Raw genomic sequence first — 57,671 nt, forward strand, 5'->3', positions numbered from 1 at the left:
TGCACGAGCGGGTGCTCTGATAGGGTCGCAAGTTAACACAGGCGTCCAAATCCGAACCCCGGATCGCTTTGCTTCAGACGATCCCCGGCATTGGATCGATCACAGCGTCGGCCATCGTCGCGACGGTTGGCAGCGCGGCACAGTTCAGGTGCGGCAGGGATTTCTCCGCATGGTTGCGCCTGACGCCGATCAACCGTTCGACCGGAGGCAAAGAGCGGCTGGGCCGCATATCGAAGATGGGCGACCGCTACATTCGCCACCTGATGGTCGTTGGCATGACCTCCCGTATGAAACAGATCAAGAGCGCGCCTGAACGATTTGATCCTTGGTTTACGGAGCTCTTGGAGCGCAAACCCGCCAAGCTTGCGGCAGTGGCCATGGCGAACAAAACAGCGCGGATCATCTGGGCTGTACTCACGCGCAACGAACCCTACAGGATCAGGACAGTCTGACATCGGAAGAAAAAAGAAACAGAGATAGCAAGACCAATGAAGTGATGGCAAATGCGTCAGCCGTAATCCCAAGACACCCCGGGCTTTGTCCAGGACAACTTATGTCCGTTTGCGAGAATGGGGACTTGGGCCGCGGAAACCATCAGGGCCAGCGGTCACATGCACCGCGTCGAAAGGCCGAACACAAGACCGCTTCTGACAAAATGCCAATTACCTCAAAAATGTCTTGCTTTGCAGGAGCCATCCACACAAGACAAAGCGGCATCAATGCCGCCCTTCGGCGTTTCGTCTTGCCAGATCCAGATGCGCACCTTAAGCGCCCGCTGCGGCATCAAACCCTTGCAACACATTCACCGCGTTGACGCCGATTTCGTCCACATCATAACCGCCTTCCATGATGAAATGCGTGGGCAGGTTCGCTGCAGCGATGTCTGCTCCCATCGTCTTGAAATCATCGCTCTTGAGCTTGAAAAAGCTGATTGGGTCGGTTTCAAACGTATCGACACCCAGCGAAATGATCAGCACATCGGGTTTGTAATCGGCAATACGCTCGAGCCCTTTTGCCATCGCGGCGCGCCAGACATCAAAAGGTGTGCCGGGGGGCATGGGGAAATTCAGATTGAACCCGTCACCCTTGCCGGTGCCATTCTCTCTTGCATGGCCAAGGTGGTAGGGGAAGGTCTCGTGCGGGTCTCCGTGCAGCGAGACAAACAGCACATCATCGCGGTCATAGAAGATGTCCTGCGTTCCGTTGCCGTGGTGGAAATCAACGTCGAGAATGGCGATGCGGCCCGCGCCTTTGTCCAGGAAATGCTGCGCGCTGATGGCCGCGTTGTTCAGGAAGCAATAGCCGCCATACATGTCCGCCGTTGCGTGGTGGCCGGGGGGGCGGCAGAGCGAAAAGACGCTGCGTGCGCCGTCTCGGATGCGTTCTGCGCCCGTCAATGCCACCTGAGCGCTGGCATAGGCAGCTTCCCATGTGCCTTCAGTCAGGCTGGTCTCGCCAGCGAGCGCGTAGTAGCCGAGCTGCCCTTCGATGAAGTTCGGGCGGATGTTGGACATGCGCCTCGCGACCCATGTGGTCGGGATCGCCTCGCCCTCGAAGCCTTCGGCCTTCCAGCGGGCGGCGGCAGTCTTGAGGAATTCGGTAAAGTGGTCTTCGTGGATGGCGTGGATCGGGTCCATACCGAAATCATCGGGGTCTGACACGGGGCCAAGCCGGACTTTGCGCACCCGGTCGATCACATATTCGGCGCGGCTCGGGCGTTCATGGGGTTGGACGAGTTTGCCGCCGAAGAGCTCTGTCTTGGCATCACGCAATTTGTGTTTTTCGGTGTAGATCGTTTCCATCGCCATGCTCCCCGCTGAAAAAGAGAAACGGGCCACGCGGTCTGCGCGGCCCGAAACGTCACATGCTTATTTCTTGAGGTTGGTCCAGATGCGGTCGTAGACGGCCTGAACCTCTTCTGAACATGTCTCGACGAAAACGCCTTCGATGCCGGCGGGCGGGTTGCCCTCAGGTTCGTCTGCCAATGTAGGGTCGTGGAACTCCTCCGATCCTTTGACCGCATCGCGGTAGCGCGCGAAGTTGGTCACGGCTGCGATGTTTTCAGGCTCCAGCAGGAAATCCATAAATAGGATCGCGTTTTCGCGGTTCGGGGCGTCTTTGAGCAGCACAACGCTGTCCATCCAGTTGACCCAACCTTGTTTGGGGAAGGCATATTGAAGCGTATCGCGCGATTCAGCTGCCTTGGCTGCGTATCCGTTGAAGATCATACCTGCTGCAACATCACCTGCGGCCAGAACCTCTTTTGCCGTGTCGGAGTTGAACGACGCCCAATGCGGCTTGGCGGCTTGAAGCATCGCGTCCAGCGCCTTGAGCTGCTCGCGATCGGTGGAACACTGCGGGATGCCCATGTGAACCGCCGCCAGAGCCAGCACTTCGCCCTGGCTGTCGATCATGTTGATCTTGCCCTGCAATTCAGCCGGAGGGTTGAAGATGATGTCCGTTGTGTTGATGTCGCCGTCATAGGCTGCGGTATCGACCGAAAAGCTCGTTGTGCCGCCCTGGTAGGGGATCGAGTGTTTGAGGCCCGGGTCATAAGCGGGGTCGGTGAACTCTGCCTTGACGTTGCCAAGGTTCTTGCGCGCGCCTTCGGCGATCTCGTCGGCCATACCTTCCGCGATCAGGATAGAGACCATGTAATCGGTGGGCACAACCACGTCATAAGTGCCCATCGCGCCGGCCTTGAGTGTTGCCAACATGGATTCGTTGGAATCGTAGGTGTCCATGACAACCTCGACATCATGCTCGGCCGCGAACTTGTCGAGAAGCTCCTGCGGAATGTATTCGAACCAGTGATAGATCGACAGCTTGCCTTCGGCATGGGCCGTGCCCGCTGCCAGAACCAGAGCAGCGGCTGCAACGGTTGATGTGCGGAACTTTTTCATGTTGGTCTCCCTGTTTTTCATGACTTGTCTTCGCCTGACTTGCTGACGAAGTAGGAAATCGTGACCATCACGATCGAGAATGCGAGAAGCATGGTCGAGATGGCCATGATGTTGGGCTTGATGCCCTGTTTGACGGCACCAAAGATGGCGGTCGGCAATGTTTCGACGCCTGCACCTTTCACGAAATTTGTGATGATGAAGTCGTCGAGAGAAATGATGAAAGCGAGCAGGAAGCCCGAAATGATGCCGGGCATCATCAAGGGCATCAGGATCTTGGTGAAAGCCTGCCGTTTGGTGGCGTAAAGATCCATCGCCGCCTGCTCGTAGGTGTCTTCGATCCCTTGCATGCGTGCCGAAATCGGCAGGTAGGCGAAAGGAATGCAAAACGCGATGTGCGCCAGCAGGATCGTCATGATTCCGCGTTCGAACCCGATCGAATTGAAGAAGATGAGCGTGGCAACGGCTGTTACGATCTCGGGCACCATCAGCGGTAGGGAAATCAGACCGAAGGACACTGTGCGCAGCTTGAACGGACCACCGCGGATCATGCCCGTGGCGGCGAGTGTCGCGATGGCCGTGGCAACGGTTGCGGCGATGATAGCGATGACAAAGCTGTTGCGCGCCGCTAGCTTGAACTTGGCGCTTTCCGAACCGGTGAAGACATCGGCATACCACTGGAGCGAGAAGCCTTCCCAGACCACTATGGAATCGGAGGCGTTGAAACTATAGACCGCCACCACCACCAGCGGCACATAGAGGATGGTCAGGCAAAGAACGGTAACAGCGAGAAAGCCCGGGTAAGAGCGAACGTCGAATTTGCGCGTGGCCATGGCCTAGCCCTCCCGCTTTTCAGGGCGCGCCTGCTGGCGGGCGTAGAGGATCAGGATGATCAAAACGAGCGTTAGTAGGATCATCGAGGCCGCAGCACCAAAGGGCCAGTTGCCGGCGTTGCCTTTGAACTGTTCTTCGATCAGCGAGCCGATCATGAAATTCTTGGCGCCGCCCAAGAGATCGGGCGCAAGGAAGGCGCCCATGGAAGGCACGAACACCAGAATACAGCCCGCTACCACGCCGGGGCGCACGGCGGGCAGCACGATGCGGCGCAGTGTTGTGTATTTGGAGGCATAAAGATCGGACGCAGCTTCGCTGAGCGAGAAATTGTAGCGCTCGACGGCGGCATATATGGGCAGCACCATAAAGGGCAGGTAGGAGTAGAACAGCCCGACCTGCACGGCGAAGTTGGTGTTGATCATCTGAAGCGGGTTGTCGGTTAAACCTGTCCACATCAGCGCATTGTTGAGCGGCCCTTCTTCGCGCAGCATGAAGCGCATGGAAACGGTGCGGATCAGCAGGTTGACCCAATAGGGGATGGTGATCAGGAAGACCCAAAGCGGGCGGACGTTCTCTGGACGTGTCGCGATGAAATAGGCGGTGGGAAAGCCGATCAGCAAGCTGAGTAAAGTGGCCAGCCCGGCCTGCCAGATCGAGCGCCAGAAGATGGTGATATAGGTCCACTCGATGGTGCAAGGCTCATCGCCGAACAGCCCTCGATCGCAGAAAAACTGCTCGTAGGCGGCAAAGGAAAACTCCCAGATGACGCCGCCGCGGAACTCCTTTGTCAAAAAGGAGTAAACCAGCATGAGGAGGACCGGCACCAGCACCAGAATGATCAGTGTCACCCAAGCAGGCGCCAGAAGCCAGTTGCGGGCTTCTTTGTATGTGTCGCCTTGGCTGCTACCGCCGCTTGCTGCTCCGCCTGCCATCAGTCCACCAGGAGCCGCGCGGCCCCATACTCCATGTTGACAAACACATCGTTGCCAGTTTCAAAAATGCGCCGGTTGCCACGTTCGGAATTGGACGTGCGAATGCTGAACTCCGGCCCGTCCTTGAGGGTGACGATGGTCGTGATGTCGGTTCCGACGAAGACATTTTCCTTGACAGTTGCGGCCAGGCTTTCGTCTTCGACGGCCTTTTCCGACAGGAAGAGCCGTTCGGGCCGCACGGACATGTGCACCTTTGCACCTGGTTTGACTTCATCCACCGCGTCGCAGGTGAGCGCGTGCCCGCCGCCAAGGTGGCACAGGGCGCGGCCCTCGCGCACCTCGTCCATCGTGACTTCCAGAAGGTTCGTCTCGCCAATGAAATCGGCCACAAACATGTTGCGGGGGCGCTCGTAAATGTCGCGCGCTTTGCCGAGCTGCTGCAATTCACCCGCCGACATGACGGCGATGCGGTCGGACATTGTCAGCGCTTCTTCCTGATCGTGGGTGACAAAGATGAAGGTAATGCCGGTTTCGCGTTGCAGATGCTTTAGCTCCAGCTGCATCGCCTTGCGCAGCTTCAGATCAAGTGCCGAGAGCGGCTCGTCGAGCAACAAAACCTTGGGCTGCGGTGCCAGGGCGCGGGCCAGTGCGACACGCTGTTGCTGGCCGCCAGACAGTTGCGATGGCTTGCGGTTTGCAAATTGCGTGAGCTGCACAAGCTCGAGGATCTCGCCTGCGCGCTTGCGTGCCTCGGACTTGGATTTGCCGAGCATTTCGAGGCCAAAGCCCACATTCTCCATCACATTCATATGGGGAAAGAGGGCGTAGTTCTGAAATACCGTGTTCACCGGGCGCTTGTTCGGGGGAAGGTTTTCAATCTCTTCGCCATAAAGGAAAATCTCGCCCTCGGTGACGTCCTCGAACCCCGCGATCATGCGCAGCAACGTTGTCTTGCCGCAGCCCGATGGCCCCAGAAGAGTGAAAAACTCATTGTCATGGATGGAAAGGGAAATCGTTTTGAGCGCAGTGAAATCGCCGTAGCGCTTCACGGCGTTGCGCACATCAATAGCATTCGTTGTCTGCTGCGACACGTCCGGCCCCCCTGCGGTGAGTATCCGGGAACCTTATGTGGCGTTTCGTCGCCCGGTAAGCATCGTCTTCCTCAGCTTCCGTTAGGCAAAACCTAACAAGCGCCCGCAAGGATGGGATTGCTATGAAATCATGGCTTTGCGCGCAGAATTCTCAACACTGCGGTTGCCGCGATAAACAGAAACATGACCTCGATCACGATCGCCCCGAGGTTCGGCCGCGCAACAAGTGAAACCATTACAAGCGATCCGCCGAGAATGTTCCAGAGGTTGAACGCCATTTCATCGGCCTTCAGCTTGCCCCGTGTCGCAAAGTAATAGGCGACAATGATAAAGACCGAACCGAAAAGGCCGACGATGTCGGCCCAGTGCAGATCATCCATCATGCGCTCAGCTCCTTGACCACGCCGTCCAGCATCCGCTCACAGGCCTCCAGTTGGGCAAGCTCGATGAATTCGTCCGCCTTGTGGCCCTGTCCAGCCATCGAGCCGGGGCCGCAGACGATTGTGGGCACGCCGAGCGCGTCAAAAAATCCGGCCTCCGTGCCGAAGGCCACTTTCGTGGTGTCGTTCGTGCCCAGCAGCCGCGCTGCGAGCTGCGATGCCTCAGACGCCGCGGGCGCGTCGAGGCCCGGATAGGCGTTGAGCTGGGTGATCGAGACGTCAGCCCCGTCAAAGCGGTCTCGATAGTGCGCGCCTACGCGGCCCGCCACCTCCGTGATCCGCGCCATGATCATCTCCGGCGCATCACTCGCAAGATGGCGGAATTCAAATGTCAGGCTCGCGCGCTCCGGCACTATGTTCAACGCTGTGCCGCCTTCCATCTTGCCAACGTGGATTGTGCTGAAAGGCACATCATAAGCCTCATCCCGCGCGCCGTTCCGCGCAAACCAGTCCTGCACGTCGCGCAGCCCTGCGATCATGTCGGCGGCCAGATGCAGCGCGTTCACGAACCGGGGCGCAAGCGAGGAATGCCCCGCCTGTCCGGTGCACACAGCTTCCAGTGCGGCCTTGCCCTTGTGCCCAATTGCCACCTGCATCCCTGTCGGCTCGCCGACGAAGCAGGCGCGCGGACTGCCGATCAGATCAGGCACCCTGCCGATCATTTCCTGAATGCCGACGCAGCCGATTTCTTCGTCGTAAGAGAAAATGAGCTTGAGTGGTTCATTAAGGTCAGACTTTGCCGCCTGGTCTGCCGCGTGCAGCATAGAGGCGACATAGCCTTTCATATCTGTTGTGCCGCGCCCAAAGAGGCGCGTCCCCTCGCGGCTCAAGGCAAAGGGCGCGCGCGTCCAGGGCTGCCCTTCGACGGGCACGACATCGGTATGGGCCGACAAAAGCACACCATGTGGCCCCTCAGGCCCGATCTCGGCATAAAGTCCGAGTTTGCCCACCTGAGGCGAAGGCAGCGGCACGCAGCGCGCGCCGCGTGCTAAGAGGAAATCTTCGATGTAAGCGATGATTTCCGCGTTGGGTTTGGCGCTGACTGTCTCAAAACCGACAAGCCGCTCCAGTGTTTCAAGGGTCAGCGACATCGCATCAATCCAAGGCCAGTTCCGTGATTTCGCGGCGGAAGGGCAGTGCGTCACCGATGTCTTCCCCGTCCAGCTCGCGGGCATAGCGGTGGCCTGCATAGGTGGCCCATGCGATCGGGCCGGGTGCGTTGGCGTCGCCGATCAGTTTGACGGACTTGATGCCCGCATCGGCCCACTCCGCCTCGCGTTCTTTCAGCGCGTTGTAAACGCCGTTGATCTCCAGCTTGGAGGCAACGACGACCACAGCGCCGCAATCAAAGTCCTGGGTCATTCCAGTGTAGACACAATCAGATACGACATGGCCTGAGGCGATTTGGGTAACACCACGGTTGAGCACAATGTTCACGCCCATCTTAGCAAGTTTCTTGTGAATGGCATGTTGCTCCAGCGTGTTGACCGTCCAGTCGGAAAGATAAGCGGAGGGCGTGATGATTGTCACGTCACACCCTTCGGAGACCAGCAGCTCGGCCAGCACGCCGCCCATGTAGTAGTGATCGTCGTCATAGATCACCACTTTGCCGCTCGGCTTTTTGCCCGACATGATGTCATCGGGGGTAAAGATCGGCATCGCGTCATCCATCGGCATCGGCACGACATGCTGGCGGCTGACCCCATCCGCTCGCCACTTGGCGCCCGTGGCGAGACAGACATTCTCGAAACCGAACTCGAGGATGCTGTCTGCATCCAGCTCGCTGTCGAAATAGGTTTCGACATTGGGTTTCTGACTGATCTGGTATTCGCGGTAATCGACAACGCGGCCCCAAGCCGAGAGGCCGGGCAAAGCGCGTTCACGCGTCACGCGCCCGCCGATTTCGGTGCCCGCCTCGGCAATGGCCACGTCATAGCCACGTTCGGACAGCGCGCGCGCCGCCTCAAGCCCTGCGGGGCCGGAGCCCACGACAAGCACGTTTTCACTGCCACCCTTGGCATTCATCCTTTCAGGATGCCAGCCCTTGCGCCATTCTTCCATGAAAGTGGGGTTTTGCGTGCAGCGGCTGATCGACATGGTCATGTCGCCGGTGATGCAGATGTTGCAGCCGATACATTCGCGGATGTCTTCGATACGGCCTTCTTCGATCTTCTTGGGCAGGAACGGATCGGCGATCGACGGGCGCGCGCAGCCGATGAAATCCAGCGTACCGGATTTGACCATCTTCGCCATCACATCCGGCGAAGTGAAACGGCCCACGCCCACGATCGGCTTGTCCGTCAGCTCATGAATGCCGCGCACCAGCTGTTCCTGTGCGGCCTCATCCTTGAACCGCGACGGACCAGAGCAATCTTCCCAAGTGCCTTGCGCCAGATCCCAAAGATCGGGCAAATCGCGATTCATCTCGATGAAATCGCGCACTTCGGCGTTGGAAAAGCCAAGATCGCCGATGGTCTCATCGAGCGATACACGCAAGGTAATGCCCAGGGTGTCGCCAACGGCGTCTTTCATATCGGAGATCACCTCGTTCACGAACCGCGCGCGGTTTTCGAGACTTCCGCCGTATTCATCGCTGCGCTGGTTGGTGGCGCGGGAGAGGAAATGCTGGAAGATCCCGAAGCCATGCGCGCCATAAAGGCAGATCAGATCAAAGCCTGCATCCCTGCTTCGCCTGGCTGCATTTACAAACCAGCGGCGCAGGTCGCGGATGTCGGATTTGTCGAGCGCGCGGGCCTGCACGGGATCGTTGGTAAAGGTGCGAATGGGGGCGGCAGAAACGGCCAGCGGGACTTCCTTGGTATAAAGGTTCGGGCCGTTGATTCCCGAGTAGGCTAGTTGAATGCCCGCAAGCGCGCCATGTTCCTTCATCTTCTCCGACATATTGCGCAACATCGGGATGTCCTTGTCTTCCCAAAGGCGCAGCTCGATGAAGGGCGTTATCTCCGAGGTGTGGTGCATCTCGCACTGCTCGGTAAACACAACGCCCCAGCCGCCTTGTGATTTTATCCCGCGCATCTCTGCTGCAGCCGATGGGTCACGATAGCCCCCGCCATTGCAATGCGGCACCTGATAGAACCTGTTCTTCGATGTGACAGGTCCGATATCCATCGGCTCGAACAAGATATCATAGCGGGGATCGCGCATGGGGATGGCTCCTGAAAACTGGCTTTCTGGCAAGCTAGCGCGCAGGACGGGCAGGCGACAGACAGCGATACTAAATCCCTGATTAGGGCAGGACTAACGCGCAAGCTTGGGTCAGTCAGCCCGTGTTGAGACCGACGATACGCCCGCTCTGGTGCTCGGACTTGCAATGCTCGATGAAGGCGCGGATCACGCTGACGCTGTCTGCTTCGCGCGATGACAATAGGCCCATCTGCATCGGACGCACCTCGCCTTCGAGAGGGACGAAATGCAGGGGTTTGCCGTCGGGCGAGAGGTCATTCAAGGGGCGCACATTGGCGATGGAATACCCGAACCCGTTGGCCACAAGGCTGCGCATCACGGCCATATCGCGTGTGCGTTCGGCGATGATTGGCTTGCGCCCGGCTGCGCCGAAGAAAGAGAGGAAGTATTCCGAACTGAAGGGCAGGTCGAGCAACACCATCGGATGGGGCAAAAGGTCTTGCACGGTGACGCTGCTGCGTCCGACAAGCGAATGCCCCGCGCCCAGTATGGCATAGGGCGGCAGCGAGGCGATCGGCTCGAACTTGAGATCGCTCGGCAGTTCTAGATCGTAGGTGATGGCGACATCTATCTCGCTCTGCCGCAGCTTGCTGAAGATCTGCGCCTGATCCAGCTCATGCTGCTTGACGCGCACGGTGGGATAGAGCTTCTCGAAACTGGCCCTGAGGGAGGGCAGGACAACTTGAGAAAAGGTCAACAGCCCACCGATGGAAAGCGGGCCTTGCACATTGCCAGAAATGTCGCCTGCGAGGTCGATCAGTTTTTCGGCGTTCTGCAATACGATCTTGACTTGCTTGAGCATTTCGCGGCCCGCTGTCGTGAGCGATAGTCCTTGCGCGTGCTGGCGCACGAAAAGCGGCAGGCCGAATTCTTGCTCAAGTTGGTTGATCGCCGCCGAGATAGAGGGCGAGGACACATTGACCTTTTCGGCGGCCAGCGCAATGCTGCCCATCTCGCCAACTGCAACGAAATATTCCAATTGGCGCAGGGTGAAGCGCAGCATGAGAGATTATCCTTCGGCGTCAGGCCTTATACTTGATCCAGATTGTTTTGAGCGCTGTGTATTTGTCAAACGAATGCAAGGACAGATCGCGCCCGAAGCCTGATTGCTTCATACCGCCAAAGGGGGTTTGTGCAGAGAGCGCATCGACGGTGTTCACCGAAACTGTTCCCACATGAAGATTGTCCGCTATGCGGCAGGCGCGGCTCAGGTTGTCGGTCCAGACTGAGGCGGCAAGACCATAGATGGACTCGTTGGCCATGCTCACCGCCTCATCTTCGGTATCAAAGGCAATGACAGACAGCACTGGCCCAAAGATTTCATCGCGCGCAAGCGGATTTTCTTGCGTGACCTCGTCGAAAATCGTGGGCTGAACAAAGCATCCTTTGCCATCCACCGTGACACGCGCGCCACCTGTCACGAGGTTTGCCGAAGTTTTGCCCTCTTCGACAAATTGCATGATGCTTGCGGTTTGCTTTTCATCGACAATCGCGCCCATCTTCGAGGCGGGATCAAGCGGATCGCCCGGCTGCATCGCATCGGCGCGCTCTTTGAGCATGGCGACAAAGTCGTCTTTTATGGCGCGCTCCACATAGAGCCGCGAGTTGGCCGAGCAGACCTCGCCCTGATTGAAGAAGATGCCGAATGCCGCCATATCGGCTGCCGTTTCAAGATTGTCGCAATCGGCGAACACGATGTTAGGGCTTTTGCCGCCCGTTTCGGGCCAGACCTGCTTGAGGTTGGATTGGCCGGAGTATTCCATGAACTTCCTGCCGATGGCGGTTGAGCCAGTGAAGGCAAGGCAATCCACATCCATATGCAGCCCCAGCGCGCGGCCTGCGATGTGCCCAAAGCCCGGAACAACGTTGAACACCCCGTCGGGCACGCCTGCTTCGGCGGCCAGTTCGGCAAGGCGCAAGGCAGACAGCGGGGATTGTTCGGCGGGCTTCAAGACGACCGAGTTGCCTGCGGCCAAAGCCGCCGCCGCTTTCCATGTGGCCATGTCGAGCGGGAAATTCCAAGGCGTGACCGCGCCGACCACACCCAAAGACACCCGGCGCACCAGCGCAAGATCTCCGGGGCCTGTCGGGGCCACTTCATCATAAACCTTGTCAATGGCTTCGGCATACCACTGGAAGAAATGTGCAGAGCCGGGGGCATCGACGGTCACGGCATCGGTGATCAGCTTGCCCATATCCAGACTGTCGAGCAGAGCCATTTCCGCAAGGTTTTTGCGGATCAGATCAGCGAGCTTCAACATGACCGCCTTGCGGTCACCGGGGGGCATGCGCGACCAGTGGCCCGCCTCGAAAGCGCGCCTTGCCGATGCAACTGCGCGGTTGATATCCTCTGCATCGCCTTCCGCCACCTGAGCCAAAACCGTCCCCGTCGCAGGGTTCACACTGTCAAAGGTCTTGCCAGAAGCCGCATCCACAAACCTGCCGTCGATAAAGGCCTGGCACCGGAAATCGAGCCCGGATGCGCGGGTTTTCCACTCCTGGTGGGTGTGATCAAGCATGTTGGTTCCTTTGTTCAATCGTCGCCGGGCACGCCGTAGGAAGGTGCCTCCTGCGGATCAAGAGCGCGCTGGATGTAAGCGTCGAGCTGGGGCTTGTAGACATCCCAAGCCGTAGCGATTGCCTCGATTGGGCAGTCTTCGGTCCAGTCGCAGCGCAGATCGGCTACAGGCCAGCTGACCTTGTCTGCGATCTGTAGACCTGCGGAATGCACGGGCCCGGCTTCGCCACCCGCTGCCAGCCCTGCGCGCAGCGCGGCAATCAAACGGTCGCCTATGTGGCCCGTGGCGGCGAGATAGCCTTCCACGATGGCCTGAGGCACAGCATCATTGGCCAGCAGGTTGCCGCCTGATGCCACATTCTCGGCCTGCGCCTGCGTCCAGATTCCCAGCGAGTTGGGACCGGAGTGAATGGCCGTCTGGCCGTTCTTGTCCACGGCCAAAACCTGCCGGTATTCGATGCAACGGCCTTGATCGCGCACACCTGCAATGGTCTCGGCCGCAGTCATGCCACCCTGCATCAGATCCAGCGCGAGCGGCCCCAGTGTCGGGTCAGTCACATTCTGGGAGGCCACTGCGCCAACGCCTGCCCGCGTGTAGGAACAGCGCGCCGCAACGGCAGGCGAAGACGACGAGATAGCGACACCGAACATACCTGTGTCGGAGCAGCGGGCCACAAGCGAGAACGTCATTCCGGAATCACCGCTGTGCCGTCAATCTCGACCAGCCATTCAGGGCGCGCCAGGGCTTGCACGACCAACCCTGTCGAAACGGGGTGCACGCCTTTGATGTATTCCCCCATGGTGCGATAGACGGCCTCGCGATGGCGCACATCTGTGATATAGACCACGACCTTGACCAGATGTTCCATCTGGCCGCCAGCTTCCTCGATCAGTTGCTTGATGTTCTGCATCACCTTGTGGGTCTGCGCTACAGGGTCGTGACTGTCCAGGTTTACGGCATCATCAAGATTTTGCGGGCATTGGCCGCGCAGCCAGACCGTTTTGCCGCCTTGGGTGACAACAGCCTGACACAGATCGTTGTCGAGGTTCTGCTCGGGGTAGGTGTCCGATGTGTTGAACTTTCGAATTCGGGTATGGGTCATGCCAGCTCCCTCTTTATGTGTGACGGACCAACAAGAGGTCGTATGTCGGCTTTCAGGCGTAGCGTCAGGAATATTTGAATTGATGCAATGAAAAAGCACGGAGTCCCTCATTTGCGATTAGGGTGTGCCTAAGCAGGCTTCGGCCGGGTGAGGATTTCCCGGCTTTAGGTTCAGCCTAAGCAGTGCTGAATGAATTACTGTTTTCGCAACTGACGCGCGCCCCCTACGGTCGGAGCAAGTTGAAACCCTGGAGGGGATGTCATGGCTGTGGAAAAAGTAGACACCGTTGTTGTTGGGGGCGGCCAGGCGGGCATTGCCGCGAGCGAGCACTTGAGCAATCACGGGATTGCGCATGTCGTGCTGGAGCGCAATCGCATCGCGGAAAAATGGCGCTCGGCACGATGGGACTCTCTGGTTGCCAACGGTCCTGCCTGGCATGACCGCTTTCCAAATCGCGATTTCGATGACCCGGATTATGACGCTTTCATCCCTAAGGAAGCCGTCGCAGATTACTTTGTGGACTACGTTGAACAGATCAAGGCACCGGTGCGCTGCGGCGTCACCGTCGAACATGTCGAGCGGACCTCAAACGGGGGCGGCTTCCGGATAATGACCAGTGATGGCGCGTTTGAAGCCCGTCATGTCATAGCTGCTACCGGAGCATTCCAGAACCCGGCCATTCCGCCGCTCGTTCCGTCCGATGCACCGGTTCATCAGATGCACTCCAATGACTACCGCAACCCTGAACAACTGCCCGAGGGGGCTGTGCTGGTTGTTGGCGCGGGGTCATCCGGGGCCCAGATTGCTGAAGAGTTGATGGAGGCAGGACGGCAGGTCTATATCTCGATCGGCGCGCATGACCGTCCACCGCGGCGCTATCGCGGGCGCGATTTCGTGTGGTGGCTCGGCGTGCTGGGCAAGTGGGATATGCAAACGCCAGGAGCCGGCACAGAACATGTTACCATTGCGGTCAGTGGCGCTAATGGCGGACGCACTGTGGATTTCAGACGCTTCGCCGCAGGCGGAATGCATCTGCTGGGCCTGACGGAAAGCTACAAGGACGGAACGGTCCGGTTTGCCGATGATTTGGCCGAGAACATTGCGAACGGTGATGCAAACCACCTGGCCTTGCTGGAGGAGGCCGATGCCTACGTTGCGCGCCACGGCCTTGACCTTCCCGAAAACCCCGAGGAGCGCAAGCGCTGGCCCGACCCTGCGTGCTTGACAGATCCGACACGCGAGCTTGATTTGCAGCAGGCCGGAATCACCACGATCCTCTGGGCGACGGGCTTCGCTGTCGATTACAGCTGGCTGAAGGTCGACACCTTCGACGAGCGCGGACGGCCATTGCACCAGCGCGGTGTGTCGCGTGAGCCCGGCGTATACTTCCTCGGGTTGCCTTGGCAGTCGCGGCGCGGCTCATCTTTCATTTGGGGGGTCTGGCACGATGCCAAATTCATCGCGGATCAAATCGCCATTCAGCATGCCTATGAAACGTATCAGCCAGCAGAGTCAAACACCAAGAATTTACATGTTGCAGCTCTCAAAGAGGCCTAACCGGAAGCATACGGAACAAAAAACACGGATCAGGTGGCGAAAGTCAGGATTGCGATGAAGGCGACGTCCGCAACTGTGATTGAGGGAGCTGCCATGGCTGTTGCGACGACAGTCCCACTGATCAGATTGTGCATCGTTTGGACACCCAAACTCAGAGGCCCTCACGGTGGGTGAAACGGCCATCCATGATCGTTCCCAAGACTTTGATGTTCGAGATTTCCCCTGGGATGACCTGAGTAATGTCCTGATCAGGAACGACGAGGTCCGCGTATTTCCCGACTGTCATAGAGCCGATCTTGTCCTCCATCCGCTGTTGGGCCGCCGGATAGATCGTGACCGCTTTGAGGGACTCCTCCAGAGACGCCGGTTTGCGTGACAACGGGAAGGGCTTGGACTCTTCGTTGAGCGGATCCTGCAATGTCATGGCGATCTCGACATTTAGAAGCGGGCCGATCAGATCAATTGGAGAAGACGGGACGTCGGAGGAGATCGACACGTTGTGGCCAAGGGCTATCCGTGAAGAGTAGCGGGCAAAAGTGGCTTCGACCCGAGCCCGGCCCAACAGATCGGGCGCGTTCACGTCCTGGGTTTCCCAGTCGACACTGAAGATGGGGGTGGTGTTCACCATGATCTCGTTTCCGATGACCGTCTCGTGATCCAGATCGGACACCCAGAAATAGTGGTGCAGCAGGTTGTTCGGCACGTCATAGCCAGCTTCGCGGGCCGTCATAATGGCATTCACCACGTTTCGAACCGTCTGCGAGCCGTCCACATGGGTGCCGACAGGCAACCCGGCCATGTTGGCTTGCAGGTAGACCGAGGTGATCATCGATCCCTCAATGGCAGCGCCTCCGAATGTGCCGTCGGTATAGGGTTCCATCATCCAGGTGGTCTGCGAACTCCAGTTGCCCTCGGGGTGAATCTTGATTTCCCAAATTCGCAACATGCCGCTGTCATATTGTTCGCGCAGATCCAGCGTATGCCCGACGATTTCATCTGCCCGTGCGTTTGGGTCCTTGAACCCGGTTGCCACGAATGTGCGGATCGACAGGTCGCCCTTCTTTTCAAGCTCGTGCAGATGCGCCATCACCAGCTTCTCGTCCTCTTTCACAAGCGACAGATCGGTGACGGTCGGCATTGCCAGGAGAGGCACGTGAACGGCGGTGATGCCGGTCTTGACCGCCTGATCGTAGAGCCGCTTCTGAATGTCGGGGATTTCTCCGGCCGGGTCCCATGCGCCTGCGCTGCGGAAGGCGGAAGCCAATTGGAACTCGATCCCGATCCCGGTCTGCTTGCCACCAGCATCACGCTGCCAGAACATCACGCCAGGCACCTGGTCGGATTCATCAGGATCGACCTTCCCGGCGTCGAATGCCTTGGAGTTCATCCAGACGTCATGAATGGTGAAATCGAGGATAAAGGCGGGACGGTCAGGAACAACAGACTCAAGGTCTTCTTTGGTCGGCCAGCCGCCAAAGGACACCTGATCAAAACCATAGCCTAGGATCAGTTCCTCATCCGGGTTCGCGTCTGCGTAGTCCTTGATGGTCGCCAGGGCCTCTTCCAGCGTATCGACGCCAAAAAGGCTGATACCGCGCGAAGTCCAGTCGGAGGCAACAATGTGATCGTGGCCTGACGCGAAGCCCGGCAAGAGGGAATCGCCCCCGAGATCGAAGACTTCGGTGTTGTCCCCCACCATCGCCTCGGCGTCCGCCACATCACCGACATAGGTGATCTTGTTTCCGGTCACGGCCACTGCTTCGGCGGTTGGGGTGGTTTCGTCCACGGTCAGAACTCTGGCAGTCGTGAAAACTATGTCAGCGCTTTGTGCAAAGGCTGAGTTCGCTACCAGAAAGGTCGCCGCCAAGAAACTTGAGAACCGAGTCATTGTCCGCTCTAAAAAACTGCCACCAAAGTAAGATCGGAGAGGCTATCGTCTACTCAATTTGTGCTCACCCGCCACGGCAATTGGGTAGTGGCTTGGATAGGGCGAATTTGCCTGACAATGGAACACAAAAAAGTCAGCGTTTAGCGCGATCTCGAGTTTCCGATTTTTAAAAGTTGCAAGTGAAGACAATGGCGGCTTCGCCCGCAACTCGATCAAAGCCGTTTTTTGCGGGACTCTGCTCTGGGCCATCGCCCACCAGCCCCGGAGATCACCATCCCAATGGGTCAAAGGCCAATGTTGCTCCAAAAAATCAACTTGGACCAGTCAGATCAGGCTACTCAGCAGTACCAGCGTACCGCCATAGGCATGATCCCAGGAGGGATACGATGTCTCTTGAATGGATTCCTGCGCTTCGCGGGCCCCTCAATCATGTTCGCGTGATCGATCGCCAGAAATGCGCAAATTGCGCATCGGTCCCACTGATCGCAGCATCGATCTCAATTCAGGCGAAACGGCCGGTCATCTCTATCAATCGCAAGACGGTGAAAAACAGCCGTTTTGGATCACGCAAAAGCGTGAGGCTTGCGACGCATACGTCATTCAACGCTGGTTGCCTGATACATCGCGTGAAGAAACTGATGCGCCGTCACAGGATCGCTCACGAAGGGAGATCGTCGAATTTCACCCTTTCTTGTCTCGTCGCCGATCTCGTAGATCACCAAATCTTCCTTGATGGTCGAAATCACACTGAGCTCGTCAAGTTTCTCCGGGTCAACAGCCGTCGGGTCGTCGGAGAGAATGACGAAATCGGCCAGTTTGCCAATCTCGATTGAACCTTTGTCCTGTTCTTCGAAATGTTGCCAAGCGGGCCAGATTGTCAACGATTTCAACGCTGTCATGACGTCGACCCGGTGCCGGGGCCCAAGGATGTCTCCCGACCGCGTGCGGCGAGTTACGGTGGCGTCAAGAATTCGCATGCTGTTCGGAAACGCAACTGGGGCGTCGTGATGCGACCCGAACATCATCCCTCTTTCGATCAGCCAGCCAGTTGGTGAAATGTTCTCGGCATTGATTGGACCCACTGTGTGATCTCGGTGCCAGTCACCCCAGTAAAACGTGTGCATAGGAAACAACGACAAGAACACACCCATCCGGCGGTAGGCATCGACTTGGTCTTCGCGCAGGAACTGACCGTGGATCAGGACAGGCCGGTTTCCGGGGTCACCATACGTTTCCTGTGCAGCCTCGATTGCTGCGATCAACATGTCCGAGGCCCCTTCACCATTGGCATGGGTGATGATCTGAAATTCGTTCTCGTAACACCAGTTCACGGCATCCTGAACGGTTTCCATGTTGACTGCGGCGTAGCCCGCATAACCTGCCGGGTAATCGCCAACCGGGTCGTAGTAGGGACGATCGCGCAAGGCGGTAAAGCCCTGAGGAGAGCCGTCAATTGTCAGCTTGCAGCCTCCAACCCGAATGCGATTTTCATATGACTTGGACGCATTGTCTCTGATGTAGTCCCTGGCCTCTAGAACGTCCGGGTACGCGACGACGTCAATTGCAATTCGACCCTTCTTGGCCATGGCTTTCAGCGCCTCGACACTGGGTCCTGAGGACCGCCCGTCCTGCCCGGTGGTATAGCCGTAACTCGCCCAGAGCTCTGAACCTGCAACTGCAAATTCTTCGAAGGCTTCCGGACCCAGTTTGGACAAGACGGGAACGAGAGCGCCAAAAAATGCGTATTCTTCGAGAACTCCGTTCGGTTCGCCGTTGGTATCGCGCTGGATGATTCCGCCTGCAGGATCTGCTGTTGATGCGTCAAAACCCACGATCTCGAGCGTCTTGGAGTTCGCGACGCCGATATGGCCGGATTGATGAACAATGATGACGGGCAGGTCTTGCGAGACCGCATCAAGTTCATCGCGGTTTGGGTGCCGCTGTTCCGCAAGTTGGGCGTTGTCATAGCCGAAGCCGATAATAACGCCAGTTTTCTCAACGGCATCGCTGTTTTCATCGATCCAGTTGCGCAGCGTCTGTTGCAGACTGGCAATATCCGTCACCGCGCCATCTGGTGGCGAAAGCAGATTTGCGGACAGGGCCTGAAGGCCGCCAAAAACTACGTGCCCGTGACTGTCGACAAAGCCCGGAACCATCGCCCGCCCGTTAAGATTGTGGATTTCTGTCGTGTCGCCTTGATGCGCCAACAAATCTGATAACGCCCCCGCTGCGAGAATCCGCCCGTCCCTGACCGCAACTGCTTCCACTTTGGGTTGCGCGTCGTTCATCGTTAGGATCGGCCCGCCGGAGTAAATTGTGTCGGCAGTGTCCTGTGCGCTCACGGCCGCTGCTGAAAGCATGAAACCGGCCAGCCAGAGAAGTCTGAGATTATGCGACATCCAAAAACTCCCTCCCAATAAAGCCTTTGTGCAAAGATAGCTGGCATTATGAGTTGGTCCAACAGGAATGGAATGCGCGACTCTGTTTCAGCGCAGGTCAAACTCGTCATTCGGTCAGTCCTGGAGACGCCGCTAGTCTGTGAACTCCTGCAATTGAGAGCATTGTCGGCGTTTGTTTCAAGGCCAACCGGGGGGGCATTCGGCTGGCGATAGACACATGGCTGCCGGTGGGCCACAAAGGCACATCCAGTGTATTGCATGTGATGCCTGAAAGTTAGCGACAAAGCGGTATCGGTGCAGGATTTTTGGCGGTAGTTTCCCGTCAGTGGATGCCGGAAAACACGGGAGAATTACCTTGAAAGAGTGGTCAAACTGGTCGGGCAGCGCTGTTGCAAGGCCGGCGCGTCAGTTGGCGGTAGCCTCCGAAGGGGAACTGAGCGCCGTCGTCAAGGATACCGCTGGCGTGATCCGCATGGTTGGATCCGGCCATTCGTTTACACCGATCGCGGCGGTCGAGGGTGGAACACTCGTATCTCTGGACGGATTTGATCACGTCGAACCGGAAGGGTCCGATCAGGCAAGGATCGGCGGAGGAGGAAAACTCGGTGCGATAGCCACGAGACTGCATGAACTGGGCCATGCGTTCTCAAACATGGGCGACATCAATGACCAAACCCTCGGCGGTGCCCTCGCAACGGCCACGCACGGCACCGGACTCAAGTTTGGCTGTTACTCGGCGATGTTGTCCGAGCTGACCTTGATCGACGGTCGAGGTGAGAAACGTGTAATCGACCGTGCGTCCCAGACAGACCTTTTCCGCGCTATGTCCGTCGGTATCGGCACAGGCGGGATCGTGACCGAAGCGCTGGTCAAAACCACGCAACCCTACCGCCTGGATCGGAAACGATACGCGATATCGCTCAATGATTTTCTGGACGACTTCACGACCCGGATGAATGCATGCCGGAATGTGGAATTCTACTATATCACCGGGTCGGGACAGGCGCTGGTGATGGAAAGCGAAGCAAGCGATGCGGCCCCGGTTGCCAGACCCGAAGATCGCGATCAGGAAGGTCTGGCCCAACTGCGCCTTGCAGGAAAACTGTTTGCCCGGTTGCCCGCTTTGCGGCGCTTCACCTTGGGGTTGGCGATAAAATCGCACACCAGCGAACACTTCATAGAGGATTGGCACCGGGCCTTCCCGACCGATCGTGACGGTATCCGTTTCAATGAGACGGAATATCACCTGCCACTGGAAATGGGCCCGATTGCATTGCGCGAAATTGTAGAATTGGTGGAAAAGGAATTCCCACAGGTCTACTTTCCGATGGAAGTGAGGACCGTAGGAGCGGATGACCTGAGCCTGAGCCCGTTCTTCCAACGCGATACAATGTCGATCGCCGTGCATCACGAAGCCGGAAAGCCCTTTGAAGACCTCTTGCGTGCAGTGGAAACGGTCTTTCACAAGTATGAAGGTCGCCCTCATTGGGGCAAGTTGCACTCGCTCACCGCCTCGGGCCTTCGCCCGCTCTACCCCGAATGGGACATGGCCATAGAAGCCCGGCGAGAGCTTGACCCGGAAAGCCGGTTCGTGACTCCTTATATTGCGAGGCTTCTGGGACTGTGAGCCGCTATTTCGAAACTCTGATCCACGCGTGTGAAAACGCCGGTTTGCATCGGCCTGTCCTTGTACTTGACCAGATGCGTTTGAACGCCAACCTGATCTGTCTGCGGGAAAACCTGCCAACGGGAATTGCCCTGCGTTTGGCTGACAAATCCTTGCCGGTCCCGGATCTTCTGGAACATGGATTCCAAGCGCTTGGAACCGATCAGGTCATGTCATTTCATCTGCCACTGACCGCCAGAGTTCTGGCGCGGTTTCCAGCAACGCATGCACTCATGGGCAAGCCGATGCCCGTCGCCGCAGCAGCGGAGTTCCTGAACAACTGCCCGGACGCCTCACGTGTGACTTGGTTGATCGACAGTGCCGCAACTCTTGCTGAATATCGTTCGCTTGCGGTTGAAACCGGGACGAGCCTGCGCGTTGCTTTCGAAGTGAATATTGGTCTCGGTCGCGGCGGGTTTGAGACCCCAAAAGAGCTCGCGGCGTGTCTCAGCGATACCTCGCCGCTCATCCCCTGTGGCCTGATGGGATACGAAGCCCATGTGAATGCGCTGCCAAAGTTTCTGGGTGGTGGTGCGCAGGCGCAAGAACACGCCATGAACCGGCTAGGTGCATTCGTCAATTGCCTGTCGCCGGAGCAGCGTCAGATAATCAACACCGGAGGCAGCAACACGGTTCTTGGACTGCCGGGCAACGGGCCGGCAAATGATTTCACGCTGGGTTCGTTGATGTTAAAACCCTCCGATTTCGATCAGACGTTGAACGCTGCGATTGAACCTGCGCTGTTTATTGTCACGCCGGTCCTCAAGACTTGCTTGCACGGATTGCCCGGGCATCCCCGACTATCGGGCTTGTTGCGTGGCACAAGGATCATTCGCGACCGCATCAGCTTTGCCTATGGTGGCAAATGGATGGCCAGGCCCGTGTATCCGGAAGGCCTTGCAAAAAGCCCGTTCTTCGATGCGTCCTCGAACCAGAACGGGCTGTGCCTACCGCGTCATGCAGAAGCTCCTGGCCACTTCGTGTTCTGGCCCACTCAATCCGAGGCCGTCTTGCAACATTTTGGAACCGTGCACGTTTTTGACGGCAATGACATCTGCCGGGAAATGGACCCATTTCCGATTTGCTGATGGCGCTCAGACAGGGGCAGCGGATTTGATCACTACTGCGTTGCTGTCTCAGGCTTTCAGTTGGGAAATGAACCAGTCTCGAAAGTTCCGAGCGGAGGGGGAGGGGCGGTTGATCCTGAGAAAAAAGCCCTCCTTGCCTTCGATCGATACGTCGTGCGCCACCGTAAGCCGTCCGGCATTTTGGGCGTGGGCACTCAGGATCTCGCTGGCGAGTGCGATACCATTGCCCTGCGCGGCAAGGTGAAGGGCCATCCCGTAGCTGTCGACAAACAGGGAAGGACGTTGAACGGCTATTCCGCTCGCTTCGCTCCAGCGCGCCCAACCGTCGGATGTGCCGACAGTCTCGATCAGCGGGGCCTCGGATAACGGTGTGATCAGAGTGGCGGCCTTAAGCGGAACCAGCCTGTTTGGGGTAAGTTTCTGCGCGCCTTCTCCGGCCTGTTTTTGCGACCCGAAACGGATTTCAACATCTGCTATGGCGCTGTTGAAATCATCAGGCCAGATCGCGCTCAGGATACGCAGGCGCAGTCCCGGGTGGTTTTCGGTGAATTCACTGAGGCACGGAACCACAACCCATTGGGCAATACTGACCGACATGGCGACGGTCAGAACCTCCTCGGTCGGGCCAGCGTCGAACATGTCCGTTGCGATGCTCAGCCGCTCCAGTGCAGCACTGACTTGCGGCAACAGCCGCCGTCCATCGTCGGTCAATGCCAGCCCGCGGGCTTTTCTGGTGAACAGGGTGACGTGCAACCGTGTCTCCAGCGCTTTGATTTGCTGACTGACGGCAGATTGCGTCATACCGATTTCGGCAGCTGCTGCTGTAAAGCTGAGGTGGCGTGCAGCGGCATCGAACGCGCGAAACCAGTTGAGCGGGGGTAGGGATCTTGCCATGGTCAAGTCACCCATTAGTTGCACTTATGCCTTAGCCCAAAATTCTTTTGTTTGTCAAAAACCGGGCCCTGTCGGACAACCTTTGAGCGCGACAGGAGAATATGAATGCATCCCGAAATTCGGAAGATTGTAACCTATGACGAAGAGGTTCTGATCGAGGGTTTTCGCTCAGCAACAGAACCATGGCGCATGTTTGCGGTTGCGGCTGTTGTGCGCAATCCATGGTCGGGCCGGTATGTTGAGGATCTGACCCCTGAGATCCGGGCCTATGGGCCGGTATTGGGCGAGATGCTGACCAAGAGGATGATCATGCTCGCCGGTGGCGGAGACCGGATAGAGGCTTATGGAAAGGCTGCAGTTGTCGGACTGGACGGCGAGGTGGAGCACGCTTCGGGGCTCATTCACACCCTGCGGTTTGGCAACCATTACCGCGAGGCGGTCCAAGCGAAATCATATCTGGCCTTCACGAACACAAGGGGTGGGGCCAACGCGGCGATCATGGTGCCGCTGATGGACAAGAATGATGCGGGGCGTCGGTCGCACTATCTGACGATCCAGTTCGCAATTCCCGATGCGCCCCGTGCCGACGAAATTGTCGTTGTGCTGGGGGCGGCAACGAGCGGTCGTCCTCATCACCGTATCGGTGACCGATATCAGGACCTGAAGGATCTGGGCCATGACGTGGACAACCCGGCAGCGGTCTGAATTCGGAGCGCTGGCGGCGATATCCTCCGGTGAGGGCGCTCCGCTGGTTTTGCTTCACGGCGTTGGGTTGCGCGCTGAGGCTTGGAACCGGCAGGTCGATGCGCTGCTGGCTGAGGGGCACCGGATCATTGCGCCGGATATGCCGGGGCATGGTGGAAGCCCGACAGTCCCAATACCGCGCAGCCTTCAGGGTTATACCGATCCGGTAGCCGCAGGCCTTGATGAGCCTGCAATTGTCGTCGGGCATTCCATGGGGGCCATGATCGCTCTTGATCTGGCTGCCCGGTATCCGGATCTCGTGCGCGGTGTTGTGGCAATGAACGCAGTGTTCCGGCGCAACCCTGGGGCGAGGAAAGCGGTTGAGGCAAGAGTTGCCGCCTTGGATGGTGTGCACAGGGCAGACCCTACCGAAACGCTGGAACGGTGGTTCGGCGGCGCAGCCTCTCCCGAACGTTCGGCTTGTGAGCTCTGGCTGCGGTCCTGTGATCCCTCCGGATACAAGGCCGCATACACGGTGTTTGCCCAAGAGGACGGGGCATCATCTGAGGCGTTGATGGCTCTGAGTGTTCCGGCCCTGTTTCTGACCGGCAGCGAGGAGCCGAATTCGACACCTGAAATGTCTCGGGACATGGCAGCGCTGGTGCCCGGCGGGCGTTCTGAAGTGATCCGAGGTGCGGCACATATGATGCCGATGACACATCCCCGACAAGTCAACCGCAGCCTTTTAGGTTTCGTCAGGGAATGCCGGCCATGACAGCGTTCGACCCCAAAGAAATACGCAAGGCATTTGGCCGGTTCATGACCGGCGTTACCGTGGTCACAACCCGGGCCAACGATGGAACACCTGTTGGGTTCACAGCAAATTCCTTTACTTCGGTGTCGCTGGATCCGCCGCTTCTTCTTGTGTGCCCCGGAAAGTTCCTGTCTTCCTTCGATGCGTTCGAAAATGCCACGCATTTCGCCGTCAGCGTGCTGGCCGAAGGACAGGAGGAAGTTTCGAACACGTTCGCCGGCTTCAAGGGCGATAGGTTTGCCCGAATACCGCACGAGCAGGACCTGAACGGCGTTCCGGTCATTAATGGCGCCGTTGCATGGTTTTCATGTCAAACCCATCGTGTGATGCCCGCAGGCGATCATACGGTTCTTGTTGGCCAAGTGACCGGGTTCGATCACCACAGTGGCGGCGGGCTGGGATATGCAGACGGGCGATACTTCAGTCTCGGACTTGAGCGAGCTGCCGGCGAGAGCCCTCCAAGCGGAGCCGTTGTCGGGGCAATTGTTGAGACCCCGGCCGGAGTCCTTTTGGAGGAAACCCCTCATGGCCTTCGGCCTCCGCAGGTCATGGCAAACAGCCGGACCAATCAGTTGGAAAGCCTTTCAGACGGATTGGCCGTACGCGGAATGAAAGTCGATCTGGGACGGGTCTACTCTGCCTATGACGACCGGCGGCTTGGAACCCACCACACCTATGTGTTGGCCACCGCTCCGGTGCCGACCGACATGCGGGGTTTGCGCTGCGTCGCGTCTGACGATTTATCCCGGCTCGGTTTTGCGACTCCCGCGATCGCAACGATGATGTCCCGCTTTGCAACCGAAACCCGAACCCGTTCCTTCACGCTGTATCTGGGCGATGAAGATGCGGGAGATACGCACAAGACCTGAAAGGAGGCAGTGATGGAGTTCTCTCTTTTTGCGCATGTGGAGCGCCTGACCCCCGATCAGCCGCACGATGTTCTCTACAAGGATTTTCTGGGGCTCTGCAAAATGGCCGACGAGGGCGGCATGCGCGCGATCTGGACGGGTGAGCATCACGGGATGGAGTTTACCATCGCACCGAACCCCTTTCTGCCGCTGGTCGATCTGGCGCATCACACACGGAATGTCCGGCTGGGAACAGGAACAATCATTGCCCCGTTTTGGCACCCGATCCGGTTGGCTGGCGAAGCTGCCGCAGCTGATCAACTGACCGGTGGGCGCATTGAACTGGGAATAGCCCGGGGCGCTTACAGTTACGAATACGAAAGACTGATGCCCGGCATGGACGCGTGGGACGCGGGACAACGCATGCGCGAGATGGCGCCTCTTGTACCGCAGCTGTGGAAAGGCGATTGCGCGCATGAAGGTTCGTATTTCCAGTTTCCCGCCACAACGGCAACGCCGAAACCGGTTCAACAGGATGGCCCGCCAATATGGATTGCCGCGCGGGATCCCAACAGTCACGAGTTTGGCGTGCAAAACGGTTTCAACATTCAGGTTACACCGCTCTGGCAGGGGATGGCCGAGGTCGAAAGCCTGATGGAGCGGTTCAATGCTGCCTGCACCGGGTATGCGGGGCCGCGCCCCAAGATCATGCTGCTTCAGCACACCTATGTCGGCAGCGATGAAGAAGACGTGGCCCGTGCGGCCCACGAGATATCGCGCTACTACGCCTATTTCTTTGCGTGGTTCAAAAACGAGCGGCCGGTGCAGCAGGGGCTGATCCAGACCCTGACCGAGAAAGAACTTGGTTCCAACCCGATGATCGCTCCGGAAACACTGCAGAATGATCTGGTTTTCGGGACCAAACAGCAGGTGATTGACCGCCTGAAGCGATACGAAGATCTTGGCTATGACGAGTTTGCCTTCTGGGTCGATTCCGGAATGGAGACTGAACGCAAGCGTGCCTCGCTGGCCCGCTTCATTGACGACGTTATGCCGGCTTTCCAATAAAGGATGACGCAATGACCACGAAACCGCATTACCAGCTATTCATCGACGGCACATGGTCAGAGGGCGCGGATGGGCAGACCATGGCAACGGTCAATCCGGCGACCGGCGAAGACTGGGCGACATTCGCCTGTGCCGCGCCTGAGGACATCGACCGCGCCGTGGCGGCGGCAAGGCGCGCGCTGGGCGAACCCGGATGGCGCGACCTGAACCAGACGAAGCGCGGCAAGTTGCTGTTCCGATTGGCGGACCTGATCGAACAGAATGCCGAGGCCCTTGGCCGGATCGAGACCGCGGATAGCGGCAAATTACTGGCCGAGACCGCCAGTCAGACCGCATATGTGGCAGACTACTACCGCTACTATGCCGGTCTCGCAGACAAGATCGAAGGCGCGGTTCTTCCGATCGACAAGGCGGATATGCACGTGTTCACCCGCCGGGACCCCATCGGTGTGGTGGCGGCCGTCGTGCCGTGGAATGCACAGATGTTTCTGACCGCGACCAAGCTTGGCCCTGCACTGGCTGCCGGATGCTCTGTGGTGCTCAAGGCGTCCGAGCAGGCTCCGGCACCGATGATCGAACTGGCGCGACTGATCGACAAGGCGGGTTTTCCGCCAGGTGTGGTCAGCGTCGTGACAGGTGATGCAGAAAACTGTGCAATTCCGCTTACCCGCCACCCTGATGTGGATCGGATTGCGTTTACCGGCGGTCCGGATGCGGCCCGTCATGTGGTTCGGAATTCGGCCGAGAGTTTCGCCGTCACGACACTGGAGCTGGGGGGGAAATCCCCCATTCTGGTTTTTGACGATGCGGATCTGGAAGGTGCGGCCAATGGGTTGATTGCAGGGAATTTTGGCGCATCGGGCCAAAGCTGTGTGGCCGGGTCGCGCGGGTTTGTGCAACGGTCTGTTTTCGAGGACCTCGCCAACTTGATCGAAGCCAAGTCCAAGGGGATCAATGTCGGCGATCCGCTTGTGGCGGACACCCATGTCGGGCCGCTTTGCACCGGTGCGCAAATCCACCGGATTGTTGAAACGCTCGATCAGGCTCGGGCACAGGGGGCAAGCATCAGATTTGGCGGAACGCCTCTGGATCGCCCGGGAAACTTCATGGCGCCGACACTGGTGGAATGCGCGACGCCGGAAACCGAAACGCTCAAGGTTGAAATGTTCGGGCCTGTCATGTCGATCTTGCCGTTCGATACCGAAGAGGAGGCGATCGCTCTGGCCAATGACACACCTTATGGGCTCGGCTCAGGTGTGTTCACTCAGAACCTCGCCCGGGCGCACCGTGTATCAGACAGGTTGAGGGCCGGGATTTGCTGGATCAACACCTATCGTGCGATTTCCCCGATCGCCCCATTCGGTGGCTTCGGCCAGTCAGGTTACGGGCGCGAGGCCGGAGTGGAGGCCATTCTGGACTACACAAGAACCAAAACAACCTGGATCAGCACGTCCGATGCGCCGATGGCGAACCCGTTTGTCATGCGATGAGCGCGATGAACACTTGCAGGGCGCAGACACGCGGGCCAACTCTATAACGCGACTCCGGCAGTGTCGCGGGTACCTGCGCGTCGAATGCCCTGACGTCCGATCAATCACAATGATGCCGGCGTGTCTTCCGCGTCACTGCTGTCTGCGCTAAGTGGAAAGCAACAAGCCTTTGTCGCGCCTGTGTGGCGTCGAAGATCGGCTCGCAATGCGCCGCACAAAGAGGAACATGCCCATGTCAATTCGACGCCTCATTATCGCAAGCCTGCTTGCCGGGGCTCTGCCGGTTTCGGCCTTTGCTCAATCTGCCGAGGATGTATCGTCGCGTCTCACGCTGGAACTGAACACGGTTCAGGATGTCGGCGAGGCCTGCCGGTTGACGTTCTTGGCGCAAAACGACACCGGAACGACAATCGACAAGGCCGTTTACGAGACCGTGATTTTCGACACCTCTGGTGGGGTCATAAGCCTGTCTTTGTTTGATTTCAGAGACCTGCCGGCAGATAGGCCGAGGGTCCGCCAGTTTGATCTTGCTGGGATGTCCTGTGACACGATTGGTCAGGCGCTTATCAACGGCGCGAATACGTGCATCGTGGACGGTGCTGAAAGTCCTGTGTGCCACGAGGCACTCAAGCTTGGCAGCCGGATAACTGTGGAGTTGCTTGGATGAATTTCCTTGATGCGTTGAGCGGAATTCTGGCCCTTGGCGGGCCAGTTGTCGCTGTGTTGCTTGTCATGTCTGTGCTGACCATGTCGGTTACGCTGTACAAGCTCTGGCAGTTCATGGCTTCGGGTGTCGGTCGTCATCGGGTGCTGTCCGAGGCGCTGGCGGCATGGGATGCGGGCGACCAGCCAGCGGCCCGGGCCCGCTTGACCGAGAGCCGCAGCTACCTTGCCCCCCTGGTCGGGGCGGCAATGGATGCGCCAAATCTGCCCGGGCTGGACAATCGCCTTGATGCAGAGGCCGGCCTTGCGCTCGCCGGTCTGGAACGCGGTTTCCGACTACTCGACACGGTAGCACAGCTTGCGCCTCTGCTTGGCCTGTTCGGCACAGTGCTCGGTATGATCGAAGCATTCCAGAGCTTGCAGGAAGCCGGATCCTCGGTCGATCCGTCCCTTCTGGCGGGCGGTATCTGGGTGGCATTGCTGACCACGGCTGTCGGCCTTGCGGTTGCGATGCCCACCTCGATGATCCTTGCCTGGTTCGAGAGCCGAACCTCGCGTGAGAGGGTCTTTGCCGACAAGGCTTTGCGAACCGTTCTGACGCCTGCGCAGGCTGTTACATCGGCGGCACGGGTGGTCGGGGCTGCCCCGGCCGCACCCGGGCATGCGTAACGTTTCTCCCTTTGTCAGACGTCCAATGTCGATGACACCTCTCATCGATGTGATTTTTTTGCTTTTGCTGTTTTTCATGCTGTCGTCGACCTTTTCGACCTACGGCGAGATTGAACTAAGCCAGGCCGCGTCTGGGGAATCTTCGGCAGGGTCGCAAACGGAAAGGCTGTTCGTTCAGCTCGGGGCTGACCGGCTGGTTTTGAACGGGGCGCCGCTGACTTTGGATGAATTGGCTTCGGACGTCGATACGGGTCAGATTCTCGTCAGCCTTGATGCCGACGTGACAGCGCAGCGGCTAGTGGATCTTCTGGTCCGGTTGAGGGGCCGTGAAGGCCTGTCCGTGCTGGTTCTGGAGTGAGCGTATGATCCGTCCGACCGCGCCTCGCCGTAAACGGGATTCGACAATTGCACTGATCAATGTCGTCTTCCTGATGCTGATCTTCTTTCTGATCGCAGGAACCGTGGCGCCACCACTGGACCCGGAGCTGAACCTCGTCGACACTTCGGGTCTTGAGGGGCGCGAACCGCCTGACGCACTGGTCCTGCTTGCAGACGGGACACTGAGGTTCCGCGGAGCGACGACAGACCCCGAGGCCTACATGGCCAGCCACGAGGGCGGGCCGGTGCGGATCGTTCCTGATCGCAACGTCGCGGCGCCGCGGCTGATCGAGATTACCGGAGATCTTCGTCGCCAAGGCGCGCCCTCGATCGTCCTCGTGACCGAGCGGGCCTTGGAATGATCCGGAGGTCGGCTTTCATTGCGGCGGTGGCGCTGCTGCTGTCGCTCATGGTGCATTCCTTGGGTGTGCTTTTTGTCTCGCGGGGGGCGCCAGAAGAGCAGGTCAGCCAACCGGAAACGGACGTGATTGCCGTGGGCAATGCCTTTGAAGATATTGCCGAAACCGTTTCAGAACCGCCACCACCCGAAGAGGCTCCGGCCCCGGAACCGCCTGTCGAAACACCGGCAGAACCTGAGCAAGCTGAGATCCCGACCTCTGATGCGCTGGTGGCGTCGGAAAGCCCCCAGGATACGCTGTCGCCTGGCATGGGGCCGTCACAGACAGTCCAACCGGTTACGGACGAGTCGAGCAATTCGGAACTGGGCGTCGTGAACGAAACCAACATCGCAGAACCTTCCGATGGCGAAAACGGTGAAAGTGACGAACGATCCGGAGCCTCTCCGGTCACGCCTGAACCGACCCAGCAAGCTCCGGAAGGGAATCCGGATACGACCACGCCGCCGGTCGAAACCATCGTCGCGGAAACAGGTTCCGAGGTTTCCGAGCCGGCAGCTCCGCAACCAGAGACCTCAGAGCAGGTTGCGGCATTGCCTGTTCCGCAGTCGCCGGTTCTTCCTGTTACGCCGACGCCAGAGCCGTCCGTGATCCCAGTCGTGCCGTCCGAAAGCGAGACCACCGATCCAACCCCTCCCGAAGAAACCGTGGCAACGGAACCGGAAGAGGCCACTGCCCCGGAGGACAGCGAGGGGTCTGAACTTGCCGTGGCATTGTCGCTGCGCCCGCGGCTACCGACGCAGAGGCCCGAAGCAGAACCGCAAGGTGTGCGCGACGGTTCCGACCAGAATTCCGACCCGAACGCCAAACCGACTCAGGTGATCGAGTCGCCGCTTACGGTGTATCAACGCGATGGCATTGATCTGACGTTCAGCAGACGGGGCAGGGCAGTTTCTGGCGGGATCGGGTCTTTGGGATCTACAGGACCCGGAAATTCCGATGTCACAAACTACATCGGCCGCGTGCTTGTTCATCTGAACAACGCCCCCGGCGTCCGGGTATCCGCGCGCGGGTCTGCTCGGGTCTTCTTTGTCATCAACCCGGATGGCTCATTGGCCCGTGTCGACATTTTCGACAGCTCCGGTTCGCCTGAAATCGAGCGCGCCGCAAAAGCGCAGGTCCAGAAAGCGGCCCCGTTCCCGCGGCCGCCTGACGGGAAACGACGAAACGTCAGTTTTGTCTATCGGATCGACTGATCAGAACCAGCAACAAACCGGACCCAGCGAGGCCGGGCCAGATCCCGCAAATGCTTGGCTGAGTTCAGGACAGTCCCTTGGCCAGCGCGTCAAAGGCTCGAAGTCGAGCGATCAATTCGCCCATCTGGTCCACCGGGATCATGTTCGGTCCGTCCGAGGGCGCGTTGTCCGGATCCTGATGTGTTTCAATGAACAGTGCCGATACGCCGACCGCGCATGCAGCACGCGCCAGCACCGGGGCGAACTCTCGCTGACCACCACTTGTGGTCCCCTGTCCACCGGGTTGCTGTACCGAATGCGTTGCGTCGAAGACGACCGGATAGCCGGTTCGGGCCATTGTGGGCAGGCCGCGAAAGTCGGTAACCAGCGTGTTGTATCCGAATGACGTACCCCGGTCGCACAACATGATGCGTTCATTGCCGGTCGAAGCGATCTTTTCTGCCACGTTGCCCATGTCCCAGGGCGCCAGAAACTGTCCTTTCTTGACGTTGATGGCGGCACCGGACTCCCCAGCCGCGAGCAACAGGTCGGTCTGGCGGCACAGAAAGGCCGGGATCTGAAGAACATCACAGACTTCCGCGGCGGGTGCACATTGCTCGGGCGCGTGCACATCCGTCAGAACCGGGCACCCGAATTCGTCCTTGATACGTCCGAGGATCTCCAGTCCTTTCTCCATTCCAAGACCGCGCTGCGTGGAAATGGAAGATCGGTTGGCCTTGTCATAGCTGGCCTTGAAGATGAAGCGCGTGCCGGTTGGCGCACATGCCTCGGCAATTTTCTCGGCCATCATGCGCGCGTGGTCGAGGCTTTCCAGCTGACAGGGTCCGGTAATGAAGGAAATCGGGGCGTTGCCGCCGATCTCGATATCTCCGACGGTAACAGAACGGGTCTGAAGAATATCCATGAGTGCAGTATCCTTTTCGGAAGGCGGGTCAGGCTACGCCGGCGCGCAGCAAGTCGTGCAAATGCAGTATGCCAATCGGTTTGTTTTCGTCGTCGACAATCACCAACACCGTGATCTTTCTTTGGTTCATTACCGCCAGCGCCTGTGCAGCTAGGTCGTCTGCCCGCGCAGTGATCGGGTTTTGTGTGGCCACTTTGCCCGCGTCATGGGTCATCAGATTGGCCATGTTTCGGCGCAGGTCGCCATCTGTGACAATCCCCGTCAGCCGTCCTTCGGTGTCGACGACGGCGGCAATGCCAAAGCCCTTGGATGTCATTTCGATCAGCGTCTCTGACATAGGGGTATCTGACTTGACCAGGGGCAAGTCCTCCTGCCCGTGCATGATCTGCTCAACCCAAGCCATCTGGGCGCCAAGCTTGCCGCCCGGGTGATAGACGCGGAAGTCTTCGGCGGCAAATCCGCGGCGTTCCATCAGGGCAACGGCCAGCGCATCACCGATTGCCAATGTCATCGTGGTCGACGTCGTCGGGGCCATGCCGATGGAGCAGGCTTCGGGCGCGGGCGGCAGGCACAATCGCAGATCCGCAGCTTTCATCAACGTGCTTTCTGGCTTCGAGGAAATCGCGATCATTGGGATCGAAAAGCGCCGCGTGTAGGCCACGATATCGCTTAGTTCCGCCGTTTCACCGGAATTCGAGATCAGGATGCAGACGTCGTCTGCCCCGATCATGCCCAGATCACCATGAGAGGCTTCGGCCGCGTGAACAAACAAGGATGGCGTTCCAGTCGAAGCCAGTGTTGCCGACAGCTTGTTGCCAATGTGGCCTGACTTACCGATGCCCGATACAATCACACGGCCGCTGTTGTGATAGATCAGATCAACCGCGCGTTCGAAGTCTTCTGGCAATTCAGCGGCCAGTTGATGCAGGGCTTCGGCCTCGATGGACAAAACCCTGCGGGCCGAGGTGTTGCTGTCGAATTCGGTTTGCAGATCAGTCTGTGTCATGTCGGACCGGAATCCCCGTCTGGGCGCAAAACGCGCATTCAGCCCCTATCTACGCACGGACCGGGCTGATTTCCAGCAGAGGTATCGCCAGAGAACAGATTAAACCGTTAGCTGCCGGTACGTCACAAGTGGGTGGAAAGGTCATTTCTGGAGCGGGCGATGAGATTCGAACTCACGACCCTAACCTTGGCAAGGTTATGCTCTACCCCTGAGCTACGCCCGCAAACAGAAATGTCTCTCAATGGAGCGGGCGATGAGATTCGAACTCACGACCCTAACCTTGGCAAGGTTATGCTCTACCCCTGAGCTACGCCCGCCTCCTTGAGTGAGCCGTGAAGTATAAACTCTGGCCGCAAGCTGCAAGAGGAAAATCACCTGAGCCCGGAATTTTTTGCGATCGCGACGGAAACTGACATCTGGCGCGTGAAGACTGGAAACAGTCTGGCAAATCAGAGGGAACTGGATATATGGCTGCGCGTGAGACCATCAAAACCATGTCGCTGTCGATTGCGATCTGCATCGCCGTGGTAGTGCGTATGATATTCTGATCAGGACGCGCATTTTCTCCATCCGGTTGGGCAAGTCGGCGCAGCGAAGGTGTAACCTGCTCCGATTCAACCAAAAAAGGCAGACCCGAAGCAGGTCGCGATCAGGCTTCGCCAAGCTCGACGAGAAGATCCTTGGCGTCGATCTGGCCACCGGGCTGAACATGAACAGCGGCTACAACCGCATCATGTTCGGCATGGATGCCGGTTTCCATCTTCATGGCTTCGATTGTTAAAAGCAGATCCCCGGCGCTGACTTTCTGTCCGGCCTTTACACCCACGCTGGCCACAACCCCGGGCATCGGTGCGCCGACATGGTTCTGATTGCCCTGCTCGGCCTTCGGACGTGATGCGGTCGAGGATTTCACCAATCTGTTCGGAACGCGGATCACGCGGGGCTGGCCGTTGAGTTCAAAAAAGACCTTCACTTCTCCGTTTTCATCGGTTTCGCCAATTGCCTGGCATCGGATCTCCAGCGTTTTGCCCGGATCGATCTCGGCCGAGATCTCCTCGCCGGGCTCCATACCGTAAAAGAAGGTTCGCGTCGGCAGCGTGCGCACCGGCCCGTAGATGCGATGCCGTCCCATGTAGTCCAGAAAAACCTTTGGATACATGAGGTAACCATTCAGATCCTCGTCATCGACCTCCTTACCTTCCAATTCCTTGGAAACCTCCGCCCGGATAGCCTCAAGGTCAACCGGGTTGAGGTGCTTTCCCGGGCGTTCGGTGTTGGGGGCTTCGTCCTTGAGAACTTTGCTGACGATACTGTTTGGGAAACCGCCCGGCGGCTGCCCGATGTTGCCCCGCAACATGTCGACAACAGACTCCGGGAACGCGACCTCGACGTCGGGATCTTCCACTTCCTCCCGCGTCAGCCCTTGAGAGACCATCATCAGGGCCATGTCGCCAACCACTTTGGACGAAGGCGTTACCTTGACGATATCTCCGAACATCCGGTTCACGTCGGCATAGGTCTGGGCGACTTCGTGCCAGCGTTCTTCCAGCCCGAGCGAGCGCGCTTGCGCCTTGAGGTTGGTAAACTGGCCGCCGGGCATCTCGTGCAGATAGACCTCGGACGCGGGGGCCTGAAGCCCCGACTCGAACGCAGCATACTGCGCCCGCACGGCTTCGAAATAGTCGGAAATCTCGCGAATTGCCCCGATATCCAGCCCGGTGTCCCGATCGGTGTGACGCAGGGTTTCCACCACTGTCCCCAAGGTGGCCTGAGAGGTGTTGCCAGAGAAGCTGTCCATTGCGCAGTCTACCGCGTCAACACCGGCCTCGGAGGCCGCGAGGATCGTCGCGCAGGCCACACCAGCCGTATCGTGGGTGTGGAAATGGATGGGCAGACCGATCTCTTCTTTCAGCGCCTTCACAAGTGCACGGGCCGAAGCGGGCTTCATAACGCCAGCCATGTCCTTGAGGCCCAGAATATGAGCGCCGGCGTCGCGCAGTTCCCGCGCCATGCCCACATAGTATTTCAGGTCATACTTGGACCGCTCGGGGTCAAGGATGTCCCCAGTGTAGCAGATCGTGCCTTCGCAGATCTTGTTCTGACCAAGCACCGCGTCCATTGCCACACGCATATTTTCGACCCAGTTAAGGCTGTCGAACACGCGGAACAGGTCAACCCCGGTTACTGATGCCTGCCGGACGAATTCCTGCACGACATTGTCCGGGTAGTTCGTGTATCCGACCCCATTCGAACCACGCAGAAGCATCTGGGTCATCAGGTTCGGCATCGCTTCGCGCAGGTCGCGCAGGCGTTGCCAGGGGCATTCCTGCAGGAACCGGTAAGCCACGTCGAACGTCGCGCCCCCCCAACATTCTACCGAAAACAGTTGCGGAAGGTTCGACGCATAGCTGGGTGCCACCTTGATCATGTCGATCGACCGCATCCGCGTGGCCAACAGAGACTGGTGTCCGTCGCGCATCGTGGTGTCGGTGATCAGCAATTGGCGCTGCGCCTTCATCCAGTCGGCAACGGCTTGTGGCCCCTTCTGTTCCAGCAGGTTGCGGGTTCCCATCTGGGGTTCCGCCTTTCTGGCCGGCGGCTTTGGCGTCTTGAGATTGGCAGCGGGCAGGGGCCGGCCCTTGGTTTCCGGATGTCCATTCACCGTGACATCGGCGACATAGGTCAGGACCTTTGTACCCCGGTCCCTGCGTTTCTTGAACTGGAACAGATCCGGCGTCTCGTCGATGAACTTGGTTGTGTATTCATTGCCAAGAAAGGTCTGATGCTTCAGCAGGTTTTCGACGAATGCGATGTTGGTGGAAACGCCGCGAATTCGGAACTCGCGCAGTGCCCTGTCCATACGGGCAATTGCTTTTTCCGGGGTCGGAGCCCAAGCGGTTACCTTGACCAGCAAAGAATCGTAATACCGGGTGATCACACCGCCGGAATAAGCCGTGCCGCCGTCCAGTCTGATGCCGAGACCAGTGGCCGAGCGGTAGGCGGCAATACGTCCGTAGTCGGGGATGAAATTGTTCTGCGGGTCTTCGGTGGTGATGCGCGTCTGCAGGGCATGGCCATTAAGCGACACATCTTGCTGCGATGCCTTGCCGGTCGCTTCAGCGATGGATTTGCCTTCGGCGATCAGAATCTGCGACTGCACTATGTCGATCCCGGTCACTTCCTCGGTGACGGTGTGTTCGACCTGAACACGAGGATTCACCTCGATGAAATAGAACTTGTCGGTTTCCATATCCATCAGGAATTCGACCGTACCAGCGCACTCATAATCTACATGGGCACAGATGCGGCGACCAAGATCGCAGATTTCAGCCCGCTGTTCTTCCGTCAGATACGGGGCAGGGGCCCGTTCGACGACCTTTTGGTTTCGGCGCTGGACCGAGCAATCGCGTTCGAACAGGTGATACATGCCGCCCTGTTTGTCGCCAAGGATCTGCACCTCGACATGGCGCGCCCGGATGATCATCTTTTCCAGATAACCTTCGCCATTGCCAAAGGCCGCCTCGGCCTCGCGGCGGCCTTCCAGAACCTTTTCTTCCAACTCGTCTTCAGACTGGATCGGGCGCATGCCGCGCCCGCCGCCACCCCATGACGCCTTGAGCATCAGGGGATACCCGATTTCGCCTGCTTCGGCGCGGATCGCGTCCATGTCGTCGCCGAGAACTTCCGTGGCCGGAATCACCGGAACTCCGGCGGCAATCGCCACCTTGCGCGCACTTGCCTTATCGCCCAGCGCACGCATGGTCTCGGCGCGGGGTCCGATAAAGGTGATGCCGTTCTGCACGCAGGCATCCACGAAATCGGGGTTTTCTGATAGCAGGCCGTATCCGGGGTGGATCGCGTCGGCTCCGGATTCCTTGGCGACACGGATGATTTCGTCAATCGAAAGGTAGGCGGCCACGGGCCCCATCCCTTCGCCGATCCGATAGGCTTCATCCGCCTTGAAGCGATGCAGTCCAAGTTTGTCTTCTTCGGCGTAGACCGCGACCGTGCGTTTGCCCATCTCGTTGGCGGCACGCATTACGCGAATTGCGATCTCACCGCGGTTGGCGATCAGGATTTTCTTGAATTCCGGCATGGGCAGCCCTCCCGTTTGGCGTCTGTCCGGTCAATGTTGCGCGAACCAAATGCGATGCTGCACTGCAAAGCAATACCAACTGTTACGGAGATTTCCGCATTTATAGCCGGTTTTTCGGCCCTGCGGACTGATAGCGGCGCGGTCTTTTCAGAACTGTCATGTCTGCGACCACTTCAACAGCGAATCCGTCCACCCGCGAATGGAACCAATAGGCGAACGGAAATCTCTGCTCTGGGGCTTCAGGCGATGAGCTTGGAAGCGAGCTCGCTCAGCCGGGTCGCTCCGAGCTGGCCCATGTTCGCCTCGATGTCCTTTTTCAGCAGGTCGATCACATGGGATGCCCCGGTCGCACCCAGCGCGGCGAGGCCGAAATGAAAGGCACGACCGAGCATGACGAAATCGGCGCCCAGCGCCATCGCTCGGAGTATGTCGAGCCCACCTTCGACACCACTGTCGAAGATCACCGGCAAGCGGGTCGCTTCTCGCACAGCAGGCAGGCACTCAATGGCCCCGGGAGCCCCGTCGAACTGGCGGCCCGCATGGTTGGAAACCCAGATCCCGTCAACACCAACATGTTCGAGGGCTTGGGCATCTTCTGGCCGCAGCACACCCTTGATGACAAACGGCCCTGTCCAGTTGTCCCGTAGCCATTTGACATAATCCATGTCTGGAGACGTGCGGAGAAGGTATCCGATATGGGCGGTCGGCGGCAGGTTGCTTTGTCCCTGAACATACTTGTCCAGAGTTCGCATATGCGGCATCCCGCGCCGTGCCGTGGCCATCGCCCAAGAGGGGCGGCGGGCAACCTGCCACAACAGCCGTGGTGTCAGTTTCGGCGGCTGGGTTAGGCCCGATCGGGTTTGCCGTTCCCGGCGGGAGGCGACAGGTACGTCCACGGTAAGAACAAGGGTCGAAAACCCGGATTGTCTGGCACGGTCCAGCAGATCGCGGCGGATGTCCTCTTTCTTGGGCGGGTACAGCTGAAACCAGCCGTCCGACCCGATATGCGGTGCGAGATCTTCCGGCGACTGACTGGCGACGGTAGACAGGGCAAAGGGGATTCCGGCCCCGGCCGCAGCACGGGCAAGATGCCCTTCGGCGTCGGGCCAGATCAACCCGGACATGCCCACCGGTGCCACGCCAAACGGCAGCGAATGCTGGTTTCCAAACAACTCGGTGGAAAGATCCGGCGCCTGCGCGCCTTGCAGCACCGATGGCAGGAACATTACTCGATCCAGCGCCTCTCGATTGCGCGCCTTGGTTTGTTCCTGACCGGTTCCACTGTCTAGGTATTCCCAGACAAACCGGGGAAGTCGGCGGCGCGCGCGCCACTTCAGGTCGTCGATCCCGGGATATCCGCTGTGAAGATCCATGGCGCGAAGAAAGCGACAAAGTTGAGAATTTGTCCAGTCGCTGGCGAGTTTCATCCGTATCCGGGGCGAACATAGAGAGAACGGATCTTTAACGGCCTGCCTAATCGCGCTATGTTCGCTGCCATGAGCAGTTTTGACGAAATGGACGCCTTTGAGGGCGCCTCGCTGTCCGCCCGTGCCATGGCCGCACGCCCGATGCCTTATTTGGACGGCCTGAACCCCGAACAGCGCGCTGCGGTGGAAACACTGGACGGGCCGGTTTTGATGTTGGCCGGAGCCGGCACGGGTAAGACCAAGGCGCTGACGACCCGGATCGTGCACCTGTTGAACACAGGCGCGGCGCGTCCGAATGAGATCCTTGCCGTGACCTTTACCAACAAGGCCGCACGCGAGATGAAAGAGCGGGTGTCCGGTCAGTTGGGCGAAGTTGTAGAAGGCATGCCTTGGCTCGGAACGTTCCACTCGATTTGCGTCAAGCTGTTGCGCCGCCATGCCGAGTTGGTCGGGTTGAAATCGAACTACACGATCCTCGACACCGACGATCAGCTGCGCCTGCTCAAACAGTTGGTGTCGGCAGCAGGCGTTGACGACAAACGTTGGCCCGCCCGTCAATTGGCGGCAATTATTGACAGCTGGAAAAACCGGGCTCTGACACCGGATAAAATCCCCGGCGCGGATGCCGGGGCCTATAACAGTAAGGGACCAAAGCTCTACGCCGAATATCAAGAACGCCTGCGCCAGCTGAATGCCGTGGATTTCGGTGATTTGCTGCTACATATGGTGACGATCTTCCAGTCTCATCCGGATGTGCTGGAACAATACCAAAGGTGGTTCCGCTACATCCTCGTGGACGAGTATCAGGATACCAACGTCGCCCAATATCTCTGGCTGCGACTGCTGGCGGCGGGACACAAGAATATCTGCTGCGTCGGCGATGACGACCAGTCAATCTATGGCTGGCGGGGTGCCGAGGTCGGAAACATCCTGAAGTTCGAAAAGGACTTTCCCGGCGCAAAGGTGATCCGGCTGGAGCAGAATTACCGCTCGACCCCCCACATTCTCGCTGCGGCTTCGGGTGTGATTGACGGAAACGAGGGGCGTCTGGGCAAGACGCTATGGACCGCCAAGGAAGAGGGCGAGAAAATCCGCCTGATCGGTCATTGGGATGGTGAGGAAGAAGCGCGCTGGATCGGCGAGGAAATCGATTCCATGCAGGGTGGCACGCGCGGGATGCGGCCCGTGAGCCTCAACGAAATCGCCATTCTTGTGCGCGCCAGCCACCAAATGCGTGCCTTCGAAGACCGTTTTCTGACCATCGGCCTGCCTTATCGTGTGATTGGCGGCCCTCGGTTTTACGAACGGATGGAGATCCGTGATGCCATGGCCTATTTCCGGCTTGTGGTCAGTCCTGATGATGATCTGGCCTTTGAGCGGATTGTGAACACACCTAAGCGCGGCCTGGGTGATAAGGCACAACAGACCATCCAGATCACGGCCCGCGCTAACGATGTTCCGCTATTGGCCGGAGCGCGTATCGCCGTTGAAACGGGCCTGATCAAAGGCAAGGGTGGCGCGGCCTTGCGCGAATTGGTTGAAGGCCTCGCGCGCTGGCGGTCAATGATGCAGGGACCGGTCCGCACTCTGGAGCCCGAAGACGGAGAAGTGCTTGACGATGGGTTGCCGCTCGAGCCAACCCCGCGTGGTACATCCGATGTCAGCCATATCGAACTGGCCGAGATCATTCTCGACGAATCCGGTTACACCGGCCATTGGCAGAATGATAAGACGCCCGAGGCGCCGGGGCGGTTGGAGAACCTCAAGGAACTGGTGAACCAACTGGACAATTTCGAGAACCTGCAAGGGTTTCTGGAACATGTCAGCCTGATCATGGACAACGACAAGCAGGACGCCGAAAGCAAAGTCTCGATCATGACCCTGCATGCCGCCAAGGGGCTCGAATTTCCTGCCGTTTTCCTGCCGGGTTGGGAGGACGGCCTGTTTCCATCGCAACGCTCGATGGATGAAAATGGGATCAAGGGGCTCGAGGAAGAACGGCGGCTGGCCTATGTCGGCATTACCCGGGCAGAGGAACTGTGTACGATTTCTTTTGCAGCCAACCGGCGGGTATTCGGGCAATGGCAATCGGCCCTGCCGTCGCGGTTCATTGACGAATTGCCCGAGGCCCATGTGGATGTCCTGACCCCGTCGGGGCTTTATGGGGGCCACGGCGCCGGTTCGGTGCAGGCCGGTATCGAAACCCGCGCCGCCGAAGCCAATGTCTACAACTCACCGGGATGGAAGCGACTGCAGGCGCGGCAGGGGCAGCGGGGCCTCTCTCAGCCAAAGGAAACCCGGAATTCGGTCATTGATCTTGACGCCGTTTCCAGTTTCGAAATGGGAGAACGGGTGTTTCACCAGAAATTCGGCTATGGTGCCGTGATTGGCATCGAAGGCGACAAGCTCGAAATCGACTTTGAAAAGGCAGGAACCAAAAAGGTTCTGGCACGTTTTCTGTCTGCGAGCGATGACATTCCGTTCTGAATCGGCCTTTTGGGGCCGGATCTGATAAGTTTTGCGTTTCCTCGGACGTTTGTGCCCGCAGCGCGGTTTGGAAACTTCCGTGACCCCAAGGTCGCTTTCGGCGGATTGTTGCGGTGCTGTCGGTTCATCCCAGTCCCAAGAATGAAAAACGGCGGCACCCGGGAGGAGGTGGGGCCGCCGTTCTCTTGCATCGCCGAAACCAGGGAGGAGGAGTGTTCCGGCGCATCTCTACCAACTGGTATGGGGTGGTGCGGCAGCGCCCAGGGAGGAGGGGCGCCGCCGCTTGCACAACACACAGGCCAGGGAGGAGGAGAGACCCGGTGTATGGCGTCCGGCGGTTTGGGCCGGTATTTTTGCGGCGACATCAGGGAGGAGGAAGATGCCGCCGCCTAAGTCAGACCCCAAGGGAGGAGAGGGATCTGAACCCGAAATCTGTTATGCGCCAGCCTCGTAGGCGGCTTGATAAGCAACCCGGCGCAGAGACGAACGGTGAAGACCGAGATCCGCCAGCTCACGATTGCTGAGAGCGAAAAGCTCATTGTAGGTCTTCCGGTATACCCGGTAGCACGCGAACCGGTTGTTCAGTGCTTCTGCCACTGCTTTCAGGTTGAACGCCGCAGTTTGGGAGGCGGAATATTCCGTGGTCAGGGCCATGTTCTCGTTTCCGTGTCTTCGTCTTGCGGTGCATCTGCGCCGCGGTTGGTGAGGATGAAGATAGGCAAATGCTGCAAGTGCACAATAGCTTGCGAGGTCAATGCTGCTATGCAGCAAGTGCATAGATTGCCTGAGGATTTTTGAATACCGATCGGATGCTCATGTTTTATTGAGGGTTCAGTTGGCTTGACTCGGTTCTTTTACGCAGGGTCAAGAGCAGGGAGTATGTGATTGCGACGCAACGTCCGCGCTCGAAAAGCTGCCCATTCTTTGTGGGGAGGATGGCTCAGTTGCAGTTGATCTGAGGCCAACTGTGAATCGAAGACGTTGGAACAGACGATGCTGGCCAGATCTGGGAATGCATGGGAAGGGGCGTGGGAAAAGGTGGGACGCTACCCGTGAAATGCCCCAAAGAGGGCCGAATCATGGGGCGCTCGTGGAGTCGAGTCGGCTGATTCCTCCATATGTGAGGGGAACAATGAGGGAACGCGTAGTGGTTCCTTGGTTGGGCTTGTATTTTTCCGGGAAATCGTGGGAAAAATTTAAGGCAACATCTATGCCACTATATATGGTGTATCTGTTTGCTTGATACACCATCAGGGCTGAATTTCAGCAGCCGCTCACTTGATTTCACTCTGCAATAGCTGCTTTCATATCGTGGCTTAGTGAAATTTTCCCAATGATGGCTATTGATTTCCATAAATTCCCATGGCATCCCTAGTTCATCCGATGAGGACGAGGCAGCAGGGGCGCCAAACGACCCCAACCAATAAAAAAACGGTTTCATACAGGCACTTCGCTTTCATCGAACTAAGAGATCCGGCGCGCGAGCGAGCAGACATCCCCCCAGGTGGCGCGCGCAGTCGGACACCCCGCAAAGCGGGCTAAGGCGGCGGGTTGATCAGTGGCAGCAGATCAACCCGCCGTTTTCACATTCCGGGGAAGATTTTAGGGGGCGCAGGCGAAAGGGACAATCGGCTTGGCGCGCAGGTTCAGAGGCGAAAGCCACCATAAGGTGGACAGCAAGGGCAGGGTGTCGATCCCGGCCTCGTTTCGCCGTGTGCTTGAAGCGGGCGATCCCAACTGGCAATCCGGAGACAATCCCGAACTGGTAATCGTATACGCCGACCATCGCCGCGCGTTTCTTGAGTGTTATACGATGGAGGCAATCGACGAGGTCGACGCCAAAATCGACGCGTTGCCGCGTGGCTCGATGCAGCGAAAGGCGTTGCAGCGCATGTTCCACGGGCAGTCCTTTCCTACCAATGTGGACGAGACCGGCCGCCTGGTCCTGCCGGCCAAGCTGCGCAAGAAAATCGGCTTGGAAGGCGAGGCATTCTTTATCGCAGCCGGGGATACCTTCCAGATCTGGAATCCGGACACCTACGAGAGCGAGGAACTTGCTCGCGCGGACGAGTGGCTGGACGAACAGGGTGACGATTTCGACCCGATGGAATTCCTCGACGGTGCCGGTCCCGCCGAAACCGGGAGCGCGTGACGGCATGGCTGCTGCGGCCCGCCCCGAAACTGATCCTCATATTCCCGTCCTGCTGCGCCCGCTTCTGGCAGCGGTGGCTCCGGTTACCGGCACCTGGCTGGACGGAACATTCGGCGCCGGCGGATACACGCGCGGACTGCTGGAGGCCGGGGCGGACAAGGTCATTGGAGTGGATCGGGATCCGCTGGCCTTCGAGATGGCAGCAGATTGGGCAAGGAAGTTCGGCGACCGGTTGGTATTGCAGGCGGGCGTCTTTTCGCGAATGGATGAGTATGCCACGGACCTCGACGGCGTGGTTCTGGATCTCGGCGTTTCGTCAATGCAGTTGGATCAGGCTGAACGCGGCTTTTCTTTTATGAAAGACGGGCCGTTGGACATGCGCATGAGCCAGGAGGGTGAAAGCGCGGCGGATCTGGTCAACACTGCTTCTGAAGCACTCCTCGCCGACATTCTCTTTCATTTCGGCGAGGAACGCGCCAGCCGCCGGATCGCAAAGGCCATCGTTCGGGCGCGTGCCGAGGCGCCGATCACCACCACCCTGCAACTTGCAGCCATCGTGGAATCCTGCCTGCCGCGGGCAAAGCCCGGCCAGTCGCATCCGGCGACCCGCAGCTTCCAGGGGCTGCGTATCGCTGTGAATTCTGAATATGATGAGCTGTTTCAGGGCCTTATGGCCGCTGAGCGGGCCTTGAAGCCGGGTGGGCAACTGGCTGTTGTAACCTTTCATTCCATCGAAGACCGGATGGTGAAACGCTTCCTGCAAGCGCGGGCCGGTCAATCAGGGCGCGCCAACAGATACGCGCCTGAAACAGTTCAGGATGCGCCGCAATTTGTTCTGAAATCACGCAAGGCGATTGGCCCGGATGCACAGGAGCTGGCAGAAAACCCGCGCGCTCGGTCTGCCAAGTTGCGGGTGGCGCAACGGACAGATGCCCCCGCAGGCACAATCGATGCGCGCGCCATCGGGATGCCGCAACTGAAGGAGAGCCGCACATGAGAAGCCTTCTGTATGTATTGACGGCGCTGGGCGTCTTCGGGCTCGCCTTCTGGGCCTATCAGGAAAACTACAGGACACAGGAAGTGCTGAAGGATACGCAACGCTTGCAGCGTGAAATTGGTGCGGCGCAGGTCAGGTTGAGCGTTCTGAGGGCGGAATGGGCCTATCTCAATCGGCCCGACCGCCTGCGGGAACTGTCCGAGATCAACTTTACCCGCCTCGGTCTGTTGCCTTTGACGCCAAATCAGTTCGGTCGCGTCGATCAGGTGGCCTATCCCCGCAAAGAGGATCCGCTTGGCTTCCTTGATGCAATCGACGTCTCCTCTCAGCCGCAGGAGCAGTTCCCATGACTCGAGTCCCCCTGCGCCCTCTGGCGCGAATTCTTCCGGCGCGCGCTCGAGGCGAAAACACCGACGTTATCGAGCAGGAGAACATCCGCCGCCGTCACGAAGAGATGCAAGACCGCACGCGCGCCCGCGCCGAAGGTCGGCTGTTCGTATTGGGTGCCTTTTTCTTTTGCGCTTTCGCGCTCGTCGGCGGGCGCATGGGTGTTCTGGCCACGTCCGAAGCGGCCGAGCCGCGCGCCAGCGCCGGCGGCGCGACCATCGCAACGCAGCGGGCAGATATTCTGGACCGGAACGGCAACATTCTGGCGACCAATTTCGAAACGCATTCGCTTTATGCTCAACCGCCACAGATGGTTGATCCGGTCGCTTCGGCCGAGCAGTTGGTGGCGATTTTTCCAGATCTCGACAGAGACCGCCTGATTAAGGACTTCACGGGCAAAAGAAAGTTCCTTTGGATCAAGAAGCGTATCAGTCCCGAACAGAAACAGGCCGTCCATGACATCGGCGATCCCGGGCTGCTTTTCGGGCCGCGCGAGATGCGCCTCTATCCCAACGGGCGTTTGGCTGCGCATGTGCTCGGCGGAGCCGGGTTCGGCAAAGAGGGTGTGAGCGCCGCCGAAGTGATCGGCGTGGCAGGCGTCGAAAAGCAATTCGACGGCTATCTTCGCGACCCGGCCAACGGTGCGAAGCCGCTACAATTGTCGCTGGACCTTACGGTTCAGGCTGCGGCCGAGCAGGTTCTTTACGGCGGCATGAAGCTGATGAACGCAAAAGGCGCAACTTCGGTGCTGATGGATGTGCATACGGGCGAGGTCATCTCAGTCGTATCGCTGCCGGATTTCGATCCGAATGACCGGCCTGTTCCCTTGACGCAAGGAGACCAGTCCGACAGCCCGCTGTTCAACCGATCGGTGCAGGGTGTTTACGAACTTGGCTCCACGTTCAAGATCTTTACCGCTGCGCAGGCTGTTGATCTTGGGTTGGTGAATTCGGAAACCATCATCGACACATCCGGCCCGATGAGGATCGGTCGGTTTCCGATTGGAGAGTTTCGCAACAAGAACTATGGCGATCTGAGCGTCGCGGACATCATCGTCAAAAGCTCGAACCGGGGCACAGGGCGGCTGGCATTGCAGATCGGGTCGAAAAGACAGCAGGCGTTTCTTGATGCGCTTGGGATGTTCGATGCAACACCGTTTGAGATTGTCGAGGCGGCCGGTGGCAAACCGCTGAAGCCAAAAAAATGGGGTGAATTGAGCACTGTCACCATTTCCTACGGTCACGGTCTTTCGACCAGCCCGATGCACCTTGCGGCCGGGTACGCCGCGATCGCCAATGGCGGACATTATGTCAGCCCGACAATCCTGAAGCAGAATGGGTCGCAACACGGTCCGCGGGTCATGTCAGCGAACGCCGCTGGTCAGGCACAGTTGATGCTGCGCAAGGTCGTGACCAGCGGCACCGCCAGTTTCGGAGAAGTTCCGGGATACGAAGTGGCTGGCAAGACCGGCACGGCGGACAAACCCAAACCGCGCGGCGGGTACTACGAGAACAAGGTGATCGCCACCTTTGCGTCGATGTTTCCGGCCAGCGATCCGCAATACGTGCTGATCGTTACACTGGATGAGCCCTCTGTCATTGCGCATGGCGAGGAGCGACGCACGGCGGGTTGGACGGCGGTGCCGGTGGCAGCCGAACTGATCGGTCGCGTGGCGCCGCTTCTCGGGCTCAGGCCGAAGGTTGAGCCGGGACAGCTGGCTGGTATAACGCTGACCTCGAACTAGGCAGTAGCGGGTGGGCAGAATATGGGCAACGTCACGGGCAAACAGGCAAAACCTCTCAGCCAGCTGGCCCTGACCGCGCGCGGAGCACTGGATCCGCAGATTTCGGGGCTTTCCGTAGACAGTCGCGCGGTGGAACCCGGACATCTGTTCGCGGCACTGCCCGGAACTCAGGTTCACGGAGCACGTTTTGTTCTCGGGGCGATGGAGCTTGGCGCCGCGGCCATCCTGACGGACGCGGAGGGCGCGGCTCTGGCAGCGGATGCTCTGTCCGGGGCAGATGTCGCGCTGGTGGTTGTCGAGGATCCGCGTCAGGCCTTGGCTTGTGCCGCCGCACTTTGGTTTGGCAAGCAGCCCGAAACCATGATTGCGGTTACGGGCACCAACGGAAAGACTTCTGTTTCGTCATTTGTGCGCCAGATCTGGATGGAACTCGGTCACGCGGCGGTCAATCTTGGCACAACCGGGGTTGAAGGTGCGTGGACCGCGCCGCTGGCACACACCACGCCTGAGCCAATAACTCTGCATCGCTGTCTTGCCGGAGCTGCCGAGGCGGGCGTGACACATGCCGCGATGGAAGCATCGAGTCATGGGCTCGAACAACGCAGGCTTGACGGTGTCCACCTGAAGGCTGCCGGGTTCTCCAATTTCACTCAGGATCACCTTGATTATCATGACACGTTCGAGGCCTATTTCGCGGCCAAGGCGGGTTTGTTCCGTCGTGTGTTGCCCGAGGACGGCACCGCGGTCATCAACCTGGACGACCCGCGCGGTGCGGAAATGCGGGCCATCGCGGCGGCAAGAGGTCAGAACGTCCTGACCGTCGGGCACACGGGCAGCGATCTGGTCCTTCTGAACCAGCGCTTTAACGCGACCGGTCAGGATCTTCGGTTTTCGTGGCAGGGCAGACCTTATCAGGCCCGGTTGCACCTCATTGGCGGGTTTCAGGCGGAAAACGTGCTTTTGGCCTGCGGTCTGGTCATCGCCGGTGGCGAAGATCCCGAACGTGTTTTTGAGACCCTTCCTCATCTGACAACGGTGCGCGGGCGCATGCAGTTGGCTGCGACACGCGACAACGGCGCGGCGGTGTTTGTCGATTATGCGCATACACCCGACGCGGTTTCGACGGCGCTGCGCGCCCTGCGCCCGCATGTGATGGGCCGGCTTGTGGCCATCGTCGGTGCCGGTGGCGACCGGGACACGGGCAAGCGCCCATTGATGGGGCAGGCGGCGGCCGAGAATGCGGATCTGGTGATCGTGACCGATGACAACCCACGTAGCGAGAACCCCGGATCCATCCGGGCTGCAGTTTTGGGTGGTGCCCCGAATGCAACCGAAGTTGGCGATCGGGCCGAAGCGATCCTGCGCGGCGCAGACCTGCTCGAGCCCGGTGATGCGTTGCTGATCTGCGGCAAGGGGCACGAGACCGGGCAGATCGTTGGCGATCAGATTTTGCCCTTTGATGATGTGGAACAAGCCAGCGTTGCCGTTGCCGCGCTGGATGGGAGGATGGCATGACGCTCTGGATATCTCAGGACGCTGAAACAGCGACCCACGGGCGGGCGACCTGCACGTGGGAAGCAACCGGGGTTTCGATCGATACCCGCACGCTGCAGCCCGGTGATCTCTTTGTTGCGTTGACCGCGGCGCGGGACGGGCACGAATTCGTTGCGCAGGCGCTGGGGAAAGGGGCTGCTGCGGCGATGGTCTCAAGAGTGCCAGACGGGGTCAGCGAAGACGCCCCTCTGTTGATTGTCGAAGATGTTCAGGCCGGGCTGGAAGCACTGGGCGCCGCTGCCCGCGCGCACACTGCCGCCAAAGTGGTGGCGGTGACGGGAAGTGCGGGCAAGACATCCACCAAGGAGATGCTGTCGGTCATGCTGTCCGATCAGGGCCGTACCCATGCCAGTGTTGCCAGCTACAACAACCATTGGGGCGTTCCCTTGACCCTTGCGCGGATGCCCCGCGACACCGAATTTGCAATCATTGAAATCGGAATGAACCACCCGGGAGAAATCGAGCCGTTGGCGCGTCAGGCCCGACCACATGTCGCCCTGGTGACCACTGTGGCGGCGGCTCATCTCGAGGCTTTCGACTCGGTTGATGACATTGCCCGCGAGAAAGGTGCAATTTTCCAAGGTTTGTTGCCTCAGAGCGTCGCCGTCTACAATGCTGGCCTGCCCCAGTCTACGATCCTGAAGGATCTTGCCGAAAAGTCAGGGGCACGGCTTTCGCCCTTTGGTCCGAAGGATGCTCCGAACCATCTGGAGACACTGACACGCAAGGGCGACCGTCTGAGCGGCACCGCACGTATTGATGGCTTTCCGCTGTTTATCGAACTCAATGCGGCCGGGGCGCATTTTGCATCAAACGCACTGGGAGCCCTAGCCGCCTGTGTGGCGCTGGGCGCCGATCTGCAGCGCGCTGCCGAAAGCCTGTCCAAATGGACGCCGTTCCAAGGGCGCGGAGCCCGCGAGACGATAACGCGCCAAACTGGTTCGCTGGACCTGATTGATGACAGTTACAACGCCAACCCCGCCTCGATGGCGGCGGCGCTGGACGTATTGGCAGGCGCTTCCGGCAAGCGTCATATTGCCATAGTGGGCGATATGAAAGAGCTGGGCCCGCAGGCCGAAGCCCTCCACGCCGGACTTGCCAGCCTTCCGGCAATGAAATCTATCGACACGGTCCATTGTGTTGGTCCCCTGATGCAGTCATTGCATGCGGCTCTGCCGGAAGGCCGGCGCGGCCTCTGGAGTGAGACCTGCGAGGACCTGGCCGCCCGGCTGCCCGACATGCTGAGAGATGGCGATATCGTGCTGGTCAAAGGGTCGCTCAGTATGGGATTGGCGCGGATCGTTGACGCCATCCGGAAAATGGGTCATGGCGAGCGCGCTTGAACGACGCCCGCGCAGGGCAAAGAAAGGGTGATATGCTTTATTGGTTGACCGCATTGTCGGATGGCGGGGACATCTGGAACCTGTTCCGCTACATTACATTTCGCTCTGGCGGCGCTTTTCTTACCGCTCTTGTTTTTGGTTTTCTGTTCGGCAAGCCCCTGATCAACGTTCTGCGCAAGCGGCAGGGCAAGGGGCAGCCGATCCGCGATGACGGTCCCGAAGCGCATATTGCAAAGGTTGGCACGCCAACAATGGGAGGCCTTCTGATTGTCGGCGCCCTTGTAACCTCAACCCTGCTCTGGGCGCGTTGGGACAACCCCTTTGTGTGGATGGTTCTCTTTGTAACGCTGGCCTACGCCGCAATCGGTTTTGCCGATGACTACGCAAAGGTGTCCAAGCAGAACACCAAGGGCGTACCGGGCAAGCTCAGGCTGGCGCTTGGGATTCTAATTGCGGTGATCGCTGCCGTGTGGGCGGCACAGTTCCATCCCGAGCCGTTGCAGAACAAGCTGGCTCTGCCGGTGTTCAAGGATACGCTGATCAATCTGGGCATTCTCTATATCCCGTTCGCAGTGGTGGTCGTCGTGGGTGCTGCCAACGCAGTCAATCTGACCGATGGTCTTGATGGTTTGGCGATCATGCCGGTGATGATTGCCGGCTCGACACTTGGCGTGATCGCCTATGCGGTCGGGCGGGTCGACTTTACCGAATATCTCGACGTGCATTACGTGCCGGGCACGGGTGAGATTTTCATCTTTACCATGGCGCTCTTCGGTGCCGGTCTCGGGTTTTTGTGGTACAACGCCCCGCCCGCCGCAGTATTCATGGGCGATACAGGATCTCTGGCGCTGGGTGGTGCATTGGGCGCGATTGCCGTGGCCACCAAGCACGAGCTCGTGCTGGCGATTGTCGGCGGCCTCTTTGTGGTCGAGGCACTTTCGGTCATCATTCAGGTTCTCTATTTCAAGCGCACCGGAAAACGGGTTTTCCTGATGGCGCCGATCCATCATCACTACGAGAAAAAGGGATGGGCCGAACCCACCATCGTGATCCGCTTCTGGATCATTTCGCTGATCCTCGCGATGATCGGCCTGGCGACGCTGAAGGTGCGGTAAGGCGCTCCCACCGCCTTCGAAGGGCTGCGCCCTCCTGCCAGACGTTGGGCCCGGCAGGCGCTGGCGCGCCTGCGCCCCCGCGCGGGACAAGCTCTTGCAATCCTAACCCCGCCCGTTACAGGGTTGCTTCCGAACCAGCCTGAACAGGGAGGATACGCACGGTGATCCCGGTCAAAACGATGGAAGGTCAGTCGGTGGCCATTCTCGGCCTGGGCCGTTCCGGCCTGTCGGCTGCGCGCGCCCTGAAGGCAGGTGGTGCAAGCCCCGTCTGCTGGGATGACAATCCGGCCGCCCGCGAAGTTGCGGAAGCAGAGGGGTTCACCTGCCGTGACCTGAGAAAACCCGGCGCCTTCGACGGCGTTGACCGGCTGGTGCTGTCGCCCGGTATTCCGCATCTCTATCCCGAACCCAACCCGATGGTGGCAGCAGCGCTGGAGGCAGGTGTTCCGACGGACAACGACATCGGATTGTTCTTCCGGTCCTATGCCTCGCAAAGTTGGGAAAAGTTTGACACCATGCCGCAGGTCGTGGCGGTGACCGGCTCGAACGGCAAATCGACGACGTCGGCCCTGATCCATCACATCCTGACCGAAGCCGGCCGTCCCACCCAGCTGGCAGGTAATATCGGTCGTGGCGTGCTGGATATCGATCCGCCGCAGGATGGCGAAGTGGTTGTTCTGGAGCTCAGTTCGTATCAGACCGAACTTGCCCGGGCCCTGACCCCGGACGTGGCGGTGTTTACCAACCTGTCGCCGGATCATCTGGATCGGCATGGCGGCATGGGGGGGTACTTCGCAGCCAAACGCCGGCTGTTTTCCGAAGGTGGTCCGGATCGCGCCATCATTGGCGTCGACGAGGCAGAAGGTCGGTTCCTTGCAGGGCAACTTGCCGAAGGCGCAGCTGATGACCGGGTGATCCGTGTTAGTGCAGGACGCAAGTTGTCCGGCCCCGGCTGGCAGGTCTTTGTGCGCAAAGGGTTCCTGTCGGAGTATCGCAAGGGTCGGCAGGCCGGGTCTATCGATCTGCGTGGGATCAAGGGATTGCCCGGAGCACATAACCATCAGAATGCCTGCGCTGCTTACGCGACCTGCCGGGCGCTGGGACTGGCTCCGAGAGTGATCGAGGCGGCCTTTCACACCTTTCCCGGCCTGCCACATCGCAGCCAGATCATCGCTGAATCCGGTGGTGTCACCTACGTCAACGACAGCAAGGCGACCAACATCGACAGCGCGGCCAAGGCTCTGAGCGCTTTTTCCAGTATCCGCTGGATATGTGGCGGTTTGGAGAAAGAGGGTGGTCTTGCGGCATTGAACGCGGCTGCTGGGGCTGTCGTAAAGGCGTATGTAATCGGGCGCGAGGCCGCGCAGTTCGCCTTGCAGCTCAAAGTGGAAACGGAAATCTGCACCTCAATGGCTGTTGCAGTTGAACGCGCCATGAGTGAGGCGCAGGCGGGTGACACCGTTTTGTTAGCTCCTGCCGCAGCAAGTTTCGATCAATATGACAACTTTGAACAACGCGGAACTGATTTTGCCAACGAGGTAGCGTCCCGTTTGGGTATGGACTCGTCAGGCAGCTGAAGGGCCAATGTGACTGAGGCTCTTTTTCGGAGGTCAGTCGGTCCGGCGCCGGATTTCCTGACCGGCCGCATGCCCCGAACTCCAAGCCCACTGAAAATTGTAACCCCCAAGCCAACCGGTGACATCCACGGCTTCGCCGATGAAGAAAAGACCGGTAACAGAGCTCGCTTCCATGCTGCGCGATGACAGTTCCGCCGTGTCAATTCCGCCAAGTGTAACCTCTGCCGTTCGATATCCCTCGGTACCGGATGGGGTCAGTCGCCAGTTACGCAACCCGGAGACAATCTCGTTCAGGCGTCGGTCCGACTGGTCCGCGAGATTGCCGGAGAAATCGGCATCTTCGGCAAGATGATCAACCAGACGCGCGGGCAACAGGCGGGAAAGCTCGGTCGTGAGTGCCTTGCGGCCCTCGAACTGCCGTCGGGAGCGCAGGGTTTCCAACCCGTCGCCGCCGGGAAGCAGGTCAATGCTGATTTCTTCTCCCTCGCGCCAATAGGAGGAAAGCTGAAGTATGGCCGGCCCAGACAGGCCGCGATGGGTAAACAGCAGCGCCTCTTCAAAACCACAGCGATCATTGGCGGCATGTACCGGCAGCGAGAGGCCTGACAACGCCTTGAATCGCCCGTCACTGAAAGTGAACGGCGCCAGAGCGGCGCGGGTATCCGTGACGCGCAACCCGAACTGCCGGGCGATGTCATAGGCGAGCCCGGTGGCTCCCATTTTCGGGATCGACTTGCCGCCGGTTGCCAGCACAAGGTTGCGGCAGGAAAGCTCCAGACGCTCCCCTTCACGATCCACGGACAAGGCAAAGCCATCTTCGGTCTTTTGCAGGTCAGCCAGGGCGGTAAAGAGCCAAAGCTTTGCACCCGCGCGCTCCATTTCAGCGCGCAGCATTGAAACGATCTGCTTGGCGGATCCGTCGCAAAAAAGCTGCCCGAGCGTCTTTTCGTGCCACGCAATTCCGTGACGGTCGACAAGATCTATGAAATCCCACTGAGTGTAACGGGCCAGAGCGGATTTTGCGAAATGCGGGTTTTCGGAAAGGAAGTTGTCAGGTCCAGCGTGCAGATTTGTGAAGTTGCACCGCCCGCCACCCGAGATGCGGATCTTTTCCCCCGGTGACTTGGCATGATCGAGCACAAGCGTGCCGGGCCCGGCCTGTATCGCACACATCATGCCGGCGGCGCCGGCGCCGAGAATGATGGTCTCGTATCTTGTCGCTTTCCCCATGAACAGGCCACCTGACGCGGAATGCTGCCAATGGCAAGAGGAAGAGGCTGGTCTGATCGCCAGTTTCCCTGTAGAATCCGGCACAGACCCCGAAAAACGGGGCAGTACAGAGGCAGTGAGCGGTAAAGGCCTATGACAGAGATGGTGTATGGCGCGGTCCCGGACCAGCGCGGCGAACCTATCCTTCCCAAGTGGTGGCGGACGCTGGACAAGTGGAGCATGTCCTGCGTGTTAATCCTGTTCGGGATCGGTTTGCTTCTGGCGCTGGCAGCATCGGTGCCGCTGGCAGAACGCAACGGCTTTGGGCAGTTTCACTATGTGCAACGCCAGATGGTGTTCGGCGGGGCCGCTTTGGTGGCCATGCTGATCACCTCGATGATGTCTCCGACACTGGTTCGGCGACTGTCCGTGCTGGGATTTCTGGTGGCATTCGTAGCACTGGCCCTGCTGCCGGTTTTCGGAACGGATTTCGGCAAGGGAGCGGTGCGCTGGTACTCGCTGGGTTTCGCGTCATTGCAGCCTTCGGAGTTCCTAAAGCCCGGTTTTGTCGTTGTCGCGGCGTGGCTGATGGCGGCCAGCCAGCAGATCAATGGCCCGCCGGGAACTCTGTGGTCCTTCGCCCTGTGCATGGCCATTGTGGGAATGCTCGTTGCGCAGCCGGATTTCGGGCAGGCCTGCCTTGTGCTGTTCGGCTGGGGCGTGATGTACTTCGTAGCCGGGGCACCCATGCTTTTGCTGGTGATCATGGCCGGGTTGGTGGTGTTCGCCGGCACGGTCGCCTATTCGAATTCCGAGCATTTCGCGCGCCGGATCGACGGGTTTCTGAACCCCGAGGTCGATCCCACAACACAGCTGGGATATGCCACCAACGCGATCCGCGAAGGAGGTCTGTTTGGCGTTGGAGTCGGCGAGGGCGAAGTAAAATGGTCTCTGCCTGACGCCCATACGGATTTCATTATTGCTGTCGCGGCGGAGGAATACGGCCTGATCCTTGTTTTGATCATCATCGCTCTTTACGGGCTGATTGTTGTCCGGTCCCTGTTCCGTCTGATGCGTGAGCGCGATCCGTTCATCCGGCTTGCCGGGACGGGATTGGCCTGCATGTTCGGCGTCCAGGCGATGATCAACATGGGGGTTGCCGTGCGGTTGCTCCCTGCAAAGGGCATGACATTGCCTTTTGTCAGCTATGGTGGGTCTTCACTTATCGCGGGCGGGATTGCCGTCGGCATGCTGCTGGCTTTTACCCGAACGCGGCCGCAGGGCGAGATCGCCGATATTCTGCGTGGGCGGGGCTGATGGGCGGTAAGTACCTCTTGATGGCGGCTGGTGGTACGGGAGGACATATGTTCCCCGCACAGGCGCTCGCCGAGGCCATGCTGAAACGCGGGTGGCGGGTTCGATTGTCGACCGACGAGCGCGGATCCAGGTACACGGGCGGGTTCCCGCATTCGGTTGAAATCACCGAGGCGACATCTGCAACTTTTTCTCGCGGCGGTATCGCCGCCAAAGCCATGGTCGGACCCAAGATTGCGGCCGGTGTACTTGGAATGGCGTTGCAAATGCAAAGGGATCGCCCGGACGTGGTGGTCGGCTTTGGCGGCTACCCGTCAATCCCGGCGTTGGGGGCGGCGACCTTGCTGGGCGTGCCGCGAATGATCCACGAACAGAACGGAGTTCTCGGACGGGTCAACCAGATCTTTGCCAAACGCGTGGCCGGTGTCGCTTGTGGTGTCTGGCCGACGGAATTGCCAGAAGGCGCAGAGGGTGCGCATATCGGGAACCCGGTGCGCGCAGCGGTGCTGGAACGTGCCGCCGCGGCATACATCCCGCCGGGCGACTATCCGATGTCGATCCTTGTCATGGGCGGCAGTCAGGGGGCCCGAATTCTCTCGGACATTGTACCCCAGGCAATTGCTGGCCTCCCGGAGGAGATCCGCAACCATTTGCGGGTTTCGCATCAGGCGCGTGACGAGGACGGAGAACGGGTTTCCAAATATTATGCTGAGCACGGCATCGACGCAGATGTGCAGCCCTTTTTTAACGATGTGCCTGCCCGGATGTCCGAAGCTCAACTGGTGATCAGCCGGGCCGGCGCCTCGTCGATCGCGGACCTCACTGTGATTGGTAGGCCTTCGATATTGGTTCCCTTTGCTGCGGCTGCCGGAGATCACCAAACCGCCAACGCACGCGGACTGGTCGAGGCTGGCGCCGCGATCATGGTCCCTGAAAGCAAACTTGACTCCGCGAGCCTCGCGGCGCAAATCACCACGGTTCTGACCAACCCTCAGGCTGCAACCCAGATGGCCCACGCCGCCCTCGCCGTCGGTGCCCCCGACGCGACTGAGCGTCTGGTTGCACTTGTCGAAGGTCTGGCTGAACGACAGGCCGAAAAGGAGACCGCATGAACCCCGCAACCAAACTTCCGCAGGACGTTGGCCCCATTCATTTCGTCGGTATCGGCGGGATCGGCATGTCTGGCATTGCCGAGGTGTTGCTCAATCTCGGGTATCGGGTGCAGGGCTCGGATCTGAAGGCGTCGAAGATCACCGACCGGCTCTCGGATCTGGGGGCCGAGATCTTTGTTGGCCAAAAAGCGGAAAACCTTGAAGGCGCGGCGGTCGTGGTGATTTCTTCTGCGATCAAACGGGGGAACCCGGAACTGGACGAGGCCCGATCGCGTGGGCTGCCAGTGGTTCGCCGCGCAGACATGCTGGCCGAACTCATGCGACTGAAATCCAACGTCGCTATCGCCGGAACTCATGGCAAAACCACCACGACGACGATGATGGCCGAACTTATGGTGGCTGGTGATTTCGATCCCACTGTCATCAATGGCGGCATAATTCACGCCTATGGTTCGAACGCGCGGATGGGGCAGGGCGAGTGGATGGTCGTCGAGGCAGACGAAAGCGATGGATCCTTCAACCGTTTGCCGGCAACCGTCGCGATCGTCACCAATATCGACCCGGAGCATATGGAACACTGGGGCGATTTCGATACCTTGCGCGACGGATTCCTGGAATTTGTTTCGAACATTCCATTTTACGGTCTGGCCGTTTGCTGCACGGACCATGCTGAAGTGCAAGCGCTTGTGGGCCGCATCACTGACCGGCGCGTGCGTACTTATGGTTTTAATGCGCAGGCGGATGTCCGGGCCGTGAACCTGACCTACAAGGCTGGTGTCGCGCATTTCGATATCCTGCTTCAGCATGAAGACCAGATGATCGAAGGCTGCACCCTGCCCATGCCGGGTGATCACAATGTATCAAATGCGCTGGCAGCGGTGGCCGTCGCGCGGCATCTGGGCATGAAGACCGTCGAGATCCGCGAGGCGCTGGCCAACTTTGGTGGTGTAAATCGCCGGTTCACCAAGGTGGGCGAAGTTGAGGGCGTTACCATCATCGATGACTATGGCCATCATCCGGTTGAAATTGCCGCTGTGCTCAAGGCGGCGCGGCAGGCGACCGAGGGCCGCGTCATCGCCGTTCATCAGCCGCACCGCTATTCCCGTCTGTCGAACCTGTTCGAAGATTTCTGCGCCTGTTTCAACGAGGCCGACGTGGTCGCAATTGCAGAGGTGTTTGCAGCGGGCGAAGAGCCGATCGAGGGCGCCGGACGCGATGATCTTGTTGCCGGACTGATCCGGCACGGCCATCGTCATGCCCGTGCGATCCTGAGCGAGGACGATCTGGAACGCCTCGTGCGTGAGCAGGCGCGGCCCGGTGATATGGTCGTTTGCCTTGGTGCTGGGACAATTAGCGCATGGGCAAACGGGCTGCCGGGGCGTTTGATGAAAAAGGCGTCGTAACAGATGGATTCTGCCTCTCCGTGCCTGCATGGCGAGGTGTTTGGAGGGTGAATCCGTGGATGAACCGCTCAAACGAAGACTAGGGCCGGGCCTACTCACCGCTTATGGCGTCGGGGTGATGGTCGGGGCCGGCATCTATGTGCTTGTCGGCGCGGTTGCCGGCGATGCTGGAATCTGGGCTCCTCTATCCTTTCTATTGGCCGGCCTGATCGCCGCGCCGACGGCTCTCAGCTATGCCGAGTTCTCCACCCGTATCCCCGAGGCCGCTGGCGAGGCTGCCTATGTCGGAACGGGATTGAACAGTGAATTTCTGGCGGTTCTGGTCGGGCTTGCCATCGTTGCTGCCGGGACCATTTCGGCGGGCGCCGTTCTGCGGGGCGGCGTCGGTTACTTAACGGCGGTTGTCGACATGAGCCCGCAACTGGCGATCCTGCTGCTTGGCGCCGCGCTGACGGCTGTAGCGATATTCGGTGTGCTGGAAAGCCTTGCACTTGCGGCCGTTTTTACCGTGATCGAACTGGTTGGGCTTGGGTTGGTCGTCTGGGCCGGCTTCGGAGCCGAGCCCTCGGCCGATTGGAAGCTGTCAGCTGAGCCGCACTGGGTTGGTATCGGGCTGGGAGGCGTCTTGGCCTTCTTCGCCTTCATCGGTTTCGAAGACATCGTCAACATGGCCGAAGAAGCGCGCGATCCTTTTCGCACGCTGCCCAAATCGATCCTGATTTCGCTTTGTCTTACCTCCGCGATCTATATGCTGGTCAGCTGGGCCGCGGTGCGGGCGGTTCCTCTTGAGGCGCTGGCAGGGTCCGACAGCCCGCTCGCGCTCGTCTGGCAAACCGCAAAAGGCAGCAGCGGCGCCTTCTTGTCGACCATCGCGGTATTTGCTGCGTTAAACGGAGTTTTGGCGCAGATCGTGATGGCCAGCCGGGTCCTGTTTGGCCTCGGCCGACGCGAAAGGGCTCTTGCCGTTTTCCACCGCGCCCACCCGAGGTTCGGGACCCCGGCTCTGGCAACATTTCTGATTGGCGGTCTGGTCATCCTTGCAGCGCTGTTCGTGCCCTTGGAAACATTGGCCGGAACAACATCGACAATTCTACTGAGTGTATT

Annotated in this window: 48 protein-coding genes and 2 tRNA genes (1 of these 50 cut by a window edge); 27 read left to right on the forward strand and 23 right to left on the reverse strand. The window is 59.1% G+C overall.

Features of this window, described 5'->3' with window-relative positions; all coding sequences use genetic code 11:
* The first annotated feature begins 68 nt into the window (after positions 1-68).
* Positions 69-452 (forward strand): transposase, encoded by a 384-nt coding sequence (locus ACP15U_RS13700; RefSeq protein ID WP_425045704.1) that lies wholly within the window; start codon positions 69-71, stop codon positions 450-452.
* A 312-nt stretch (positions 453-764) separates the two neighbouring features.
* On the opposite strand, the gene ACP15U_RS13705 is transcribed toward ACP15U_RS13700, so the two are convergent.
* From ACP15U_RS13705 to ACP15U_RS13760, 12 genes are all read right to left on the reverse strand, one after another.
* Entirely contained in the window at positions 765-1,802 is a 1,038-nt protein-coding gene (locus ACP15U_RS13705) for a histone deacetylase family protein (RefSeq protein WP_425045705.1), read from the reverse strand.
* Positions 1,803-1,868: 66 nt separating this feature from the next.
* The gene (locus ACP15U_RS13710; protein WP_425045706.1) at positions 1,869-2,903 is read right to left on the reverse strand and encodes an extracellular solute-binding protein; all 1,035 of its coding nucleotides are present in this window, start codon (positions 2,901-2,903) and stop codon (positions 1,869-1,871) included.
* A 17-nt stretch (positions 2,904-2,920) separates the two neighbouring features.
* Positions 2,921-3,733 (reverse strand): ABC transporter permease, encoded by an 813-nt coding sequence (locus tag ACP15U_RS13715; RefSeq protein WP_425045707.1) that lies wholly within the window; start codon positions 3,731-3,733, stop codon positions 2,921-2,923.
* Between the two features lie 3 nt (positions 3,734-3,736).
* On the reverse strand, positions 3,737-4,666 hold the full coding sequence (locus tag ACP15U_RS13720) for an ABC transporter permease (protein ID WP_425045708.1): 930 nt from the start codon (positions 4,664-4,666) through the stop codon (positions 3,737-3,739).
* Positions 4,666-5,757 carry an ABC transporter ATP-binding protein gene (locus ACP15U_RS13725; protein WP_425045709.1) on the reverse strand — a complete coding sequence of 364 codons (1,092 nt, stop codon included), beginning with the start codon at positions 5,755-5,757 and terminating at the stop codon, positions 4,666-4,668. Before ACP15U_RS13725 ends, ACP15U_RS13720 begins: the two co-directional genes overlap by 1 nt.
* Positions 5,758-5,885: 128 nt before the next feature.
* A complete protein-coding gene (locus ACP15U_RS13730) occupies positions 5,886-6,140 on the reverse strand; it encodes a CBU_0592 family membrane protein (protein ID WP_425045710.1) in 255 nt (84 codons plus the stop codon).
* Positions 6,137-7,288 (reverse strand): acetylornithine deacetylase, encoded by a 1,152-nt coding sequence (gene argE, locus ACP15U_RS13735; protein ID WP_425045711.1) that lies wholly within the window; start codon positions 7,286-7,288, stop codon positions 6,137-6,139. The genes ACP15U_RS13730 and argE overlap by 4 nt, the downstream gene beginning before the upstream one ends.
* A gap of 4 nt (positions 7,289-7,292) precedes the next feature.
* The gene (locus ACP15U_RS13740; RefSeq protein ID WP_425045712.1) at positions 7,293-9,362 is read right to left on the reverse strand and encodes an FAD-dependent oxidoreductase; all 2,070 of its coding nucleotides are present in this window, start codon (positions 9,360-9,362) and stop codon (positions 7,293-7,295) included.
* A 115-nt stretch (positions 9,363-9,477) separates the two neighbouring features.
* Positions 9,478-10,404: a LysR family transcriptional regulator gene (locus tag ACP15U_RS13745; RefSeq protein ID WP_425045713.1), complete on the reverse strand. Its 927-nt coding sequence runs from the start codon at positions 10,402-10,404 to the stop codon at positions 9,478-9,480.
* Positions 10,405-10,423: 19 nt separating this feature from the next.
* The gene (locus ACP15U_RS13750) at positions 10,424-11,920 is read right to left on the reverse strand and encodes an aldehyde dehydrogenase (protein WP_425045714.1); all 1,497 of its coding nucleotides are present in this window, start codon (positions 11,918-11,920) and stop codon (positions 10,424-10,426) included.
* Positions 11,921-11,934: 14 nt separating this feature from the next.
* Positions 11,935-12,609, reverse strand: a complete 675-nt coding sequence (locus ACP15U_RS13755; protein WP_425045715.1) for a DUF1028 domain-containing protein — start codon at positions 12,607-12,609, stop codon at positions 11,935-11,937.
* On the reverse strand, positions 12,606-13,022 hold the full coding sequence (locus ACP15U_RS13760) for a RidA family protein (RefSeq protein ID WP_425045716.1): 417 nt from the start codon (positions 13,020-13,022) through the stop codon (positions 12,606-12,608). The genes ACP15U_RS13755 and ACP15U_RS13760 overlap by 4 nt, the downstream gene beginning before the upstream one ends.
* Before the next feature lie 261 nt (positions 13,023-13,283).
* On the opposite strand from ACP15U_RS13760, the gene ACP15U_RS13765 reads away from it, so the two are divergent.
* A complete protein-coding gene (locus ACP15U_RS13765; protein WP_425045717.1) occupies positions 13,284-14,579 on the forward strand; it encodes a flavin-containing monooxygenase in 1,296 nt (431 codons plus the stop codon).
* Positions 14,580-14,730: 151 nt separating this feature from the next.
* Here ACP15U_RS13765 and ACP15U_RS13770 read toward each other — a convergent pair whose 3' ends face one another.
* Both ACP15U_RS13770 and ACP15U_RS13775 read right to left on the reverse strand, forming a co-directional pair.
* Positions 14,731-16,467 (reverse strand): amidohydrolase, encoded by a 1,737-nt coding sequence (locus ACP15U_RS13770; protein ID WP_425045718.1) that lies wholly within the window; start codon positions 16,465-16,467, stop codon positions 14,731-14,733.
* Between the two features lie 596 nt (positions 16,468-17,063).
* Entirely contained in the window at positions 17,064-18,866 is a 1,803-nt protein-coding gene (locus tag ACP15U_RS13775) for an amidohydrolase (RefSeq protein ID WP_425045719.1), read from the reverse strand.
* Positions 18,867-19,221: 355 nt separating this feature from the next.
* On the opposite strand from ACP15U_RS13775, the gene ACP15U_RS13780 reads away from it, so the two are divergent.
* Positions 19,222-20,493: a D-arabinono-1,4-lactone oxidase gene (locus ACP15U_RS13780; protein WP_425045720.1), complete on the forward strand. Its 1,272-nt coding sequence runs from the start codon at positions 19,222-19,224 to the stop codon at positions 20,491-20,493.
* The gene (locus ACP15U_RS13785; RefSeq protein ID WP_425045721.1) at positions 20,490-21,620 is read left to right on the forward strand and encodes an alanine racemase; all 1,131 of its coding nucleotides are present in this window, start codon (positions 20,490-20,492) and stop codon (positions 21,618-21,620) included. The genes ACP15U_RS13780 and ACP15U_RS13785 overlap by 4 nt, the downstream gene beginning before the upstream one ends.
* Before the next feature lie 48 nt (positions 21,621-21,668).
* On the opposite strand, the gene ACP15U_RS13790 is transcribed toward ACP15U_RS13785, so the two are convergent.
* Entirely contained in the window at positions 21,669-22,514 is an 846-nt protein-coding gene (locus tag ACP15U_RS13790) for a LysR family transcriptional regulator (protein WP_425045722.1), read from the reverse strand.
* 105 nt (positions 22,515-22,619) lie between these two features.
* Between ACP15U_RS13790 and ACP15U_RS13795 the strand changes: the two genes are divergently transcribed.
* The 10 genes from ACP15U_RS13795 to ACP15U_RS13840 all read left to right on the forward strand — a co-directional run bounded on the left by ACP15U_RS13795 (position 22,620) and on the right by ACP15U_RS13840 (position 30,740).
* A complete protein-coding gene (locus tag ACP15U_RS13795) occupies positions 22,620-23,219 on the forward strand; it encodes an amino acid synthesis family protein (RefSeq protein ID WP_425045723.1) in 600 nt (199 codons plus the stop codon).
* Positions 23,191-23,973, forward strand: a complete 783-nt coding sequence (locus ACP15U_RS13800; protein ID WP_425045724.1) for an alpha/beta fold hydrolase — start codon at positions 23,191-23,193, stop codon at positions 23,971-23,973. The genes ACP15U_RS13795 and ACP15U_RS13800 overlap by 29 nt, the downstream gene beginning before the upstream one ends.
* Positions 23,970-24,881 carry a flavin reductase family protein gene (locus ACP15U_RS13805; protein WP_425045725.1) on the forward strand — a complete coding sequence of 304 codons (912 nt, stop codon included), beginning with the start codon at positions 23,970-23,972 and terminating at the stop codon, positions 24,879-24,881. Before ACP15U_RS13800 ends, ACP15U_RS13805 begins: the two co-directional genes overlap by 4 nt.
* Positions 24,882-24,893: 12 nt before the next feature.
* Positions 24,894-25,928, forward strand: a complete 1,035-nt coding sequence (locus tag ACP15U_RS13810; protein ID WP_425045726.1) for an LLM class flavin-dependent oxidoreductase — start codon at positions 24,894-24,896, stop codon at positions 25,926-25,928.
* Positions 25,929-25,939: 11 nt separating this feature from the next.
* Positions 25,940-27,418 carry an aldehyde dehydrogenase gene (locus ACP15U_RS13815; RefSeq protein WP_425045727.1) on the forward strand — a complete coding sequence of 493 codons (1,479 nt, stop codon included), beginning with the start codon at positions 25,940-25,942 and terminating at the stop codon, positions 27,416-27,418.
* 232 nt (positions 27,419-27,650) lie between these two features.
* A complete protein-coding gene (locus tag ACP15U_RS13820) occupies positions 27,651-28,085 on the forward strand; it encodes a hypothetical protein (RefSeq protein WP_425045728.1) in 435 nt (144 codons plus the stop codon).
* Positions 28,082-28,750, forward strand: coding sequence for a MotA/TolQ/ExbB proton channel family protein (locus tag ACP15U_RS13825; protein ID WP_425045729.1), 669 nt, complete (start codon positions 28,082-28,084; stop codon positions 28,748-28,750). Before ACP15U_RS13820 ends, ACP15U_RS13825 begins: the two co-directional genes overlap by 4 nt.
* A 25-nt stretch (positions 28,751-28,775) precedes the next feature.
* Positions 28,776-29,108 (forward strand): ExbD/TolR family protein, encoded by a 333-nt coding sequence (locus ACP15U_RS13830; protein ID WP_425045730.1) that lies wholly within the window; start codon positions 28,776-28,778, stop codon positions 29,106-29,108.
* Positions 29,109-29,112: 4 nt separating this feature from the next.
* A complete protein-coding gene (locus ACP15U_RS13835) occupies positions 29,113-29,490 on the forward strand; it encodes an ExbD/TolR family protein (RefSeq protein WP_425045731.1) in 378 nt (125 codons plus the stop codon).
* On the forward strand, positions 29,487-30,740 hold the full coding sequence (locus ACP15U_RS13840; RefSeq protein ID WP_425045732.1) for a TonB family protein: 1,254 nt from the start codon (positions 29,487-29,489) through the stop codon (positions 30,738-30,740). Before ACP15U_RS13835 ends, ACP15U_RS13840 begins: the two co-directional genes overlap by 4 nt.
* A 64-nt stretch (positions 30,741-30,804) precedes the next feature.
* Here the strand turns inward: ACP15U_RS13840 and kdsA are convergent, their stop codons facing one another.
* From kdsA to ACP15U_RS13870, 6 genes are all read right to left on the reverse strand, one after another.
* Positions 30,805-31,644, reverse strand: a complete 840-nt coding sequence (gene kdsA / locus ACP15U_RS13845) for a 3-deoxy-8-phosphooctulonate synthase (protein WP_425045733.1) — start codon at positions 31,642-31,644, stop codon at positions 30,805-30,807.
* Between the two features lie 28 nt (positions 31,645-31,672).
* A complete protein-coding gene (locus ACP15U_RS13850) occupies positions 31,673-32,650 on the reverse strand; it encodes a KpsF/GutQ family sugar-phosphate isomerase (RefSeq protein WP_425045734.1) in 978 nt (325 codons plus the stop codon).
* 148 nt (positions 32,651-32,798) lie between these two features.
* Positions 32,799-32,873: transfer RNA gene (locus ACP15U_RS13855), tRNA-Gly, on the reverse strand.
* A gap of 19 nt (positions 32,874-32,892) precedes the next feature.
* Positions 32,893-32,967, reverse strand: a tRNA-Gly gene (locus ACP15U_RS13860).
* 332 nt (positions 32,968-33,299) lie between these two features.
* Positions 33,300-36,746, reverse strand: coding sequence for a pyruvate carboxylase (locus ACP15U_RS13865; RefSeq protein ID WP_425045735.1), 3,447 nt, complete (start codon positions 36,744-36,746; stop codon positions 33,300-33,302).
* Positions 36,747-36,985: 239 nt separating this feature from the next.
* Complete coding sequence (locus ACP15U_RS13870; RefSeq protein ID WP_425045794.1) at positions 36,986-38,119, reverse strand: alpha-hydroxy acid oxidase; 1,134 nt, start codon at positions 38,117-38,119, stop codon at positions 36,986-36,988.
* 123 nt (positions 38,120-38,242) lie between these two features.
* Between ACP15U_RS13870 and ACP15U_RS13875 the strand changes: the two genes are divergently transcribed.
* A complete protein-coding gene (locus ACP15U_RS13875) occupies positions 38,243-40,660 on the forward strand; it encodes an ATP-dependent helicase (protein WP_425045736.1) in 2,418 nt (805 codons plus the stop codon).
* A gap of 435 nt (positions 40,661-41,095) precedes the next feature.
* Here the strand turns inward: ACP15U_RS13875 and ACP15U_RS13880 are convergent, their stop codons facing one another.
* Complete coding sequence (locus ACP15U_RS13880; protein ID WP_425045737.1) at positions 41,096-41,314, reverse strand: DUF1127 domain-containing protein; 219 nt, start codon at positions 41,312-41,314, stop codon at positions 41,096-41,098.
* Positions 41,315-42,293: 979 nt separating this feature from the next.
* On the opposite strand from ACP15U_RS13880, the gene mraZ reads away from it, so the two are divergent.
* The 8 genes from mraZ to murD all read left to right on the forward strand — a co-directional run bounded on the left by mraZ (position 42,294) and on the right by murD (position 51,529).
* Positions 42,294-42,812, forward strand: a complete 519-nt coding sequence (mraZ, locus tag ACP15U_RS13885) for a division/cell wall cluster transcriptional repressor MraZ (RefSeq protein WP_425045738.1) — start codon at positions 42,294-42,296, stop codon at positions 42,810-42,812.
* 4 nt (positions 42,813-42,816) lie between these two features.
* Positions 42,817-43,809 carry a 16S rRNA (cytosine(1402)-N(4))-methyltransferase RsmH gene (rsmH, locus tag ACP15U_RS13890; RefSeq protein WP_425045739.1) on the forward strand — a complete coding sequence of 331 codons (993 nt, stop codon included), beginning with the start codon at positions 42,817-42,819 and terminating at the stop codon, positions 43,807-43,809.
* Complete coding sequence (gene ftsL / locus ACP15U_RS13895) at positions 43,806-44,159, forward strand: cell division protein FtsL (RefSeq protein WP_425045740.1); 354 nt, start codon at positions 43,806-43,808, stop codon at positions 44,157-44,159. The genes rsmH and ftsL overlap by 4 nt, the downstream gene beginning before the upstream one ends.
* Positions 44,156-45,940, forward strand: coding sequence for a peptidoglycan D,D-transpeptidase FtsI family protein (locus ACP15U_RS13900; protein WP_425045741.1), 1,785 nt, complete (start codon positions 44,156-44,158; stop codon positions 45,938-45,940). Before ftsL ends, ACP15U_RS13900 begins: the two co-directional genes overlap by 4 nt.
* A 21-nt stretch (positions 45,941-45,961) precedes the next feature.
* Positions 45,962-47,455, forward strand: coding sequence for a UDP-N-acetylmuramoyl-L-alanyl-D-glutamate--2,6-diaminopimelate ligase (locus tag ACP15U_RS13905; RefSeq protein ID WP_425045742.1), 1,494 nt, complete (start codon positions 45,962-45,964; stop codon positions 47,453-47,455).
* Positions 47,452-48,837 (forward strand): UDP-N-acetylmuramoyl-tripeptide--D-alanyl-D-alanine ligase, encoded by a 1,386-nt coding sequence (locus ACP15U_RS13910; protein ID WP_425045743.1) that lies wholly within the window; start codon positions 47,452-47,454, stop codon positions 48,835-48,837. Before ACP15U_RS13905 ends, ACP15U_RS13910 begins: the two co-directional genes overlap by 4 nt.
* Before the next feature lie 32 nt (positions 48,838-48,869).
* Positions 48,870-49,952 (forward strand): phospho-N-acetylmuramoyl-pentapeptide-transferase, encoded by a 1,083-nt coding sequence (mraY, locus tag ACP15U_RS13915; RefSeq protein WP_425045744.1) that lies wholly within the window; start codon positions 48,870-48,872, stop codon positions 49,950-49,952.
* 161 nt (positions 49,953-50,113) lie between these two features.
* Positions 50,114-51,529 (forward strand): UDP-N-acetylmuramoyl-L-alanine--D-glutamate ligase, encoded by a 1,416-nt coding sequence (murD, locus tag ACP15U_RS13920; RefSeq protein ID WP_425045745.1) that lies wholly within the window; start codon positions 50,114-50,116, stop codon positions 51,527-51,529.
* 33 nt (positions 51,530-51,562) lie between these two features.
* On the opposite strand, the gene ACP15U_RS13925 is transcribed toward murD, so the two are convergent.
* Positions 51,563-52,759 (reverse strand): NAD(P)/FAD-dependent oxidoreductase, encoded by a 1,197-nt coding sequence (locus ACP15U_RS13925; RefSeq protein ID WP_425045746.1) that lies wholly within the window; start codon positions 52,757-52,759, stop codon positions 51,563-51,565.
* A gap of 132 nt (positions 52,760-52,891) precedes the next feature.
* Between ACP15U_RS13925 and ftsW the strand changes: the two genes are divergently transcribed.
* The 4 genes in view from ftsW to ACP15U_RS13945 are tightly spaced (at most 55 nt apart) and all read left to right on the forward strand, a layout consistent with a single transcriptional unit that may run on beyond the window.
* The gene (gene ftsW, locus ACP15U_RS13930) at positions 52,892-54,055 is read left to right on the forward strand and encodes a putative lipid II flippase FtsW (RefSeq protein WP_425045747.1); all 1,164 of its coding nucleotides are present in this window, start codon (positions 52,892-52,894) and stop codon (positions 54,053-54,055) included.
* Complete coding sequence (locus tag ACP15U_RS13935) at positions 54,055-55,164, forward strand: UDP-N-acetylglucosamine--N-acetylmuramyl-(pentapeptide) pyrophosphoryl-undecaprenol N-acetylglucosamine transferase (protein ID WP_425045748.1); 1,110 nt, start codon at positions 54,055-54,057, stop codon at positions 55,162-55,164. The genes ftsW and ACP15U_RS13935 overlap by 1 nt, the downstream gene beginning before the upstream one ends.
* On the forward strand, positions 55,161-56,567 hold the full coding sequence (gene murC / locus ACP15U_RS13940) for a UDP-N-acetylmuramate--L-alanine ligase (RefSeq protein ID WP_425045749.1): 1,407 nt from the start codon (positions 55,161-55,163) through the stop codon (positions 56,565-56,567). Before ACP15U_RS13935 ends, murC begins: the two co-directional genes overlap by 4 nt.
* A 55-nt stretch (positions 56,568-56,622) precedes the next feature.
* Positions 56,623-57,671 carry the 5' portion of an APC family permease gene (locus tag ACP15U_RS13945; protein ID WP_425045750.1) on the forward strand. Its footprint extends 139 nt past the window's final position, so the window shows 1,049 of its 1,188 coding nt (coding positions 1-1,049); the start codon lies at positions 56,623-56,625; its stop codon lies off the right edge, out of view.

The organism is Primorskyibacter sp. S87, from assembly GCF_049801055.1.
In the GTDB taxonomy this organism is placed as follows: Bacteria; Pseudomonadota; Alphaproteobacteria; order Rhodobacterales; family Rhodobacteraceae; genus JBNAGF01.

Excerpts from the sequence above, each read along its gene's own strand:
- ACP15U_RS13705 (WP_425045705.1), bottom strand. The coding sequence starts at position 1,802 with ATGGAAACGATCTACACCGAAAAACACAAATTGCGTGATGCCAAGACA.
- ACP15U_RS13710 (WP_425045706.1), bottom strand. The coding sequence starts at position 2,903 with ATGAAAAAGTTCCGCACATCAACCGTTGCAGCCGCTGCTCTGGTTCTG.
- ACP15U_RS13715 (WP_425045707.1), bottom strand. The coding sequence starts at position 3,733 with ATGGCCACGCGCAAATTCGACGTTCGCTCTTACCCGGGCTTTCTCGCT.
- ACP15U_RS13720 (WP_425045708.1), bottom strand. The coding sequence starts at position 4,666 with ATGGCAGGCGGAGCAGCAAGCGGCGGTAGCAGCCAAGGCGACACATAC.
- ACP15U_RS13730 (WP_425045710.1), bottom strand. The coding sequence starts at position 6,140 with ATGATGGATGATCTGCACTGGGCCGACATCGTCGGCCTTTTCGGTTCG.
- argE (WP_425045711.1), bottom strand. The coding sequence starts at position 7,288 with ATGTCGCTGACCCTTGAAACACTGGAGCGGCTTGTCGGTTTTGAGACA.
- ACP15U_RS13740 (WP_425045712.1), bottom strand. The coding sequence starts at position 9,362 with ATGCGCGATCCCCGCTATGATATCTTGTTCGAGCCGATGGATATCGGA.
- ACP15U_RS13745 (WP_425045713.1), bottom strand. The coding sequence starts at position 10,404 with ATGCTGCGCTTCACCCTGCGCCAATTGGAATATTTCGTTGCAGTTGGC.
- ACP15U_RS13750 (WP_425045714.1), bottom strand. The coding sequence starts at position 11,920 with ATGCTTGATCACACCCACCAGGAGTGGAAAACCCGCGCATCCGGGCTC.
- ACP15U_RS13755 (WP_425045715.1), bottom strand. The coding sequence starts at position 12,609 with ATGACGTTCTCGCTTGTGGCCCGCTGCTCCGACACAGGTATGTTCGGT.
- ACP15U_RS13760 (WP_425045716.1), bottom strand. The coding sequence starts at position 13,022 with ATGACCCATACCCGAATTCGAAAGTTCAACACATCGGACACCTACCCC.
- ACP15U_RS13765 (WP_425045717.1), top strand. The coding sequence starts at position 13,284 with ATGGCTGTGGAAAAAGTAGACACCGTTGTTGTTGGGGGCGGCCAGGCG.
- ACP15U_RS13770 (WP_425045718.1), bottom strand. The coding sequence starts at position 16,467 with ATGACTCGGTTCTCAAGTTTCTTGGCGGCGACCTTTCTGGTAGCGAAC.
- ACP15U_RS13775 (WP_425045719.1), bottom strand. The coding sequence starts at position 18,866 with ATGTCGCATAATCTCAGACTTCTCTGGCTGGCCGGTTTCATGCTTTCA.
- ACP15U_RS13790 (WP_425045722.1), bottom strand. The coding sequence starts at position 22,514 with ATGGCAAGATCCCTACCCCCGCTCAACTGGTTTCGCGCGTTCGATGCC.
- ACP15U_RS13795 (WP_425045723.1), top strand. The coding sequence starts at position 22,620 with ATGCATCCCGAAATTCGGAAGATTGTAACCTATGACGAAGAGGTTCTG.
- ACP15U_RS13800 (WP_425045724.1), top strand. The coding sequence starts at position 23,191 with ATGACGTGGACAACCCGGCAGCGGTCTGAATTCGGAGCGCTGGCGGCG.
- ACP15U_RS13805 (WP_425045725.1), top strand. The coding sequence starts at position 23,970 with ATGACAGCGTTCGACCCCAAAGAAATACGCAAGGCATTTGGCCGGTTC.
- ACP15U_RS13810 (WP_425045726.1), top strand. The coding sequence starts at position 24,894 with ATGGAGTTCTCTCTTTTTGCGCATGTGGAGCGCCTGACCCCCGATCAG.
- ACP15U_RS13815 (WP_425045727.1), top strand. The coding sequence starts at position 25,940 with ATGACCACGAAACCGCATTACCAGCTATTCATCGACGGCACATGGTCA.
- ACP15U_RS13820 (WP_425045728.1), top strand. The coding sequence starts at position 27,651 with ATGTCAATTCGACGCCTCATTATCGCAAGCCTGCTTGCCGGGGCTCTG.
- ACP15U_RS13825 (WP_425045729.1), top strand. The coding sequence starts at position 28,082 with ATGAATTTCCTTGATGCGTTGAGCGGAATTCTGGCCCTTGGCGGGCCA.
- ACP15U_RS13830 (WP_425045730.1), top strand. The coding sequence starts at position 28,776 with ATGTCGATGACACCTCTCATCGATGTGATTTTTTTGCTTTTGCTGTTT.
- ACP15U_RS13835 (WP_425045731.1), top strand. The coding sequence starts at position 29,113 with ATGATCCGTCCGACCGCGCCTCGCCGTAAACGGGATTCGACAATTGCA.
- ACP15U_RS13840 (WP_425045732.1), top strand. The coding sequence starts at position 29,487 with ATGATCCGGAGGTCGGCTTTCATTGCGGCGGTGGCGCTGCTGCTGTCG.
- kdsA (WP_425045733.1), bottom strand. The coding sequence starts at position 31,644 with ATGGATATTCTTCAGACCCGTTCTGTTACCGTCGGAGATATCGAGATC.
- ACP15U_RS13850 (WP_425045734.1), bottom strand. The coding sequence starts at position 32,650 with ATGACACAGACTGATCTGCAAACCGAATTCGACAGCAACACCTCGGCC.
- ACP15U_RS13865 (WP_425045735.1), bottom strand. The coding sequence starts at position 36,746 with ATGCCGGAATTCAAGAAAATCCTGATCGCCAACCGCGGTGAGATCGCA.
- ACP15U_RS13870 (WP_425045794.1), bottom strand. The coding sequence starts at position 38,119 with ATGGATCTTCACAGCGGATATCCCGGGATCGACGACCTGAAGTGGCGC.
- ACP15U_RS13875 (WP_425045736.1), top strand. The coding sequence starts at position 38,243 with ATGAGCAGTTTTGACGAAATGGACGCCTTTGAGGGCGCCTCGCTGTCC.
- ACP15U_RS13880 (WP_425045737.1), bottom strand. The coding sequence starts at position 41,314 with ATGGCCCTGACCACGGAATATTCCGCCTCCCAAACTGCGGCGTTCAAC.
- rsmH (WP_425045739.1), top strand. The coding sequence starts at position 42,817 with ATGGCTGCTGCGGCCCGCCCCGAAACTGATCCTCATATTCCCGTCCTG.
- ftsL (WP_425045740.1), top strand. The coding sequence starts at position 43,806 with ATGAGAAGCCTTCTGTATGTATTGACGGCGCTGGGCGTCTTCGGGCTC.
- ACP15U_RS13900 (WP_425045741.1), top strand. The coding sequence starts at position 44,156 with ATGACTCGAGTCCCCCTGCGCCCTCTGGCGCGAATTCTTCCGGCGCGC.
- ACP15U_RS13905 (WP_425045742.1), top strand. The coding sequence starts at position 45,962 with ATGGGCAACGTCACGGGCAAACAGGCAAAACCTCTCAGCCAGCTGGCC.
- ACP15U_RS13910 (WP_425045743.1), top strand. The coding sequence starts at position 47,452 with ATGACGCTCTGGATATCTCAGGACGCTGAAACAGCGACCCACGGGCGG.
- mraY (WP_425045744.1), top strand. The coding sequence starts at position 48,870 with ATGCTTTATTGGTTGACCGCATTGTCGGATGGCGGGGACATCTGGAAC.
- ACP15U_RS13925 (WP_425045746.1), bottom strand. The coding sequence starts at position 52,759 with ATGGGGAAAGCGACAAGATACGAGACCATCATTCTCGGCGCCGGCGCC.
- ftsW (WP_425045747.1), top strand. The coding sequence starts at position 52,892 with ATGACAGAGATGGTGTATGGCGCGGTCCCGGACCAGCGCGGCGAACCT.
- ACP15U_RS13935 (WP_425045748.1), top strand. The coding sequence starts at position 54,055 with ATGGGCGGTAAGTACCTCTTGATGGCGGCTGGTGGTACGGGAGGACAT.
- murC (WP_425045749.1), top strand. The coding sequence starts at position 55,161 with ATGAACCCCGCAACCAAACTTCCGCAGGACGTTGGCCCCATTCATTTC.